Source organism: Staphylococcus sp. McC-251-APC-3A2 (genome assembly GCF_009695665.1).
Lineage (GTDB): Bacteria > Bacillota > Bacilli > Staphylococcales > Staphylococcaceae > Staphylococcus > Staphylococcus cohnii.
The window spans coordinates 1-57,671 of record NZ_VUNO01000003.1; the positions used below are offsets into that span (position 1 = coordinate 1).

General features: G+C 32.1%; 54 protein-coding genes and 1 pseudogene (1 of these 55 running past the window's edge). 13 read left to right on the top strand and 42 right to left on the bottom strand.

The window, feature by feature from the left end:
- The 10 genes and pseudogenes from FYJ81_RS07615 to FYJ81_RS07665 form a co-directional block, all read right to left on the bottom strand.
- Window positions 1–279: pseudogene (locus FYJ81_RS07615) on the bottom strand (hypothetical protein); the annotation flags it as partial.
- Between the two features lie 181 nt (window positions 280–460).
- Window positions 461–919: a hypothetical protein gene (locus tag FYJ81_RS07625; RefSeq protein WP_154409586.1), complete on the bottom strand. Its 459-nt coding sequence runs from the start codon at window positions 917–919 to the stop codon at window positions 461–463.
- A gap of 543 nt (window positions 920–1,462) precedes the next feature.
- Complete coding sequence (locus FYJ81_RS07630) at window positions 1,463–3,805, bottom strand: phage/plasmid primase, P4 family (RefSeq protein WP_154409529.1); 2,343 nt, start codon at window positions 3,803–3,805, stop codon at window positions 1,463–1,465.
- 86 nt (window positions 3,806–3,891) lie between these two features.
- Window positions 3,892–4,200 (bottom strand): hypothetical protein, encoded by a 309-nt coding sequence (locus FYJ81_RS07635; protein ID WP_154409530.1) that lies wholly within the window; start codon window positions 4,198–4,200, stop codon window positions 3,892–3,894.
- A 1-nt stretch (window position 4,201) separates the two neighbouring features.
- Window positions 4,202–4,612 (bottom strand): hypothetical protein, encoded by a 411-nt coding sequence (locus tag FYJ81_RS07640; RefSeq protein WP_064783247.1) that lies wholly within the window; start codon window positions 4,610–4,612, stop codon window positions 4,202–4,204.
- Window position 4,613: 1 nt separating this feature from the next.
- Window positions 4,614–4,961: a hypothetical protein gene (locus FYJ81_RS07645; RefSeq protein ID WP_229767955.1), complete on the bottom strand. Its 348-nt coding sequence runs from the start codon at window positions 4,959–4,961 to the stop codon at window positions 4,614–4,616.
- Entirely contained in the window at window positions 4,958–5,104 is a 147-nt protein-coding gene (locus FYJ81_RS07650; protein WP_154409531.1) for a hypothetical protein, read from the bottom strand. The genes FYJ81_RS07645 and FYJ81_RS07650 overlap by 4 nt, the downstream gene beginning before the upstream one ends.
- An 11-nt stretch (window positions 5,105–5,115) precedes the next feature.
- Entirely contained in the window at window positions 5,116–5,376 is a 261-nt protein-coding gene (locus FYJ81_RS07655) for a DUF771 domain-containing protein (protein ID WP_064263808.1), read from the bottom strand.
- Window positions 5,377–5,392: 16 nt separating this feature from the next.
- Window positions 5,393–6,016: a BRO-N domain-containing protein gene (locus FYJ81_RS07660; protein ID WP_154409532.1), complete on the bottom strand. Its 624-nt coding sequence runs from the start codon at window positions 6,014–6,016 to the stop codon at window positions 5,393–5,395.
- A 12-nt stretch (window positions 6,017–6,028) separates the two neighbouring features.
- Entirely contained in the window at window positions 6,029–6,244 is a 216-nt protein-coding gene (locus tag FYJ81_RS07665; RefSeq protein ID WP_154409533.1) for a helix-turn-helix domain-containing protein, read from the bottom strand.
- Between the two features lie 145 nt (window positions 6,245–6,389).
- On the opposite strand from FYJ81_RS07665, the gene FYJ81_RS07670 reads away from it, so the two are divergent.
- Together FYJ81_RS07670 and FYJ81_RS13265 are read left to right on the top strand one after the other, a co-directional pair.
- Entirely contained in the window at window positions 6,390–7,223 is an 834-nt protein-coding gene (locus FYJ81_RS07670) for a helix-turn-helix transcriptional regulator (RefSeq protein ID WP_154409534.1), read from the top strand.
- Between the two features lie 9 nt (window positions 7,224–7,232).
- Complete coding sequence (locus tag FYJ81_RS13265) at window positions 7,233–8,282, top strand: tyrosine-type recombinase/integrase (RefSeq protein WP_181187441.1); 1,050 nt, start codon at window positions 7,233–7,235, stop codon at window positions 8,280–8,282.
- 396 nt (window positions 8,283–8,678) lie between these two features.
- Here the strand turns inward: FYJ81_RS13265 and FYJ81_RS07680 are convergent, their stop codons facing one another.
- The 20 genes from FYJ81_RS07680 to fakB1 all read right to left on the bottom strand — a co-directional run bounded on the left by FYJ81_RS07680 (window position 8,679) and on the right by fakB1 (window position 33,975).
- Complete coding sequence (locus FYJ81_RS07680) at window positions 8,679–9,524, bottom strand: YitT family protein (RefSeq protein WP_107383683.1); 846 nt, start codon at window positions 9,522–9,524, stop codon at window positions 8,679–8,681.
- Between the two features lie 341 nt (window positions 9,525–9,865).
- Complete coding sequence (whiA, locus tag FYJ81_RS07685) at window positions 9,866–10,810, bottom strand: DNA-binding protein WhiA (RefSeq protein ID WP_107383682.1); 945 nt, start codon at window positions 10,808–10,810, stop codon at window positions 9,866–9,868.
- A 52-nt stretch (window positions 10,811–10,862) separates the two neighbouring features.
- Window positions 10,863–11,849, bottom strand: coding sequence for a gluconeogenesis factor YvcK family protein (locus tag FYJ81_RS07690; RefSeq protein WP_107383681.1), 987 nt, complete (start codon window positions 11,847–11,849; stop codon window positions 10,863–10,865).
- Entirely contained in the window at window positions 11,836–12,762 is a 927-nt protein-coding gene (gene rapZ / locus FYJ81_RS07695; RefSeq protein WP_107383680.1) for an RNase adapter RapZ, read from the bottom strand. Before rapZ ends, FYJ81_RS07690 begins: the two co-directional genes overlap by 14 nt.
- A 498-nt stretch (window positions 12,763–13,260) precedes the next feature.
- Window positions 13,261–14,205: a thioredoxin-disulfide reductase gene (trxB, locus tag FYJ81_RS07700; protein ID WP_107383679.1), complete on the bottom strand. Its 945-nt coding sequence runs from the start codon at window positions 14,203–14,205 to the stop codon at window positions 13,261–13,263.
- A 65-nt stretch (window positions 14,206–14,270) separates the two neighbouring features.
- On the bottom strand, window positions 14,271–15,719 hold the full coding sequence (locus tag FYJ81_RS07705) for a tetratricopeptide repeat protein (protein WP_107383678.1): 1,449 nt from the start codon (window positions 15,717–15,719) through the stop codon (window positions 14,271–14,273).
- 23 nt (window positions 15,720–15,742) lie between these two features.
- Entirely contained in the window at window positions 15,743–16,219 is a 477-nt protein-coding gene (locus tag FYJ81_RS07710; protein WP_107383677.1) for an acyltransferase, read from the bottom strand.
- A 9-nt stretch (window positions 16,220–16,228) separates the two neighbouring features.
- Window positions 16,229–17,065, bottom strand: coding sequence for a prolipoprotein diacylglyceryl transferase (lgt, locus tag FYJ81_RS07715; RefSeq protein WP_107504633.1), 837 nt, complete (start codon window positions 17,063–17,065; stop codon window positions 16,229–16,231).
- Window positions 17,062–18,000, bottom strand: coding sequence for an HPr(Ser) kinase/phosphatase (hprK, locus tag FYJ81_RS07720; RefSeq protein WP_107383675.1), 939 nt, complete (start codon window positions 17,998–18,000; stop codon window positions 17,062–17,064). Before hprK ends, lgt begins: the two co-directional genes overlap by 4 nt.
- A 341-nt stretch (window positions 18,001–18,341) precedes the next feature.
- Window positions 18,342–21,179, bottom strand: coding sequence for an excinuclease ABC subunit UvrA (gene uvrA, locus FYJ81_RS07725; RefSeq protein WP_107383674.1), 2,838 nt, complete (start codon window positions 21,177–21,179; stop codon window positions 18,342–18,344).
- A gap of 5 nt (window positions 21,180–21,184) precedes the next feature.
- Window positions 21,185–23,170 carry an excinuclease ABC subunit UvrB gene (uvrB, locus tag FYJ81_RS07730; protein ID WP_181187461.1) on the bottom strand — a complete coding sequence of 662 codons (1,986 nt, stop codon included), beginning with the start codon at window positions 23,168–23,170 and terminating at the stop codon, window positions 21,185–21,187.
- A gap of 307 nt (window positions 23,171–23,477) precedes the next feature.
- Window positions 23,478–23,708 (bottom strand): CsbA family protein, encoded by a 231-nt coding sequence (locus tag FYJ81_RS07735; RefSeq protein ID WP_019469490.1) that lies wholly within the window; start codon window positions 23,706–23,708, stop codon window positions 23,478–23,480.
- 5 nt (window positions 23,709–23,713) lie between these two features.
- Window positions 23,714–24,355 (bottom strand): YfbR-like 5'-deoxynucleotidase, encoded by a 642-nt coding sequence (locus FYJ81_RS07740; protein WP_019469491.1) that lies wholly within the window; start codon window positions 24,353–24,355, stop codon window positions 23,714–23,716.
- 357 nt (window positions 24,356–24,712) lie between these two features.
- Window positions 24,713–25,693, bottom strand: coding sequence for a COG3942 and LysM peptidoglycan-binding domain-containing protein (locus tag FYJ81_RS07745; RefSeq protein WP_107386212.1), 981 nt, complete (start codon window positions 25,691–25,693; stop codon window positions 24,713–24,715).
- A gap of 409 nt (window positions 25,694–26,102) precedes the next feature.
- Window positions 26,103–27,228, bottom strand: a protein-coding gene (gene prfB / locus FYJ81_RS07750) for a peptide chain release factor 2 (RefSeq protein WP_154409535.1) whose coding sequence is annotated in 2 segments (ribosomal slippage) — window positions 26,103–27,155 and window positions 27,157–27,228 — 1,125 coding nt in all. Because the reading frame shifts where the segments join, the coding sequence is not laid out codon by codon here.
- 232 nt (window positions 27,229–27,460) lie between these two features.
- Window positions 27,461–29,992, bottom strand: a complete 2,532-nt coding sequence (gene secA / locus FYJ81_RS07755) for a preprotein translocase subunit SecA (RefSeq protein WP_107383670.1) — start codon at window positions 29,990–29,992, stop codon at window positions 27,461–27,463.
- A gap of 290 nt (window positions 29,993–30,282) precedes the next feature.
- Complete coding sequence (hpf, locus tag FYJ81_RS07760) at window positions 30,283–30,849, bottom strand: ribosome hibernation-promoting factor, HPF/YfiA family (RefSeq protein WP_019469495.1); 567 nt, start codon at window positions 30,847–30,849, stop codon at window positions 30,283–30,285.
- A gap of 66 nt (window positions 30,850–30,915) precedes the next feature.
- A complete protein-coding gene (locus FYJ81_RS07765; RefSeq protein WP_226953528.1) occupies window positions 30,916–31,476 on the bottom strand; it encodes a ComF family protein in 561 nt (186 codons plus the stop codon).
- Window positions 31,477–31,586: 110 nt separating this feature from the next.
- Window positions 31,587–32,855: a DEAD/DEAH box helicase family protein gene (locus FYJ81_RS07770; protein WP_154409536.1), complete on the bottom strand. Its 1,269-nt coding sequence runs from the start codon at window positions 32,853–32,855 to the stop codon at window positions 31,587–31,589.
- 256 nt (window positions 32,856–33,111) lie between these two features.
- Window positions 33,112–33,975 carry a fatty acid kinase binding subunit FakB1 gene (gene fakB1 / locus FYJ81_RS07775; protein WP_154409537.1) on the bottom strand — a complete coding sequence of 288 codons (864 nt, stop codon included), beginning with the start codon at window positions 33,973–33,975 and terminating at the stop codon, window positions 33,112–33,114.
- Window positions 33,976–34,113: 138 nt separating this feature from the next.
- Between fakB1 and FYJ81_RS07780 the strand changes: the two genes are divergently transcribed.
- Complete coding sequence (locus FYJ81_RS07780) at window positions 34,114–34,755, top strand: YigZ family protein (RefSeq protein ID WP_119517671.1); 642 nt, start codon at window positions 34,114–34,116, stop codon at window positions 34,753–34,755.
- A gap of 226 nt (window positions 34,756–34,981) precedes the next feature.
- On the opposite strand, the gene FYJ81_RS07785 is transcribed toward FYJ81_RS07780, so the two are convergent.
- On the bottom strand, window positions 34,982–36,040 hold the full coding sequence (locus FYJ81_RS07785; RefSeq protein WP_019469500.1) for a glycosyltransferase family 4 protein: 1,059 nt from the start codon (window positions 36,038–36,040) through the stop codon (window positions 34,982–34,984).
- Between the two features lie 406 nt (window positions 36,041–36,446).
- On the opposite strand from FYJ81_RS07785, the gene gdpS reads away from it, so the two are divergent.
- The 4 genes from gdpS to pepT all read left to right on the top strand — a co-directional run bounded on the left by gdpS (window position 36,447) and on the right by pepT (window position 41,016).
- On the top strand, window positions 36,447–37,517 hold the full coding sequence (gene gdpS, locus FYJ81_RS07790; RefSeq protein WP_154409538.1) for a GGDEF domain-containing protein GdpS: 1,071 nt from the start codon (window positions 36,447–36,449) through the stop codon (window positions 37,515–37,517).
- Window positions 37,518–38,489: 972 nt separating this feature from the next.
- Window positions 38,490–39,251, top strand: coding sequence for a threonine/serine exporter family protein (locus FYJ81_RS07795; protein WP_154409539.1), 762 nt, complete (start codon window positions 38,490–38,492; stop codon window positions 39,249–39,251).
- A 14-nt stretch (window positions 39,252–39,265) separates the two neighbouring features.
- Window positions 39,266–39,766: a threonine/serine exporter family protein gene (locus tag FYJ81_RS07800; RefSeq protein ID WP_107383665.1), complete on the top strand. Its 501-nt coding sequence runs from the start codon at window positions 39,266–39,268 to the stop codon at window positions 39,764–39,766.
- A gap of 11 nt (window positions 39,767–39,777) precedes the next feature.
- Entirely contained in the window at window positions 39,778–41,016 is a 1,239-nt protein-coding gene (pepT, locus tag FYJ81_RS07805) for a peptidase T (protein WP_107383664.1), read from the top strand.
- A gap of 388 nt (window positions 41,017–41,404) precedes the next feature.
- On the opposite strand, the gene FYJ81_RS07810 is transcribed toward pepT, so the two are convergent.
- The 3 genes from FYJ81_RS07810 to FYJ81_RS07820 form a co-directional block, all read right to left on the bottom strand.
- Window positions 41,405–42,529 carry a glycerate kinase gene (locus FYJ81_RS07810; RefSeq protein ID WP_107505092.1) on the bottom strand — a complete coding sequence of 375 codons (1,125 nt, stop codon included), beginning with the start codon at window positions 42,527–42,529 and terminating at the stop codon, window positions 41,405–41,407.
- Between the two features lie 421 nt (window positions 42,530–42,950).
- Complete coding sequence (ytxJ, locus tag FYJ81_RS07815; RefSeq protein WP_019469507.1) at window positions 42,951–43,271, bottom strand: bacillithiol system redox-active protein YtxJ; 321 nt, start codon at window positions 43,269–43,271, stop codon at window positions 42,951–42,953.
- A gap of 153 nt (window positions 43,272–43,424) precedes the next feature.
- A complete protein-coding gene (locus tag FYJ81_RS07820) occupies window positions 43,425–44,312 on the bottom strand; it encodes an EMYY motif lipoprotein (RefSeq protein ID WP_119517880.1) in 888 nt (295 codons plus the stop codon).
- Window positions 44,313–44,439: 127 nt separating this feature from the next.
- Here FYJ81_RS07820 and FYJ81_RS07825 point away from each other — a divergent pair, with 127 nt between their 5' ends.
- From FYJ81_RS07825 to FYJ81_RS07835, 3 genes are all read left to right on the top strand, one after another.
- Entirely contained in the window at window positions 44,440–44,982 is a 543-nt protein-coding gene (locus tag FYJ81_RS07825) for a GrpB family protein (RefSeq protein ID WP_154409540.1), read from the top strand.
- Window positions 44,983–45,106: 124 nt separating this feature from the next.
- The gene (gene murB / locus FYJ81_RS07830; protein WP_107385209.1) at window positions 45,107–46,030 is read left to right on the top strand and encodes a UDP-N-acetylmuramate dehydrogenase; all 924 of its coding nucleotides are present in this window, start codon (window positions 45,107–45,109) and stop codon (window positions 46,028–46,030) included.
- A gap of 12 nt (window positions 46,031–46,042) precedes the next feature.
- On the top strand, window positions 46,043–46,357 hold the full coding sequence (locus FYJ81_RS07835; protein ID WP_107385210.1) for a CHY zinc finger protein: 315 nt from the start codon (window positions 46,043–46,045) through the stop codon (window positions 46,355–46,357).
- 138 nt (window positions 46,358–46,495) lie between these two features.
- On the opposite strand, the gene FYJ81_RS07840 is transcribed toward FYJ81_RS07835, so the two are convergent.
- The 8 genes from FYJ81_RS07840 to nrdI all read right to left on the bottom strand — a co-directional run bounded on the left by FYJ81_RS07840 (window position 46,496) and on the right by nrdI (window position 55,075).
- A complete protein-coding gene (locus tag FYJ81_RS07840) occupies window positions 46,496–46,825 on the bottom strand; it encodes a PH domain-containing protein (protein WP_107385211.1) in 330 nt (109 codons plus the stop codon).
- A 249-nt stretch (window positions 46,826–47,074) separates the two neighbouring features.
- Window positions 47,075–48,124, bottom strand: coding sequence for a ferrated catecholamine ABC transporter substrate-binding lipoprotein SstD (locus FYJ81_RS07845; RefSeq protein ID WP_107385212.1), 1,050 nt, complete (start codon window positions 48,122–48,124; stop codon window positions 47,075–47,077).
- A gap of 106 nt (window positions 48,125–48,230) precedes the next feature.
- Complete coding sequence (locus tag FYJ81_RS07850; protein ID WP_040030228.1) at window positions 48,231–49,031, bottom strand: iron ABC transporter ATP-binding protein; 801 nt, start codon at window positions 49,029–49,031, stop codon at window positions 48,231–48,233.
- The gene (locus tag FYJ81_RS07855) at window positions 49,028–49,987 is read right to left on the bottom strand and encodes an iron chelate uptake ABC transporter family permease subunit (RefSeq protein ID WP_107385213.1); all 960 of its coding nucleotides are present in this window, start codon (window positions 49,985–49,987) and stop codon (window positions 49,028–49,030) included. Before FYJ81_RS07855 ends, FYJ81_RS07850 begins: the two co-directional genes overlap by 4 nt.
- Window positions 49,977–50,945: an ABC transporter permease gene (locus tag FYJ81_RS07860; RefSeq protein WP_154409541.1), complete on the bottom strand. Its 969-nt coding sequence runs from the start codon at window positions 50,943–50,945 to the stop codon at window positions 49,977–49,979. The genes FYJ81_RS07855 and FYJ81_RS07860 overlap by 11 nt, the downstream gene beginning before the upstream one ends.
- A gap of 458 nt (window positions 50,946–51,403) precedes the next feature.
- Complete coding sequence (gene nrdF, locus FYJ81_RS07865) at window positions 51,404–52,372, bottom strand: class 1b ribonucleoside-diphosphate reductase subunit beta (RefSeq protein ID WP_019469517.1); 969 nt, start codon at window positions 52,370–52,372, stop codon at window positions 51,404–51,406.
- A gap of 236 nt (window positions 52,373–52,608) precedes the next feature.
- On the bottom strand, window positions 52,609–54,714 hold the full coding sequence (nrdE, locus tag FYJ81_RS07870) for a class 1b ribonucleoside-diphosphate reductase subunit alpha (RefSeq protein WP_107521312.1): 2,106 nt from the start codon (window positions 54,712–54,714) through the stop codon (window positions 52,609–52,611).
- A complete protein-coding gene (gene nrdI, locus FYJ81_RS07875; protein ID WP_154409542.1) occupies window positions 54,677–55,075 on the bottom strand; it encodes a class Ib ribonucleoside-diphosphate reductase assembly flavoprotein NrdI in 399 nt (132 codons plus the stop codon). Before nrdI ends, nrdE begins: the two co-directional genes overlap by 38 nt.
- A gap of 711 nt (window positions 55,076–55,786) precedes the next feature.
- On the opposite strand from nrdI, the gene FYJ81_RS07880 reads away from it, so the two are divergent.
- The 3 genes from FYJ81_RS07880 to FYJ81_RS07890 all read left to right on the top strand — a co-directional run.
- Window positions 55,787–56,674 carry a DMT family transporter gene (locus FYJ81_RS07880; RefSeq protein ID WP_107505192.1) on the top strand — a complete coding sequence of 296 codons (888 nt, stop codon included), beginning with the start codon at window positions 55,787–55,789 and terminating at the stop codon, window positions 56,672–56,674.
- A gap of 13 nt (window positions 56,675–56,687) precedes the next feature.
- Window positions 56,688–57,188, top strand: a complete 501-nt coding sequence (gene queF / locus FYJ81_RS07885; RefSeq protein WP_019469521.1) for a preQ(1) synthase — start codon at window positions 56,688–56,690, stop codon at window positions 57,186–57,188.
- 179 nt (window positions 57,189–57,367) lie between these two features.
- On the top strand, window positions 57,368–57,671 hold the 5' portion of the coding sequence (locus FYJ81_RS07890) for a peptide MFS transporter (RefSeq protein WP_107505191.1). 1,211 nt of this gene lie beyond the right edge of the window; the window shows 304 of its 1,515 coding nt (coding positions 1–304); the start codon lies at window positions 57,368–57,370; its stop codon lies beyond the right edge, outside the window.

Here is a 57,671-nt window from a genome sequence, read left to right on the forward strand (position 1 = left end):
GAACTGGTCAAATTCTTCTTCAGTTACTTTATAATCTGATGAGTTAAGTTGTTCGTCGACTTCGATTAATTCTTGTTCTAAATCTGATTGTAGACTTTTTAATTTTGTTGCTTCTGCAAATTCATCACTATTTTGATAATGTGTAATTTTACTATTAAGCTGTTTAATACGATTTGTTAGCTGATGGTATTTCTGTTTAATCTCTTTTGCCTTAACACCCTTATCATAGATTTGATTATCAAAGATATTGATTGTATTGTCTTGTACTGTTTTTACCATAATTAAATGCCTTCTTTCGTTTTTGATTTATTATGCGCTTTATTGCACTAAAGTCTTTCTTATTTCTAGCATATTGCCTTACCAGTGAATCAATATACCTAACAGATACATTGTTCACATGGGTAGGTAAACGAGCTAGAATCTGATGTGCTATCCGTTTGTGATTCATGGAAACACTCCCTTAAATTATTTTCTGTGTATTACCTTTTATATGGTGTGTCGGCATAACATAGTGACTACTTCTATCAATTTCTAACATACGTTTACCATCTCTGTATTTCTGCCAATATTTAGCATCTACAGTGAGTTTATTAATTTCATCTAGTAAATAATTAATCGCTAAATGATCACCACGTAAATATATTGTCATATGCCCTACACTGTTATAGTTGAGTTTCAAATTATACCCTCTTAACCACAAGAAAATTGATTCAGTATTTAACCTTGATTGCAGTGTTGCCTGTCCTAAACTCGACAAGCACCAATCACATGTTATAAAGTCTATTTCTAAATAGTGATACTTGCCCTGTGTTTTATAGATGTGACAAATAGGTTTATTAGCAATTTCTAAATTCTTAATATTGTTAATATTGAGTTTCTTATTATTTAATTTGAATGGATCAGTTGGTATTGAATGCATTAACACAGTTTATGAGTCCTCCTATTTTGAAATATGTTTAATAAGTTAATTCTATAATCACACGATTTACATTATTTTTAGTTACTACTGTTTTATATCTATTGCCACTGTTATATAGGTATCTCATTTTCTTAATCTCCTTTTTGTCCGTTACTTAACTTAGTTCGTGCACAAAAACACCACTTCGTGCACAACATGCACAGTTCATGCTCACCTCTAAACCTTACTCTCACAAGGGATAAAGTACTTTACTGTGCACGAGTGCACCAAATTTCTGAAAAAACTTCTTATATATTAATGCCCTACTTCTTATAGTTATTTGTATATTAACTTCTTTAAAATTGAAAATTCATGCACAGTTAGGGCTATAAACCCTGTATTACCAACGGTTTGAAGGTGAGCACGAGTTAAAATATTTCATGCACAGTAACTTTTGTAATTGTGATTAAATGTCTTATAAACACTGTTATATCGATGCATTTCAGCTGTGCACGAATTTTTGTTTATTTTGCTATTTCATGCACAGTTTCATGCACACCTCATTTACACTACTTTTAATTTTGTGTTCACATATGAAATTTTTTGTTCTCCGTGTGGTAAAAGTGTAGGTTCGAAATGACCCACCTTTACTTGTAAATCATTAACTGAATAATATCTAGGTCTTTCAACCTTCCAAGATTTATCAAGATAACGTTCAAAACTTTTGCAGAATTTTCTTTCAGAAAGAGGTTTATAACCACCTCGTTCACAGAAAACTTTGTATCTAAAATAAACAACTGTTTTAGGTACTTTATCAATTTTCCATTTATCAAACTCTGTGACTTTAAAATCATATACTGGATCATTGTCTTGAATATATTCTTCTAATAATTCAGCTGATGCTCTAGGAACAATAAACTTATTGAAATTTAAATTTATAGCTTTGTGAAGTACATATTCGAGTACCTTTTTATCAGTAAGGTATTTTTCTTTGATATCTGGATTTTCTTTTGCACCGTTAAAATCTGCGTTAAATGGTACTATTAAAAGCCGTCTGTTTGTCCCACCTGTTTTATTTTTAAATCTAGGCATGCCATTAGTTGATTGAATCACAGTAGTTCTGAAAACAGTTCGATATGGTTGTTTGTTTTTTATATTCACAAGCACAGGATCACCTGTAACTACACTGTTAAAGTTCGAACTATCCTCAATATTCACGCCTACGGGAACATCATCACCAATCACAAGTGTTTTACCTTCTAGCACGCCTAATTTAAACTCTTGGTCAAATTCATTAACTTTAAGACTTGCCACATTATCAAAACCGATTAAGTTAGTAAGCAACGTTTGGAAAGTGCCTTTAGCATTGTTACCATCACCAACTAGGAATATCGCTTTTTTACGTGTATAATTTCCATTTAATGAATCATTAATAACTTGCCATAATAATGTGAATACTTCTCTATCACCACATGCGACTTCATCTAACCAGTTATCAAAAGTCCAACCATTAATTACTGGTGTTTTAGGATTGTCAATATAATTAGTTGAAATCTTAGTAGTAAACACATAGTTAGGTGTAAAAGATTCCAATTTCATAGTTTCTCTATTAAACACACCATTATTGACTGGTATTAAATGTGGTTCATTTGTTTTGTCTACCACGTCTACCATATTAGTTAAATGATAGATGACTTCTAATGCTTTTTTCTCATTGTGTCTAGGTTCTAACCAAGAAATAATACGTTTAATAATTGCAGTATTTTGTGTGTAGATACCTTTTTCACTTTGATACATTGCTAATTTTGTATTTTCTTCTAAATCGAATATCACAAATTTCATTACATCGTTAAGCAATACAGCACATCTATTTGTGCCAATTGTTTGTGGTGGTCTACCTGATGCTTCACCATTTTCTTTCGCTTTCTCAAATTCAGCTTTCATAAATGCTAATTCTTCTTTACGAATCAGTGATATCGTATATCTAAGCGATTGCCCTGTTCCTCTCGAATTAGGCTCATAAATTGTTTCTTGATTAGCTATAGCTGTATCTAGTTCATTATTACCCCAAGTTGAATTTCCACGCTTTTCATCCCATTTATCAGTAAGATTATTGTATGTTAAAAAGATACTTTCCATTTGCGATTTATCTCTACCAGTATAAAATGCCAATACTCTTAACAAGCTTTGCACAGCTTCACTAGGGCTATCAAAAATACCTTCATACTCACCAGCAAGCAATTTTTTATATTTACTTTTTTTAGTCATCATTCTTACAATTTCATCATCTGTAAAAATACTGCTACCAGTTTTAGCAATTCTTATATTTTGCTTTTTAGGTTCTGCTTTAAAGAATCGTTCTACTAAATTATCAATCACGCCTTGATCGTCGCTAATTTCTGAACCTCCGATAGTGTAACCAGTAAATGTCATAAATCTACTAGTATGATACAGCTCTATATCTAAATCAGTACGCTTACTTTTCCTGTTTTCTGGTAATGTACCTTTGAAAAAGCAATGTAAACCTGTACCACTTGGACTTAATTCACAGTATGTGAGTTCTGTCATTTCAAGTCCTAATTCTGTTTGTAATTGATGTGTTTCAGCATCTACAGCGTTATCTATATCAAGACAAATATGTTTACTTTCTTTGCTTAATATAAAACCTATACCATCGTAACCATTACTACTATCATAAAGTGAATAAACATCTTGAAAGTTACTCCAAGTATCTTTATTCGTTGAGCTAGCTTTTACACCATTTACTTGATAAGGTACTTTTTTGTATTCTTGACGGCTTTCGTTCCATTCAGCACGCCACAGCACCCATTGATTCAATTGTTTAAGTTCATTCGGTATTTCCAATTCATTCACATCTATTATTGAATCTTTGGTTTTTATAGCCATCAAATCCCCCTCTTGTTGTTTTTGTAGATACATAACGTAATTTTTGCTATAATTGAAATACATAAAGTTTCTTTAACATTCATTTCTTACGCGTTATCTTCGCTTTGGTCGGCAGTAGATAATGCGTTTTTTTCTTGCTTAATATCAGCTTGAATATCATCATACATGTTCTCAATGTCTGTTCTAATCGCTTGTAAAGTGCTTGAGACAATATAATTTTGCTTAATGTTGTTATTAATAGCATGGTGGTATATAGGCTGATTCTTCTTGACTGCATACTCTTTTTCACTTTCTAATTCTGATGTTTCCATACCGAGATAGTCGAGAACGCTCTGAATCTTATTTCTCAAATCTGCAAATTCCACTGACTCGTTAACTTTTTCCGTGTATAACATGTTATTTACTCTCCTTATAAAAATTAATGTAATTTGGTCTATTTCTCTCGATCACTTTGATTAACTTTTCAATTTCTAGCTTAGCAAGATAGAGATTGTTTAAGTCGTCTTCTCGTGAGAAGTAACTAATTTCATTTGCTATATCATAATTTTTAACTCGCATTTTCTTTAAGATGTTTGTTGCATATACTGACATTTGAGCCATCGTTTCAAAGTCTTGAATCATATCTAAAATATCTAATTCACCAATGTATTTATCGTTTACGCCTTGATGTTTCATGTATTCTTGAATTAGTTCCATCTCATGTACTTCTCTATCATCTTTACTTAAATTTCTATTATTGATACGCTCGCTTATTAGCATTAGTGTAATCTCTCTGCCATATTTGCTTTTAAATTCTTTAATTTTCATATTAATTTTCCTCCATCATTTCTTCATCATCTAGGTATACGTCATACTCATCGTCGAATTCACCATGAAATTCATTTTTACTAACAAAAATTCTAGATTCATCTTCAACAGTTAGGCCATATAGCAATTCAGCGAGACATTCTTCATAACCTAATTGTTTTAACGCTTCAACACGACGGATTCCGTCAATAATATATAAGCCATCTTGTCTTACACTGACTGTGATGTAACCTATAGCAAGTCTGTTGAAATTTTCCACAATACCATCAGCATTTGGATTATTTGTGGAACGATAACTATAATCTACTTTCAAATCATTAATTTTAACTGTTTCAAATTTTTTATTCATTTTGATTCCTCCAAATTTTCTAATTTAAGTCCGTATGCTGTTGCGACAATAAATAGTGCAAAGGCTACGTATATATCACTTAGTACACCTATAAAAACTGTGCCTATTGATAATATAAGCATGTATAACATGTATCTTTTCATTTAATGTCCCCCTAAGAGTTATATATTTCATTAAAATTTTTCTTGATATACTCTTTCATTGGTTCTGCTAAAAACTTGTAATGATCTGCTTGTGATTTAGGCTCATGTACATACCTTTCAATATCCTTTTTAAATTTTGGATTTAGCAATAGTTTTTTCATAATTGAATTCCTTGATAATTGCATGTGTGACTGTAAATCTTTAAATGACCACACAAGTTTAGGTTCATTGATAATTACAATACCTTCACTTTCTTGTAGTTGTTCTTGCATTATTTTCACCTCCTTATTAAGCAGTAGCTTGTGTATTTAAGTATTTATTGTAAATGGTTTTACTGACTGAAATATCTAAACCAAATTTGTTAATAGAAGTCATTAAATCGACTGTGTCATCTAAAATTTGTTGCCGAATAATTAACATATCTTCACTCATTTGATCTTTTTTTAAAGCTTTATCATAACCAAACAATGTTGAAACACATTTATTAACTACAGTTTGACATTTCATATAACTAATCTTATTGGGATTAGATAAACCTTTTTGCAAAACATCCATAGCTTTTCGTTGATGTTGCTTATCCATTAAGTGGAATACTTCATGTTGCTTTAATCCGATTGTTTGTCTTAACTCTTTAATAACTTGCTTAACCCATTTCTTAAACTCATCAGCTTCATCACGTCTACTATTCCAAATAGCTTCGTAAATACCTACTTCTGAAATAATTACAGCTTTTTGCTTACCTTTAAGGGTGTCCACATTATGGACAGCCTTTTCTGACACATCTAATAATCTAGCCATATGTGGTGTGTGTGAATATCCTAATGCTTTTGCAACATCACCTGCTATTGCCCAATACTCATTATCTTTTTCTATGAATCTAATTTGCTTACCATCAAAAAACTCCTTAATCATCGAGCTTCCTCCTCACACTTTTTCTTTCATTTCAAATATTTCAGATACATCAACATTCAATGCATTTGCAATTTTGATAGCCATTAAATCAGAAGGGTTTGCTTTACCATTAATGATTTTATTTAAGTAAACGTAATCCATAGGTACTTGTTCAGCTAATTGTTTAACGTTCCATCCTTTTTTGACTATTGAAAATTTAAATGCCATTTTTTTAATAGCAACACTCATTTTTTACACCACCCATCAATTTTTACTTACGTTAATCGCGTAACTTACGTAACTAACTTAACCTAAATATACACTATTTTTACTAACGGTGCAAGCGTAAGTTGTGTTAAAATTTATATTAAGAATTGAAAAGGAGTGATAAACCTTGTTACTAAAGGATTTATTAAAAGAATTAAGAGAATCAAGAGGACTGAATAAACAAGAGTTGGCAAATAAAGTTAATATTTCACGTTCCTATATATCAACTATAGAAAGTGGTAAGGTTGAAAAACCAACTAAAAAAACTTTAATGAAAATTGCCTATGTCTTTGATCCGGATGATGAACAAAGTATATATAGTACTTTGTTGGAAGCTTCTGGTTATGACACTGAAAGCAGTAAAGAAGAATATAGAGATTATATAAATGAAATGAGTACAAATTTTCAGGAAACAAACAAATTTAACGGCGAGGTTATATCTGGTATGAAATATCGTGTGAACAAACATGATAATTCTGTTGTATTTTTAGATAAGCCATACATGAATGTGGTATGGTTATTGGAACAGGAAGATTTTAAAGTATATTTAGGTTATGAAGATGATGAATTTTTTATTGATGATAATGGCACACCTTTTAATAAACCATTAGAACTTGATGATGAAGATAAAAATAACTTGTTAATTCAAGTACATAATTTTCAAAGTAATTTATTGTTTATGAAAAAAGCTTTAAAAAACAAAAATGATATTGAAGCATTAAAAATTAAATCAATGGAATACACTTTAATTTTCGATTTATTAAATAATCGTTTTAATGATAAAAATGAACTAATAAGTAAATTAGCAGTTATTAATAAAGAACGAGAAATTTTTAACGTAGAAGAGTATCACGAAGAAATAGAGAAAGCAGTAGAACAACAAGATGCTTTAAAATTACAACGTCTAGTAAGAATGACTACAATAAATGAATTGAAACAATACTTGTCAGAACAAAATTGAGGTGATTAAGTGGCATACATTGAAAAGCGAGGAAAAACATGGAGATATTCTATCTCATATGTAGACGATGAAGGTAACCGTAAAAAAGTTCAAAAAGGTGGTTATCGTACTAAACAAGAAGCTAAACGAATTGCAGAGGATTTAGAATATAAAATGAGAAATGGTTATGCTGTAAGTAATGATATAACATTTGCAGATTATTTTTATCAATGGTATGAAGTTAATAAACTACCACACGTATCAGAATCAACTAAAAGACATTATGAATCTGCATACAAGCATATTAAAGACCATTTTAGACACAAGTTATTAAAAGATATTAAACGTACTGAATACCAAAAGTTTCTCAATGAGTACGGTTTAACGCATAGTTATGAAACGATTAGAAAGTTAAATAGTTATATACGTAATGCATTCGATGATGCTATACATGAAGGTTATGTTATTAAAAACCCTACATACAAAGCAGAATTACACGCATCTATTCCAGCCAAAACAGAAGAAATGAAATTTATTAATGAATCAGAATTCAAAAAACTTAAACATTATTTTGAACAAAAAAATACCACCTCATCACTTGTGCTATTAGTAGCACTTGCAACAGGTGGTAGATTTTCAGAAATTGCTAAATTGAAACGTGAAGATCTGGATATTAAAAATAATAAAATTCATTTAAGAGGTACTAAAACCGAAACATCAGACAGAATAATAAGTATTGATGCAGTAACTATGAAACGTATTCAATCATTTATTGATTCACGACCTACTAATATCAGTGGTTACATCTTTACTGTTGATGGCAAAACCATAACTAATGCTGCTGTAAACAAAGTACTTAGAAAAGCATGTGATAATCTAAATATAAAAGAGATAACTATTCACTCGCTAAGACACAGTTTCTGTTCTATACTCATACATCATGGCTTTTCAATACTATATATATCAAAACATTTAGGGCATTCCAATCCAGCCACGACACAATCGATTTACTCCCACCTACTTCAAGAAACTTATGAGCGTGAAGATGAAAAAGCAATGAAATTACTAGAAACTATTTAAGCCACTTAATTATAAATATTAGGTGGTTTTTTACTATAATTTATTTTCCAGTCCCCAAATAGTCCCCACAACGAAAAACAAAAGCTTATATAACAGCGTTTAATCACTTTATAATATGCCCTTCGAGGGGATAATTTGAATGTTCTTCGTTATAAGACATTGCATTAAATAGTGATTTATCGGGCTTTCATTGACTTTTGTTTTCAGTCGTTGAAAGTCCTTTTTATATTTCTATACCTAGCAAAATATAAAAACAACTATCCAGAGGATTTAAAAACAAATCTCTGTCATTTATAACGTTTAAATGGCTTAACTATTGCGATTTAAGCGTTTAAAGTTTCTTGAAAATTATTTTATAGTTCTTTTAAAACATTTAACCGCTTAAATATATCTCCATTATTTCACATTGATAAACGTGCTGCCTAAAACATCTCTCACATCGTGAATAACTAAAAAGGCATTTTCATCTACTTCATTGACTAATTTTTTAACTCTTGTCACCTGAGACTGAGGTACAACAACATATAACATTGTCGTTTCAGTTTTAGCATACCCGCCTTTTCCGTTTAATAATGTCGAGCCCCGACCGGTAAAGGAATTAATTTTGTCACTGATAATTTCATTCTTAGTAGAAATGACCGTAACACCTTTTTTAGGATTAAAGCCTTCAATAATAAATGAAGTCGCTCTTTCTGTAATGAATAACATGATAATCGTAAATAACACATTTTTTAATGGTAACACCATTAAGAAAGATAAGACGACAATACCATCTAAAATAAAAATACCTTGTGATGTTTTCATTTCTGAATACTTACTTATGATTTTAGCAATTACAGATGTACCTCCAAGTGTACTCCCTGTAGAGATTACTAGTCCAGCACCGATGCCTATAATTGCACCACCAAATACAGAGTTAATAACAAAATCATCTATGCCTAAATTAATATTTTCAGTTACTCTTAAAAAGAATGAGAGTGCCGTGTTTGAGATGACAGTATAAACAGCGATTGTTTTGCTTAAATACTTCCAACCGATAAAAACAACGATTGTATTAATAATTAAAGAAGACCAAGCTGGAGAAAATCCTAAAGTATACTTCAAGGCTAGTGCGATACCCACTGTACCACCATCACCTAAATTCGATCCTAGTAAAAAGCAATTTACACCTATAGCGTTGATAAACGTTCCAATTAAACACAAGATGATACTTTTATAATGATTTTTTATTAATGCTGACATTTATTCACTCCCATTCTGTTCGATTTAATCTAAATTATCATCACGTCATATGTTATATGCATTCAATCCATGCCTAAATAATTGACTTAGCTATTCTTGAACTTAAATTTCAATAACAACACATTTAAGTGACAAAACTTAATTTAGAATTAATAAGGCATCGTAAGATCCTCAGAAAATACAATCCTATTAAAAAAGACACCTCTAATGAGGCGTCATCTATAAATCTAATTAGAATATTATAATATCAAAACGTAGTTTTTTTCAATAACATTTTAATATATTTTTAAATTTAGTCTTATCATTTGTAATAAATGCCATATTCTTTTAAGAAAAACTAATTAAAGTTCGATTGTTTCACCGCTTCGGATTTTGTCAGCCATTTGGTTTAATTTTCTTAAACGATGATTGACACCAGATTTTGAAATTGTACCTGAAGACATCATTTCGCCTAATTCTTTTAAGGAAATATCTTGATGTTCTATTCGTAATTTCGCTATTTCACGTAAGCGATCAGGTAAGTTATCTAACCCAATTTCTTGGTCTATTAATTGAATGCTTTCAACCTGCTTCATCGCTGCACTAACGGTTTTGTTTAAATTAGCTGTTTCACAATTAACTAATCTATTTACAGAATTTCTCATGTCTCTGACAATACGCACATCTTCAAATTTAAGCAACGCTTGATAACCACCGATTAAACTCAAGAAATCAGAAATTTTTTCAGCTTCTTTTAAATAAGCGATGCTTCCTTTTTTACGTTCTAGATGTTTCGCATTGAGTTCATATTCATTCATTAAATTCGTAATGCCTTCTGAATGATCTTCATACAATGAAAATATTTCTAAATGATAGGAAGATGTTTCAGGATTATTCACTGATCCACCTGCTAGAAAAGCACCACGTAAATAACTTCTTTTCATTTCATCTTCATGAATCATCGTTTCATCTATTTCATGCGTAAAAACACCATTTTTCAAAATACCTAATTCATCTAAAATTTCTTTGGCACGCGCTTTAATTCTACAAATATAAATATTGTTCTTTTTTAATTTCATTTTTTTCCTTACAAGTAGCTCTACTTCAACATTAAACACTTTTTTTATTAAGGAATATATACGTCTTGCTGTCGTAGCATTTTCAGTTTGCACATTTATCACAAATTGTTGATTGGAAAGACTGAGTGCACCATTCATTCGTATGAGTGCACTGAGCTCTGCTTTTGCATTTGTTTCATCTACTTCTATTCTAGTAAGTTCATTTTTCATTTCTGATGCAAAGCTCATACATCTTCAGTCCCTTCTTATCTAAGTTTAATACTTAGTTTGTTTTACGATTTTATTTATCTCGGTTAAATTCAATCGTTTCTGTTTCTCTCATAGCAATCTCGTAAATCATTTTAGACAAGACCTCTGTATTATGTCTAACATAATTCTCTTGTGATACTTCTACCAGATTTTCGTGTGTAAAAACTTTTATCTTTTCTGCTTCCATATCTTTCATGTTGCATTTAACTGGATCTGCGCCATCTTCTTTATAACGACGTAAAACATCGCCGTTAAACGTCTGAGTACTACATATAGCATAGTTTATACAATGACGTCCCATGTGATTATGTATTGCATCAACATGATCTAAAGCAGTGTAATGATTAGTCTCACCAGGTTGTGTCATAACATTTGATACATATAACTTTGGCGCATCGCATTTTAATAATGAATCCGCAATACCTTTAACGCATAGATTAGAAATTACACTTGTATATAGCGAACCTGGTCCTAAAACGATTAAGTCAGCATCTTCTATCGCTTCAACAGCTTCTTCCATGGGTTCTACATTTTCTGGTTCTAAAAATACACGTTCTATCTTTTTATTTTTTTTAGGAATTTTTGATTCGCCATAAACAATTTCACCGTCTTCCATCACTGCATTTAAGCGTACACTGGAATTTGTAGATGGTATCACTCGACCTCTTATATTTAAAATTTTACTTAATTCTTTTACCGCATGTCCAAAATCATCATTCATATTCGTTAATGCAGCTATTAACAAGTTGCCTAAAGAATGACCTTCAACTTGATTTTCTTTAAAACGATATTGGAACAATCTTTCAATTGTTGATTCTGAATCGCTGAGTGCTGAAATTACATTTCGTATGTCACCAGGTGCAGGAATATCCATTTCATTTCTGATTTTCCCAGTACTACCTCCATCATCAGCAACTGTGACAATGGTCGTAATATCTATCGGAAAGTCTTTTAAACCACGTGCTAAAACAGATAAACCTGTACCACCACCAATAAGTACAAGTTTAATTCTTTTCATTTTTTTGCTTCACGCCACTTTCAATTTGAGCATCTCTATGATGCACATATACATTATAGTCAAAATTTTCGTTAAGCTCTGCACCAATGCGTTTAGCTAGAGCTACAGAACGATGTTGGCCTCCGGTACAACCAATTGCAATCACAAGTTGTGATTTACCTTCTTTTTTATATCCTGGAATCATAAATTTTAATAAATCCATCAATTTCTCATAAAAAATATTTGTTGTTTTCCATTTCATAACGTAATTATATACTGCTTCATCTTCTCCAGTTAAAGGTCTTAGTTCATCCACATAATGCGGGTTCGGTAAAAATCTCACATCAAACACTAAATCCGCATCCATCTGAATCCCATGTTTAAAACCAAAACTGGTTACATTAATATTGAATGTTTGATAATTACTTTGATTAAAGTAATCTCCGATTCGCTTACGAAGCTCTTTGGGTTTCATAAATGATGTATCAATCGTGTAGTTTGCTAAACTTTGAATCTCAGCGAGTAAACTGCGTTCTTCTTCAATCGCTTCAATTAACGAGCGTTGTCCTTGTTCATTTAATGGATGTGCACGTCGCGTCTCTTTATAACGTGAGATCAACTTTTCGTTGGATGCTTCTAAGAACATCATATCAACGATAATATCTGAGTTACTTTTGATTTGGTCGATTTCTTTAATCAATGATTTGAAAAGTTCTTTCCCTCTTAAATCAATGGCAATGGCTACCTTTTGCAACGAAGGATTTCCTTGACCCATTAATTCTACAAATTTCGGCAACAGTATTGGAGGTAAATTATCTACACAAAAATAACCGATATCTTCTAAACTTTGTATTACAACCGACTTACCTGCGCCAGACAAACCTGTCACAACTAATAATTCACTTTTAGTCACTTCTTTTTCTTCTCGTTGCATTACTTTACACCATCCAAAGATTATTTTTAGACATTCCATTTATTGTTCTGGAATTTTATTATCAATACAAGCAATCATTTTAACTTAGTCAGTTTATGACCACTATGCTATCACATTATATTTTACATGAAAAACGACTTTGGTAGTAGTTTTATCACTTAATTGACCCTAAGTACTATCGTAGACTGACTTAAATGAAATAAATTTGTGTCCACAAATGTAATTGAGTCTTTTTCATTTTTTCAATTAGCATAATTTATAATAAATTAGCTTCTGTGTGATCTATTTATTATATAGCTCCTGAAATACACATATATAGTAGGTTGATACCTCACACAAGTGATTCATTGAGCTAACACTGCACACTTACATTTAAAGTACAATTATGTAAAAAAGCTAGAATGTTAAACCTACATGATTAATGTAAGGTTGATACATTCTAGCCTGTCTGAATCTCGTTATTATTCAATTAAATTCTATAAATAATATATTTTAATCTTATGCTTCTATGGTATCTTTTAATTCTTCAATATAAGAAATTGCACTTTGTGCTGCGATACTGCCGTCACCTGTTGCAGTTACGATTTGGCGTAGGCCTTTTGCACGTACGTCGCCAGCAGCATAAACACCTGGGATTTTCGTACTCATATCTTCATTAGTGACAATATAGCCTACTTCATTTGTAATGCCTAAATTTTCAAATGGTGCTGTTAATGGTTTCATACCAATGTATACGAAAACACCGTCAGCATCGAAAGTTTGTTCAGCACCATCTTTTGTGGATTCTAAAGTAACTGAACCAACTTTACCGTCTTTTTCGTTGATTGTTTTAAGAGTATGACTCCAAATAAAGTCGATTTTATCATTTTTAAATGCACGATCTTGTAAGATTTTTTGCGCACGTAGTTCATCTCTACGGTGAACGATTGTTACACTGTCAGCGAATTTTGTAAGGAATGTACCTTCCTCAACTGCAGAATCTCCACCACCGATAACAAATAATTTTTTGTTTTTGAAGAATGCACCATCACATACTGCGCAATAACTCACACCGCGGCCACCTAATTCTTGTTCACCGGGCACACCAATTTTTTTATATTCAGCACCAGTAGATATAATCACAGCTCGCGCAGTAATCTCACTGTTGCCAAGATTTATAACTTTATATTGACCTTTGTCTTCAATTGATTTGATATCACCATATTGATATTTTGCGCCAAACTTTTTAGCGTGTTCAAACATTTTAGTTGATAAATCTGGCCCAGTAATCATTTCAAAACCTGGGAAGTTTTCAACCTCTTCTGTATTTGCCATTTGTCCACCTGGCATACCACGTTCAATCATTACAGTACTTAAGTTTGCACGTGATGCATACACGGCAGCAGTCATACCAGCTGGCCCTGCACCTACAATCGCAACATCAAAATCCACTTGTTCAGCCATTTAAATTGCCTCCTGTTTATTAATTCATTATACGCATTATATATGATTTCTTGCATTTCATAAAATTATATGCTTACTAAATAGTCTATTGTTTTATTTAAACGATAAGCCGTTATATCAAACCATTCTAATACTTGTTGTTTGGTAATCTTAGTGTCCATACTCCGATAATACATATAAACAAAAGCAGCCACATAATCATCTACATTAGTTAAATCTGCTTGTTCTGCTATAATCGCCTCTGCTTTATCAATCCATACAATAAATAATTCTGAGTTATTTTTCAAATATTCAATATTATACAACATTAACATGCCTCTATGAATAAAATCTAACTTATTTAACTGTAAACCTTGAATAAGATAAGTTAAATATAATTTTTCATAATCATTCATATCTTCTAAAACAGCCCATATGTCTTGTGTCAATAAGACTTCTCGACCTTTTAATTGATTTAATAAGAAAATCCCGTATAACCTACGATGACTATCATCACTCAATAATAGTGGCAATACTTGTTGGTTGAAATACGCCTTACTTTGCTCAATTACCCAAGGCGCATAACCTACATCAACCTTAGATATTTCTTGTAACTTAGACCAAAAATATTTGCTATCTTCGATATGATTGAGATGATAATTGTTGTGGCTCAATGCATTATACATTTGTATAGAGAGAAATTTCCCTTTTCTATAAAGTGGTTGCAGCAATTTTTGAGAAGCTTCATATTGCTTTAAATAACAAAGTACAATACCTAGCTTGAACGATTCATCATCATTCATAGGTACGACTTTACTTAAAATATTCAAATAACGTTGATACTTTTCTTTTTCATTGGTGTTATATAACAATAAAGTGTAATGACAAAGTGCATGTACATCAGTATTGTCCTCATTAAGCAAACGTTCAAACATTACTTTAGCAGTATCATATTCATTGAGGTATAGATAACACATGGCTAATAAATTTCTAACTACTCGATGATCTTGAATCGCTTCATTTTGATTTAAAACAAAGTTTCTTGCCTCGGGCAGTCTGCCTTGTGAAAATAAATATTGAAAAATGAGCTGAACCGCAAATAATTGGCACTCAACTTCAATCTTTTCTTCAGAGTTATAAGTAACCTCAAACATTTCTTCTAATTCTTCTTGGTAGTCGTCATCATCTGCTAAAATGACATAATTCATTCCGAATAAAAAGGCTTTGTTTGCTTCATTGAGCGTAATATTTAATTGGCTGAGTTGATAGTAACTATCCACTACCGATTCTTGTTTAGCAATCATTTCATAAAAAATATGTTCTGCTCTATTGTTATAACCAAGATGTGCTAGACATTCTGATAATTTTACTTTAATTTCAAAAACATCAAATTCTTGGGGTGACATTTCAAGCACTTTTTCATAGTATTCTACTGCCTTTTTATAATCTTGCTGTTGATATTTTTGATCAGCTAATTTTTTATAAAAAGGACTATCAAGTTTCATTGAAATAATTTTATTGCTGTTTTGCGCCATCCATGTTCACCTCCTGTATTTAGTCATTGCTTCAGTTGCATTGGATTCCCATATGCTAACGTGTGGTTCGGGATGTCCTTAGATACAACAGTACCTGCGCCAACCTTCACATAATCTCCTATTTTTACTCCAGGCAAAATTGTTACATTAGCTCCGATTAACGTGTGATTTCCAATATAAACATGCCCTGTTCGAAATTCACCTACTAAAAACTCATGCGTTAAAATAGTTGTGTTATAACCTATGACACAGTTTTCACCAACCGTTATATACTCAGGATGTAATAAATCAGGTACAACTTTAAATGCAAATGCTGTATGTGCACCTATATTCATTTTTAATAAATTGCGATACATCCAATGTTTTAATTTCACATTAGGTAAGTAGCGGCAAACTTCTATAATCACTGTTTGTTTAAACATTTTGACACGGCTTATGTAGCGATACATATGCCACAACGGATTTTTACCATTAACTTTTAGCTTTTTTAAGTCACGCATTATATTCTATCACTTCACCTTTTGCTTTGACCATGTTAAAGGGCCAACATCTTTATATCTTGGTGCATTATATCTCACTCTTCTAATTATCATAAGGACAATGCCCGCAACAATAAGTAAGACAGACATGAGTTGCGCAACACGTATATCACTCGTGAGCATCAAACTATCTGTACGCAAACCTTCTACAAAGAATCTACCTATAGAATACCAGATAAGATATAGTGCAAAAGTATCACCTATACGTAAATGCTTTCTCAATGTAATTAATATAACAAATCCTAGAATATCCCATATAGATTCGTATAAAAACGTTGGGTGATAATATTGACCATCAATGTACATATTGTTAATAATAAAGTCCGGTATATGCATATTTTCTAAAAATGATTTAGATACAGGACCACCATGGGCTTCATGATTCATAAAGTTACCCCATCTGCCAATACCTTGTCCTAAAATCAAACTCGGTGCAATCACATCACCAATTTGAAATGGATTGATATTTTTTTGTCTGCATACAATGATACCTGTGATAAAACCGCCAATCAGACCACCATGAATCGCGATTCCTCCATACCAAATCATAGGTATTTCTATAGGATGTTGTGCATAATAAGGCCATTGGAAAATAACAAAATAAATTCTAGCTACGATAAAACCAAAAATTGCACTCCAAAAGATGATATCAATCAATATATCTTTATCAAAACCTATGCGTTTAACACTTTCCTGAGCGATAAAATAACCTAATAGTATACCCGCGGCGATGATAATGCCATACCAATGAACCGATATTGGACCAAGCTCAAATGCAATTGGATCAATGTAATTCAATATCATCATTTATTCTCCTTATTGTTGCTACCATTACGCATAATTTCAGCATTTAAGCGATCATTGAATTCTTCTGCAGTGTTAATCCCCATAATATTAAGTCTATAGTTCATCGCTGCAACTTCAATGATAACTGCTACGTTACGACCTGGTCTAACTGGTATTGTCTTTTTAGTAATCTCAGTGTCTAAAATGCGTAATGTTTCTTCATTCAAACCAACGCGATCATACAATTTATCTTTATGCCAATTTTCTAAATGAATATTTAAACGTAAACGCTTTTCGGTCAAAATGGAACCTGCACCAAAGAGTGTCATTACATTTATAATACCTAAACCTCTAATTTCTAATAAATGTTCTATTAATTTAGGGGGTCTACCAATCAGTTCATCTTTACTAATTTCTCTAATCTCTACATTGTCATCCGCGACAAGTCTGTGACCACGTTTAATTAGTTCAAGTGCCGTTTCACTTTTACCGATACCTGAGTCTCCTGTTATAAGTACACCAACACCATACACATCTACTAGAACACCATGCAACGAAGTTGTTCGTGCAAGTTCATGTTCTAAGAAAGTCGTTAAACGACTCATTAATTGTGTTGTTGCAATTGTTGACGTGATAAGTGGTGTATCAAATTCTTTCGCTGATGCTACAAGCTCTTCTGGTGGCTCTAAATCTCTTGTCACAATAATTGCTGGTGTTTCTGGTCGACATAATTTTTTCATGCGTCCTTTGCGCTCTTCATCCGGTAGTAGATTATAAAATGATAATTCTGTTGTTCCTAACAATTGAATGCGGTCAGAGGCATAGTGCGAAAAATATCCAGCCATTTCTAATCCTGGTCTTGATATATCTGTATTTTTTATTTGTTTATTTAAGCCTGACTCCCCAGCTATAAGCTCAAGGTTAAAGCGTTCAATTAAACTCTTTGTTGTTAACATAGGTTCACCTCTATTAATATTTCTCCTGAAATTTCATATGTCATTATCATATCAAAAAGGACTGATAATCTATATAAAAAAGTACAGAAGTCTAAAATAAATCCTATCGTTTTTATCATACCCTATATTATTTTTGAATAAAATTACTAAAAATGGTTCAGTAATCTCATTTATTTTAAATGATTACGTCGTTACAATCCAGCAAGGTTGGATAAGCTTGAATGGAATAAAATGTTAGATATCGAAAAAACTACTCCATACATTCCAGACACATGAAAATGTCTTCTTGTATGGAGTAGCTAATATTTTATATATTTTTACAGAGGTTGATCAATAAACTATTATGCTTGAACTGTATCTCTTTCTAATACTGGTTTTAAATATTGTCCAGTGTAGCTTCCTTTCACTTTTGCAATATCCTCTGGTGTACCTGTCGCAACGATGGTACCACCACCGTCACCGCCTTCTGGACCTAAATCAATAATATAATCAGCCATTTTAATAACGTCTAAATTGTGTTCAATGATGACAACTGTGTCACCGTTATCAACCAATTTATTTAACACTTTTAATAATCGGCTAATATCATCAACATGCAAACCAGTTGTTGGCTCATCTAATATATATATTGAACGGCCAGTAGAGCGTTTATGCAATTCTGAAGCAAGTTTAACACGTTGTGCTTCACCACCAGATAATGTCGTAGCCGGTTGTCCTAAAGTAACATAACCTAAACCAACATCTACTAAAGTTTTCAATTTTCGATGTATTTTAGGGACATTTTCAAAAAAGTTTGTTGCTTCTTCGGCAGTCATAGCCAAGACGTCCGCAATGTTTTTACCTTTGTATGTTACTTCTAGTGTTTCACGGTTATATCTCGAGCCGCCACAAACTTCACAAGGTACATAGACATCCGGTAAAAAGTGCATTTCTATTTTAATGATACCGTCACCTTTACATGCTTCACAGCGACCACCTTTAACATTAAAACTAAAGCGACCTTTAGAATAACCTCTGACTTTTGCTTCGTTTGTTTGAGCAAAGATATCTCGTATGTTATCAAAAACACCCGTATACGTTGCCGGATTAGAACGTGGTGTCCTACCAATTGGCGATTGATCAATATCGATAATACGATCAAGTTGATCTATACCGTTAATTTCATCATAATCACCTGGTTTAACTTTAGATTTATTTATCTTTTTAGCTAATGATTTATAAAGTACTTCATTGACTAATGTACTCTTACCGGAACCAGACACACCCGTAACAACGTTCATCGTTGAAAGTGGAAAGTCTACATTAACATCTTTCAAATTATTACTGCGTGCGCCTTTGACACTAATCTTTCTATCCGTAACTTCACGACGTGATTCTGGCACCTGAATTTTCTTCTTACCACTCAAATATTGACCAGTTAAAGACTTTGTATTTGCCATAACTTGTTTTGGCGTACCACTAGCAACAATTTCACCGCCGTGGTCACCAGCACCTGGTCCTACATCTACTAAATAATCTGCAGCACGCATCGTATCATCATCATGTTCAACAACGATTAAAGTGTTACCTAGATCTCGCATTTCTTTTAAAGTACTAATTAACCGATCATTATCACGCTGATGTAATCCTATAGAAGGCTCATCTAAAACATATAATACACCAGATAGTCTTGAACCAATCTGAGTTGCTAAACGTATACGTTGCGCCTCACCACCTGACAAAGAACCAGAAGCACGATTTAGTGTTAAATACTCTAATCCTACATTATATAAAAATTCTAATCTAGAATTAATCTCTTTTAAAATTTGATTAGCAATTTTTCTGTCTTGCTCTGATAATGTGATATGTTCATAGTTATACAGTGCATCTTTAATAGAGTGTTCTACCACTTCACCGATATTTTTCCCGTCCACATACACAGACAAAGCTTCGCGACTTAAACGTTTGCCATGACATGTTTCACAAGTAAGTTCTGTCATGTATTTACTCATCATTTCTCTTACGAGTTCTGACGGTGAATCATGATAACGTCTATTGATATTATTTATAACACCTTCAAACGCCATCGTACGTTTTCTTGTTTGGCCGTTGCGCTGTTTGAATGTAAATTCAATTTCTTTATCTTTGGAACCATAAAGAATAATATCTTTTTGGCGTTCTGTTAATTTTTTGAATGGTTTATCCATATTTATTTTATATACTTCACAGACACGATTTAATAATGTTGGATAAAAGTCTGAACTTGAAGATTCCCAAGCAACAATTGCACCTTCATTCAATGATTTCTCCTTATCAGGAACAACTAAGTCTAAATCTACCATTAGTTTTTGTCCTAAACCATCACAAGTTGGACAAGCTCCAAATGGGCTGTTAAAACTAAACATGCGTGGTTCTAATTCTCCGATTGAAAATCCACAAATAGGACAAGCATGATTTTCAGAAAATTTTAGTTCATCGTCACCAATGATATCTACGATTAAATTACCTTCAGCTAATTGTAACGCCGTTTCTATAGAATCGGCTAGACGTGTTTCAATACCTTCTTTGATTACAAGGCGGTCTACAACAACTTCTATCGTGTGGTTCTTATTTTTATCTAAATTTGGCACTTCATTTACATCCGTAATTTCGCCATCAACACGCACACGTACGTATCCTTTTTTACTAATGTCATCAATTAACTTTTCATGCGCGCCTTTTCTATGATTAACAACAGGCGCCAGTAATTGAATCTTACTGCGTTCTTCAAGTTGTAAAACTTGATCGACCATTTGTTGTACAGTTTGAGATTCAATTTCTATACCATGATTTGGGCAATATGGCTTTCCAATACGTGCATATAATAGACGAATATAATCATATATTTCAGTAACAGTGGCAACCGTAGATCTTGGATTTTTACTCGTTGTTTTTTGGTCTATTGAAATCGCAGGAGACAAACCTTCAATAGTATCAACATCTGGCTTATCCATTTGTCCTAAAAACTGTCTTGCATAAGCACTTAATGATTCTACATATCTACGTTGCCCTTCTGCATAAATCGTATCAAAAGCTAATGAAGATTTGCCTGAGCCAGATAACCCCGTCATTACTATAAGTTCATTTTTAGGTATTTCAATATCAACATCTTTTAAATTGTGGGCACGTGCCCCTTTAACTACAATGGATGGTTGCTTCATTTTCGTCACCCTTCTGCTTTTAATTCAAACAACATATCTCTGAGTTCAGTTGCTTTTTCAAAGTCTAAATCTTTAGCTGCTTGTTTCATTTCTTTTTCTATATTACTAATGGTTTTTTCACGCTCTTTTTTCGTCATTTTTTTAGGTACTTCCGTACGTTGCGCTTCGTTTGTTTCATCTGTTTCAACAGTAGCACTGATAACATCATGAATTTTTTTATTAATTGTGGTAGGCGTAATATTATATTTTTCATTATATGCTTGTTGAATCGATCTACGACGCTCTGTTTCATCTAGTGCGTAACGCATTGAATCTGTAATTTTATCTCCATACATAATAACTTCACCGCCACTATTACGCGCTGCACGACCTACTGTTTGGACAAGTGATCTTTGCGAGCGTAAGAAGCCTTCTTTATCTGCATCTAATATGACAACAAGAGATACTTCTGGTATATCAATACCCTCTCTTAACAAGTTAATACCAACAATCACATCATAGGTACCCACACGTAAATCTCGAATAATTTCAATACGTTCTAAAGTTTTAATTTCTGAATGTAAATAATTCACATTAATGCCTGCTTCTTTCAAATACGTGGTCAAGTCTTCACTCATCTTTTTAGTCAATGTTGTTACTAATACACGTTCATTTCGATTAATACGTTCTTGTATTTCACTAAGCAAGTCATCAATTTGATTTTCTGTCGGTCTAACTTCTATCTTAGGATCTAATAATCCTGTTGGGCGAATAATTTGTTCCACCATTTCATCTGTATGTTCTAATTCATAAGGTCCTGGTGTTGCAGACACATATACAAGTTGTTTCGTTTTTTCTTCAAATTCTTCAAATTTTAACGGTCTATTGTCTAAAGCACTTGGTAACCTAAAACCATGATCAACAAGTACTTGCTTACGCGCACGGTCGCCGTTATACATACCTCTGACTTGTGGTAATGTCACATGTGACTCATCAATCATCACAAGCCAATCATCTCCAAAATAGTCGAGCAATGTATAAGGTGTTGAACCCATAGGTCTTAGTGTCAAATGTACAGAATAGTTTTCGATACCTGAACAAAATCCCATCTCTCTCATCATTTCCAAATCATAATTTGTTCTTTGTTCTAGGCGTTGAGCTTCAAGCAATTTATTCTCGGAACGCAACTCTGACAAACGTTCTTCAAGTTCATTTTCAATACGTTGGATGGCAGATTTCATTTTTTCTTCTCGGGTAACGAAGTGGGAAGCTGGGAAAATTGCAAAGTGATCGCGCTCTCTCAACACTTCTCCAGTTAAATAATTAACTTCACGTATTCTATCAATTTCATCCCCGAAAAATTCAACACGAATGCACATTTCTTCACGAGAAGCTGGGAAGATTTCTACAACATCGCCTCTAACACGAAATGTACCACGTCTAAAATCAATATCATTTCTTGTGTATTGCACATCTACTAATTTTTTAAGTAACTCGCTTCTGTCCATTTCCATACCTACGCGGACACTGACAACTAAGTCACGATATTCTTCTGGATTACCTAAACCATAGATACAGCTCACACTAGCAATGATAATGACGTCATCTCGTTCAAATAATGCGCTTGTCGCAGAGTGACGTAATTGGTCAATTTCGTCATTAATTGACGCATCTTTTTCAATAAATGTGTCAGTTGATGGTACATAGGCCTCTGGTTGATAATAATCGTAGTAACTGACGAAGTACTCGACTCTATTCTCAGGAAAGAATTCTTTAAATTCACTATATAATTGACCCGCTAACGTTTTATTATGGGCGATAATTAAAGTTGGCTTACCAACTTGTTGAATCACATTACTCATTGTAAATGTCTTCCCAGTACCCGTAGCTCCTAGTAATGTCTGATGTCTCTTCCCTGCATTCACACCATCTACAATTTGTCGAATCGCTTCTGGTTGGTCCCCTTTAGGATCAAAATCCGATTGTAATTTAAATGGGTAGTGTTCCATAATGACACATGCCTCCTATTATATTTCTATCTGCTCGAACGTAATTTAAATATCTCATTTAACACGCGACTTATTTTAGTTGATATAACTATATTTTACATACGTATGTTATTAACAGTTTATATTTTAACAGATTTATAACCTTCAACACAAACATTTGTTCGTAAATTAGTGTTTCACTATATAAAAACAAACACAGTACATGACCATGTTTGTTTGCGTTAATAAATTTTTATTCTGATAAAATGAAGTTAAATAATTATATACTTTTTGTCATGTTGTATCAATTAAGTTGCTTAACACTTATTACCTAATCATCTTCTTTTTTATGGAGTTCTAATTGATCGATAATTAAGTAACCTGCTAATAATGAAGCAACATCTATAAAAATAATCCATTCATCATGAAAAAAACCTTTTTCAATTGAAGTTCCTATTAAAATCAAAGTTAAAATAGTACCTACCCATTTACTTCTTGTCAGTACGCTAAACAATACGACAAGTATGCAGGGGAAAAAAGATGCTAGTATATACCAGATCATTCATGTCACCCGTTCCTATTATTTAAAATAGACATCGTTGTTTCTCGTAATTCCGATTTTGGTATAAATCTCTCTGTAAGCATTTCAGGAATAATATTTTCTATAAAATCTTGCACTGAATTCAAATGGTCAAATTGCATAATTGTTTCTAATGACATTTCGTATATTTCAAAAAATAGTGGCTCAGGATTACGTTTTTGAATTTCACCAAATGTTTCATATAACAAATCAATTTTATCAGCAACAGATAAAATTTGACCTTCTAGTGAATCATCTTTTCCTTCTTGCAGTCGTTCTCGATATATGGATTGATATTGTTCTGGTATTTCTTCGTTTATAAAATGATCTACCATTTCTTCTTCTACTTGTGAGAATAATTTTTTTAATTCTCCACTCGCATATTTGACTGGCGTTTTAATATCTCCTGTAAAAATTTCGGCGAAATCATGGTTTAAGGCTTTTTCGTATAAGCTTTTCCAATCTACTTTATTGCCGTGATATTCTTCTACTGTACCTAAATATTGAGCAATTTTAGTCACTTTAAAGGAATGTGCAGCAACATTATGCTCAAAATATTTAAATTTCCCAGGCAATCGTATTAATTTTTCTAAGTCTGATAAACGTTTAAAATATTGATGTACTCCCATGATAGCGCCTCCTCATTTATTTAATGAATGATTATACTTGATTTTATAATATCATTCCACATGTAAAATGTCTTTTTAATGCCGTTAAATATCATCGAATCGTTCTATTTTCAAAATATAACCTATTTATTTGTCTTTCAAGTTTTATTCATTTTACATCATTTCAAAAAATGATGCGCCCATAACAAATTTTATTGAAAAAGTACTGAGCGTAAAAAATGACACCTCTGATATATATTGCCTACACCAATGCCCATTATGATAATAAGCCCGAGACATTATTTATGTCTCGGGCTATTAGTTTAAATATATTTGTACAATTGCTAGTGAAATTTCTAAGTATACGTTTTTATCTTTTTAATGAATATAGTTATATTGTCCCGAATTATGAATGGTTCTATAAGATTTTTGTCCTACACCTTGCCAGTTCATTTCCGAAACCAAAATGGATCCGTCACTATTTTGACGTTCTACTATGCCTACATGACCATAATTTCCAGCATTACTTTGTAAGATAGCGCCTACTTCAGGTGTAGAATTAACAACATAACCATTTTGACGTGCAGCTGAAGCCCAGTTATTCGCATTGCCCCAAAGTGTTCCTACAGATTTACCTAATTGTTGACGTCTATCAAAAGCGTAGTATGTGCACTGACCCCAATCATAATAATTCTGCCCACCGGATGCGTAGTGTTTCTGCTCTTGAGCTGTGTAGTATTTCGGTTGATAACCATTGTTATGAATACTGTCAACGTTTGATGTAGTATCGCGTTCATCAATACTATCATTTGACCAAGATTGCTGCTTTACTGGTAAAGAATGGTTCGCTAATTTTGTGAACGTATTATTGTTTTCAGTTGTTACACCTATTGTGAATTGATCACTATTCGAATTATTTTCTAAGTCATTTTGTGTGTAACTTTCTGAATTACTTTGTGTGTATGTGCTTTGAAATTGGTTATTTAAATGTGATGAACCTTTTTCAGAAACAGCAATGAGCTGCCCAGGATGAATTGTCTCTGTAATATACGGATTCAATTGATAAAGTTCATTTAAACTTATTTGATGTTTATTCGCAATACCTTGTAGTGTATCGCCTTCTTTCACTTCCACAATATCTTCGTCAGGGAGTACTAGCGTTTGTCCAGATTTAACCGACTGTACAAGCTCCATATGATTTAATGATTGTATTGTATTAGTCGTTGTTGCGAATGCTTGCGCTATATTTGATAAATCAGTATCTTCTTTCACTGTATGTACTTGATCAGCTGATGCTAGACCATTCACGCCAAAAAACAGTGCTGCAGAAGTTAGAGAAAAAGTTAAGCCTTTCTTCATTATGTGTTTCAATCCTTTGCTGTCTAAATTTATTCGATATTTAATCAATCATAATATAGCATATCCGCTTAATACTTTTAGCATTGTTATCATTTTGTAATGCAAAAGATAATTATTAACTGAACGCCTCATTGGCCTTTAATCAAGCCTTTCTTACTTTTATCACAATAATTTTAATCATAGTAACACATCGGTTAAATTCAACTGTAATATTTCAATTTGTATTTTACATATAAGAATCTATTTATTAAAAATTACTAATAAAATTTAAGCAATCATTTTAATTGAATAGCTCGTCTTACATACTATATTACTCTATAAAAATATGAGTGAGCTAGAAAACAATTATTTATAAATTGGTTCCCTGCTCACTCATAAAGTTAGTATAATATTAACATCTATTTAAGTATTAATCTTTTGCTGAATGATTTAGATTCATTTGATTTCGTAAATACGCTTCAATAAACGGTCCTAAATCACCATCCATAACTGCATCTACTTTACCTGTTTCTTCGTTTGTTCTGTGATCTTTAACCATCGCATATGGATGGAATACATAAGATCTAATTTGGCTTCCCCATCCAATTTCTTTTTGTTCACCACGGATTTCGGCCATTTCTTGTTCTTGTTCTTCTATTTTTAATTGATAGAGTTTAGACTTCAATGTTTTCATTGCAGCTTCTCTGTTTTTGATTTGTGAACGTTCATTCTGGTTATTTACCACAATACCCGTTGGATGGTGGGTAATTCTAATAGCTGATTCTGTTTTATTGATATGTTGACCACCTGCACCTGAAGCTCTAAATGTATCAATGGTAATATCATCAGAATTTATCTCCACTTCTATTTCAGTGTTATTAAACTGTGGTATGACATCACAAGAAGCAAAAGATGTATGTCGACGACCAGATGAGTCAAATGGTGATATACGTACAAGTCGATGCACACCTTTCTCAGCTTTTAAATAGCCATATGCATTATGACCTTTCACAATCATTGTTACACTCTTAACACCCGCTTCATCCCCAGGCAAATAGTCTGCAATTTCAACTTTAAAGCCTTTTTGTTCACAGTAACGTTGGTACATTCTCAACAGCATATTTGTCCAATCTTGAGATTCTGTACCACCTGCACCAGGATGCAATTCAATAATTGCATCATTCGCATCATAAGGCCCATCTAACAATAATTGTAACTCAAATTGGTTTAGCTCGTTTTGAAAATGGACGACACTTGCTTCTAAATCATCTTTCATCGATGTATCGTCTTCTTCTAACAATAATTCTCGTGTTGTTTCCATATCTTCAATGTTTGCTTCTAAATCTCTGTAGGCATTAACAACCGATTTTAAAGCATTATTCTTATCTATAATTTCTTGAGCTTTATCTTGATCATCCCAAAATGAAGGATCTGTCATCATTTCTTCGTATTCTTGTATGTTTGTCTCTTTTTCTTCTAAGTCAAAGAGACCCCCTAAGTTGTTCTAACTTTTCATTATAAGCATCTAAATTACGCTTAATTTCAGATAATTCCATTGTGCATCTCTCCTAATTTTTACGAATGAAATATATTTGATATATCAATTACTACACTATCATACATATGATACAAAATATAAACTGCCAATTTCAACTTAAGCACTAGCCTCTATCCTTAAATTATTAAAAAAACATCTTTCACAGTTAAACGCCACAATTTAACTGCAAAAGATGCTTGATATACAAAAAGTAATAAATCCTGTCTCACACGTTTATCATTTAGATAAGTTTAAGCGCCATGACAGTTTTTATATTTCTTACCGCTACCACAAGGACATGGGTCATTTCTGCCTATATGTTCATCTTTGACATAAGGCTCTGCTTTCGCTTTTTCTTTTCCATCTTCTGCTGATACATGCTCAGCTTTACCAAAATCAGTTGTTTTATCACGTTCTACATCATCTTCTACTGAAATTACTGATTTGAGAATATATTTACTCACATCTTCTTCAATGTTTTGCATCATAGTATCAAATAATTGGTGACCTTCATTCTGATAGTCACGTAATGGATTTTGTTGACCATATGAACGTAGATGAATACCCTGACGTAGTTGATCCATAGTATCAATATGGTCTGTCCAATGCGTGTCAATGGAACGGAGTAAAATCATACGCTCAAATTCATCAAACTGAGTACCTATTTTCTCTTTTTGATCTTTTAAGGCTATTTCTATTTTTGACCATACAACCTCAAAAATATCGTCACTATCTTTTCCATTAATATCTTCTACTTTTAATTCGCCTTCATTCAAGAAAACATCTTCCACATAATTGATGAATGGCTCATAGTCAGGTTCGTCATCTTCTTCATTTACATAATAATGAATACTTCTTTCTAACGTAGAGCGTAGCATTGCATTGATTAATTCGCCACTTTCGTCGCTGTCAATAATATCATTACGTTCACTATAGATAATTTCACGCTGTTTACGCAGTACATCGTCATACTCAAGGACACGTTTACGAGCATCAAAGTTATTACCTTCAACACGTTTTTGAGCTGATTCAACAGCACGTGAAACCATTTTAGATTCGATCGGCGTTGAATCATCCATGCCCAATCGGTTCATCATATTTTGTAAACGTTCCGAACCAAAGCGCACCATTAACTCATCTTGTAGCGATAAATAGAAACGGCTATCACCTTTATCTCCTTGACGACCTGAACGACCACGTAATTGGTCATCTATACGACGAGATTCATGACGTTCTGTACCAATTACTGCTAAGCCGCCTATTTCTTCAACACCATCGCCTAATTTGATGTCCGTACCACGACCGGCCATGTTGGTAGCAATTGTCACTGCACCACGCTGGCCAGCACTTGCAATAATGTCCGCTTCACGTTCGTGATTTTTCGCATTTAAAACATCATGACGTACACCGTGTTTTTTCAATAAATTAGAAATATATTCACTTGTTTCAACAGCAACAGTCCCTAACAAGACTGGTTGACCTTGTTTATGCTTTTGAATGACATCTTCTACAACTGCATCAAATTTACCTTTTTGACTGATATAAATTAAATCAGGTTTATCAATACGTTGTACTGGTCTGTTGGTAGGAATTTGCGTAACTGTCATATTGTAAATATTTCTAAACTCTTCTTCTTCTGTCTTTGCAGTACCTGTCATACCGGATAATTTATTATACATTCTAAAATAGTTTTGGAATGTAATTGAAGCCATCGTTTTTGATTCGTTTTGAATTTTCACACCTTCTTTAGCTTCAATTGCTTGGTGTAATCCTTCTGAAAAACGACGTCCAGGCATTGTACGTCCTGTAAATTGGTCAACAATCAATACTTCACCGTTATTCACCATATAATCTACATCTCTTTGTAAAGTAACATGTGCACGTAACGCAGTATTGATATGACTGATAATATCAACATTTTTCACATCGTAAAGGTTATCAATTTTAAACATGCGTTCTGCTTTATCAATACCCTGCTCGGTTAATTGGACTGCTTTTGTTTTTTCATCATAATTATAATCATCTTCGCTTTTAAGCATTTTAGCAAAAACATTTGCTTGAGTATAAAGTGAAGTTGATTTCTCTGCTTCACCTGAAATAATCAATGGCGTACGTGCTTCATCAATTAAAATTGAGTCTACCTCATCAATAATCGCAAAATTAAGTGATCGCATCACGCGTTCTTCCGCATAATTCACCATGTTATCACGTAAGTAATCAAATCCTAATTCGTTGTTGGTACTATAAGTGATATCACTTGCGTAAGCTTCTCTTTTCTCTGCGGTCGTTTTACTATTTAAGTTCAAACCAACACTTAATCCAAGAAATTCGTATAATTCAGCCATTTCTTCACTCTGTATACTAGATAAATATTCATTGACTGTAATAACATGTACACCGCGTCCTGATAGAGCATTTAAATAAACTGGCATTGTCGCCGTCAATGTTTTACCTTCACCGGTTCTCATTTCAGAAATATCGCCGCCGTGAATCGCTATACCACCCATAACTTGTACTTTATAAGGAATCATGTTAAACACACGTTTTGATCCTTCTCTAACTAAAGCAAATGCTTCTGGTAAAATATCATCTAAAATTTTATTTTGCTTTTTAATATCTTCTTCTTCTTGAACTTGCGCTTGAAAATTTTTCGTTTTTTCTTTAATTTCTTCATCAGTTAATATCGACATATCCTCTTCTAATGCGAGGACTTTGTCGGCTAATTTACCAAGGCGTTTTATTTCTCTTTTATTGCCATCTGCAATTTTTGATAAAAAACCCATTCTGTTCGCTCCTTTAGCTTTATAACTCATTATAACTCTTCGTTTACAACAATTTATAATATCATTTATAAGCTTAAATTTACACTTATTACGTTTATCGTACTACCTACGCTATATTTTACTTACATGTTTTGGAATACATATTGAAATACTGCCTCAATAAAAATATACACAACATACATGTTCACTTTCAAATTATTACATAATAACATAGCAAAAAATGAGCGTCCATGATTTCACTCAATCATGGACGCTACTACTTTTACAAATATGATACTAATGCAATTGAATTATTCAGTTGTTTCAATCAGTCCATATTTGCCATCTTTTCTTTTATAGACAATACTTGTACCATCTGTTTCGCGATCTGTAAAAATGAAGAAATCATGGCCCAATAAATCCATTTGCAATACCGCTTCTTCAGAATCCATAGGTTTTAGGCTGAAATTTTTTGAACGAATAATCTCAATTTCACTATCATTGTCATCATTTTGTAGTTTTTCTGCCTCTTGTTCTTCAGGTAATGATGCGAATGCTTCTGGTTCGTCATTCTTTCTATTTTTACGGTTTACACGCGTTTTATATTTTCTAACTTGTCTTTCTAATTTGCTATTAATTAAATCAATACCAGCGTATAAATCATCATGACGTTCTTCCGCTCTAAGCGTAACATTTTTCAATGGAATAGTTACTTCTATTTTAGTTGCTGAGTTTTGGTACGTTTTAACTTTAACGTGTGCAGTTGCATTTGGCACATTGTTAAAGTAACGTTCTAATTTACCAATTTTCTCCTCAATATAGTTGCGAATCGCATCAGTAATAGTGAGGTTCTCTCCGTGAATTTCAAATCTGATCATAGTAATCGACTCCTTTAAAACCTCTATATTGGTAATAGTGCTTATATCTATAATACCACGAATAGCTTACCGTGCAAACGTAAACACATCAAATTTTCTGATTTTTCTATCAAATAACAATTGTCCTGCATTATGAACCGTTAAGCCTGTAGTATATATGTCATCTATCAACAAAATATTTTTTTCTTTTAAATCTACATATCGTGTCATTTCAAAAGGATTCGGTCGTTGCATGCGTTTTTGTTTACTTAATTCTGATTGTTTTATACATGAGGGTGTGGCAAGCAGACAATGATATTTAACCTTTTTTAAGTCTAATACTGATTGTATAGGATTAAACGTTCTTTCCCTATCTCTATATAGAGGAGACGGTATGGGGATAATGTAATCATATTTGTAATGAGGCAATTTAACTCTTTCTGCAATTATTTCTGCTATTGCAACATCTCTTTTAAATTTATATTGTTGAATCATTTCTTTTACAATACCGTCGTATCGGTAAAAACAATATAATTTATTCATTAATTTAAATTTCGAAGATAATTCGGTACAATCTGAGCATAATTTTTCTGTTTCATTAAGTAACTTCATACATGTTGGGCAGCGATTCGTCGCATTTAATTTCATTATATCCCATTGATGATTACAAATATGGCACAATTTTGAAGCTTTTTTATAAAAGGTAAATGCATTTAACGGTTCTGAATAATAAGTGTGACAATATAAACATATCGCTGTCAGTCTATCCACCCTCTTTTTTTTGCAAGTTTATTCATTTTCTTTATCTGATATTGAGCTTGAAGCATAGACAGTGTGATACCTTCATGCATACAAAATACGCTTCCTGTTGGTGCTTCCGCTTTTCTTCCAACTCTTCCTGATATTTGAATGATGGCGCTCGTCTCAAACTGGTGGCTATTTATGATCACAACATCGAGTTTTGCCATAGTAAAGCCTCTTTCTAAAATAGTAGTGGTGAAAACAATGGCGTGTTCGCCATCTCTCAAACGCTTTACTTTATCAAATCGAAACACATCATTACTGTAAACATATATTAAAGATGGTAACGCATCTTTATATAATTGATACAATTGTTTCATTAAAATAATGTCGTTAAAAAAGACGAGCGTATATCGTTGTTGACTGACTTGATGTTGTAAAAATCGTAATAATTGATATTGCTTTTTATTGGGATTAATTCTCAGAAATTTAAATTGAGGCACTGGTAAAGGATGTCTATGAAAACGTGCGGGTAATTGAATGATTTCTAAATTGCTAATTTGTCTAATTAATGATTTTGTGGGTGTAGCAGTCATTAATATATGACAGTGTTTTAATTTCGAGGCACGCTGTAATGCTTTTATCAACGTTGGTTCTGTGGGTAATGGAAAGGCATCTACTTCATCTACAATAATTACATCAAAATGTTGTTTGAAACGATAAAGTTGATGAACTGTGGCAATAATAAAATGACCATTAAACTGTTGCTGTGATGATTGATGTAATACATCTATTTCTTCTTCGCGGAATGCTGCTTTAATCCTCATGCTCACTTCTAAAACGACATCAACCCGTGGAGATACGATTGCGACATTATAACCTTGGTTCCTCGCATATTTAATTCCTTCAAATATCATCTCAGTCTTACCTGCACCTGTGACAGCATGAAGTAATAGAGAATGGAAGCTTGCAATCGCTGATACAATTTTGTCGGATGCAAATTGCTGTTGCTCTGATAATTTGAATGATAATTGATAATGGCAAGGCGTCACTACATTGTGACTTTCTATGATATAAACCTCGGTAATATTATCCATTCCCCCCATATTGATACAATTTCTACAGTAGACGATTGGCTTATTTAATACCATAGATTGATATTTATAAAAATGCGTTGGTCGGTGTGAATGACATTGCGAACACGTCCAATAGCCGTTATCTAATATAACACCTTTCGTCGTTTGTCTTATACGTTCATCAGTTAATAAGGACTTATCATTAATCATTCTTCCATAGTATTTAATCGTTTATTTCCTCCAAACTAAAAAGCGAGTCAAAAATTAAACTTTACTTTAATTTCAAGACCCGCTATAAAATAATTAATTCATTGATTTATCGTACAGAAATTTAAACGCTAAACAACTCATTTGTCATCTTATTGTTGGTATTAATGACTGAATGAACAGTTATATTTATAACAAGTATCTCTCGTAAAACGCTACTTTACTTAACACATGATAAAAGTATTTTCAAATCTGCCATTTAGTCTGTACGCACGGACCTACCTGTGAAACCTAATCCCATACCCCCTGAGCCTAAATGAGCTGCGACTACAGGACCTAAATAAGAACGATATAATTTATATTGTGGATAGTTGTTTTGTAATTCATTGTACATCCAGTCTGCATCTTCTCGAACATCTCCACCTATCACTAATAAAGTAACCTCTTCATAATCTTTAACGATTTCAATCACTTTATTGTTAATTTCTTTAAGTGCACGTTTTTTAGTACGTATTTTTTCATCAGGTAAAATTAAACCATCTTCAAATTTTAAAACTGGTTTCATTTTCAACATCGTACCAACCCACGCTTGAGCACCAGTAATACGACCACTTTTTTGCAAGTTTTTCAAATCGTCTACCATCAATCTCGCACCTGTGACTTCTCGCATTGCTTCAAGCTCTTTAATGATTGCCTGAGGTTCATCGTTTTGTTCAATTAATTCAATTGCACGTAATACGTAAATCCCCATTGCCATCGCTGAAATTTTTGAATCAAATGTATGCACATTAATCCCTTCAACCATTTCTCCCGCTTGTGTAGCTGTTTGATAAGTACCACTGATACCTGAAGATAGGAAAACGCCTATGACATCTGTATATCCTTCATCGCGTAATTGCTCGTATTTTGTTATAAATTCACCAATTGCCGGCTGGCTTGTCGTAGGAATTGTTTTAGATGTTTTCATTCTTTCATAAAATTCATCTGCTGAAATAGATGCATTTTCTACAAAATTTTCACCGTTATCAAAAGTTACACTTAGTGGCGCAATATTTATATTATATTTATCAATTAATGTTTGAGATAGATAACTCGTTGAATCTGTTAATACAGCAATTTTCATCATAATCCTCCTCAATTATACTCACAACTATGATACATTATTTTATATTAAAAGAAAATTTATTTTTACATTAAACTTGAATTCAGAACCGTGTATAATAATATGTATTGATTGAAACTATGACTGGAGTGTTTAAATATGGATGAATCAATCATAACAATAAAGCAAGAACATATGATAGAAAATGTAATTAGCAAATCACGCTTTATTGCCCATATCAAACCTGTTGACTCTGAAGCAGAAGCTAAAGACTTTATAAACTTGGTGAAATCAGAACATCGAGAAGCAACACATAATTGTTCTGCATATACGGTTGGAGCACAAATGAATATTCAAAAAGCAAATGATGATGGAGAACCAAGTGGAACTGCAGGTGTACCAATGCTAGAAATATTAAAAAAACTAGAAGTTCACAATGTTTGTGTCGTAGTTACGCGTTATTTCGGTGGTATAAAATTGGGTGGCGGCGGTTTAATAAGAGCCTACAGTGGCGCCGTGAGAGATGTCATTTATGAAGTGGGTCGTGTTGCTTTACGCTCAGCAATACCAACTACAATCACTATTGATTATGATCTTACTGGTAAATTTGAATATGAATTAGCGCAAACATCTTTCTTCTTAAGAAACACAAATTACACAGACAAAGTGAGTTATCAAATAGATGTGGTAGAAGCGGAATATGATGATTTTATTGCTTTTCTAAATAAAATTACTTCTGGTAACTATGATTTAGTTGAGCAAGATATCATTAAGTTACCATTTGACATACCAACAACCTGAAGTATAGCTATTTCAAGTTATTTATATGCACCATCCATCATAAATAGTATCTATCCTGTTACAAAGTTAAAAGAATGAAAAAACCTTACTGATATGCATTGATATTTGTAATTAAAGTGAAATTTAAAAAAGTAAGTATATCAGTCGTTGCTTTAATTTATCGCTGTTCATAAAACAAAATTAGAACCTGAGATATTAATATCTCAGGTTCTAATTAGTAGTCTAACTATTCATCTTTTTTATGTCGTTCTTTATTTTCAATTAATTTTAAGAGTGGTCTATAATCGTCATCTATTAATCCTGTAAATTCAACAATGAGTTCAATTGTAATGAGTATGAGTACAAGCATCATGAGTACGCCCCATGGTTGCGATAAATATAAAATAATACTTGAAAGACTAAATAACAATGCGATTGAATATATCAGAATAACTGTTTGACGATGTGAATAACCTAACTCTAGTAATTTATGATGTAGATGTGACTTATCCGCTTGCATAATACGTTGGCCCTTTTTCACACGTCGTATCATAGCAAATAAAGTGTCTATAAACGGTACTGCTAAAATAACAATCGGGAAGAATAAAGACACAAATGTAATATTTTTAAAACCTAAGAGTGAAAGAAAACCAACAATAAAGCCAACAAGTAATGCGCCGCTATCCCCTAAAAATATTTTAGCAGGATGAAAATTAAAACATAAGAAACCTAATAACGCACCGATAAGCACACTACAGATCATAATTATAAATATATTTGCTTGTAATATTGCGATAAACCCAATAGTCATCAATGCGATTGTTGCTACACCAGAAGCCAAACCATCCAAACCATCAATTAAGTTGATTGCATTGGTAATCGCAACAATCCAAATCACTGTAATAGGGATACCTAATATACCAAAATGTATTGTTGGTCCAATCGGTAAAGAGATGAAATCAATGGTTACACCATAATAAACGACAACCAGTGCTGCAACCACCTGGCCTAATAATTTTACGATTGGCGTTAAATCATAGATATCATCTATCAATCCTACTAAGTAGATTAATACTGCCCCAATGACGAGTGGCTTCACCTCTGTTTCAATTGGATGTCCTAACCAAATCCCTAATAAAAAGGAAAGTAGTATCACGGTACCACCTAAGACAGAAGTTGGTTTTTTATGTACTTTCCTAAAATTAGGTTGATCAACAACACCCAATTTATGGGAAACCTTTATGACAATGGGAGTAAGTATTAAACTGACAATCATTGAAAAAATGATTAATAATAACGTATACATCAGTTCACCTTCATTATTTTAAGTCTTTATATTTTTGAATTTGAATTTAAAATCTCTATAAATATTCCAAATATGAAATCATATTTGGAATGGATATACACATGTGTGTTTTTAAAACATAATTAACTTTATATATTTCGAGTAATTCTATAAATGATTCAATTAAGTCTATAATACACGATGTACTTTTAGTAATACAAATAGTAATGTAATCATTAGTAAGATTCAACGCAGAAATTCACTTTCTTTTTTATAGAATAAACAATTTATTTATTTTACAATCACTCAAATAAGTATTCTAACATGAATTTTAAACAAATGTTATTAATTTCTAAATATCAATGATGACAAAATGTAACTTTTCACTTACAATGACTAAGTGTGTATTTAAAGGAGCGTAAGAAAAATGTTTGAAGCTATTATTTACAATATTGCGGTTACTGTCGCAGGAATTTATTTATTCCACCGATTACAGTACTCTGAAAATAAAAATATGGTGTTTTCAAAAGAATACGTCACGGTTTTAATGACCATTGTAGCATTATTATTATCTGTAAAGCCTGTCCCTATCTTCAATGAATATGTACTCTATTTATCTTTTGTGCCGATTTTATTTTTAGGTAGATATACAAATATGGTTTATACAGTTTTAGCAGCGTTTATCGTGTCTTTAGTTAATGTATTAATTGGCGATTATACGATTATAACTGCAATGATCTTAATTGTAATAGCCATCATTGTCGGAGCAATAGGACCATTTTTAAAACAAAATGACATCATCTCATTACAAATACTCAACTTAATTACGCTAGTCATTTTTGTCCTCTTGTCATTTATCAGTCCATATTATGAATTTAAAGAAGTATTATATATGATACCGTTATCGTTCATTTTAACAATCACTTCTTCGATTACATTCGTAGATATTTGGCATTTCTTCTCTTTAGTAAACCGCTTTGAGAATGAAGATAAATTTGATTATTTGACGGGTTTAGGCAATGTTAAAGAATTCGATAGACATTTGAATGAAACAACACGTATTGCAGAAGAAAATGATGAAAGTTTAGGTTTACTACTCATCGATATTGATGGGTTTAAAGATGTTAATGATATGTATTCACATGATTCTGGTGATGCTGTATTACGACAAATCGCACAATTACTGAAAAACTACGTGCCAGAACAATTTAGTATTTACCGTAACGGTGGCGAAGAGTTTTCTGTAGTATTATATGACTATACGTTAGATCAATGCGTTAAATTAAGTGAAAGTATCCGTAAAGGCGTGGAACAATCTACTTTCCATTTACCAAATAAAGAAATTATTAAATTATCAGTTTCTATTGGTGTTGGATACTTAACTAAAGATGATTATAAATCTCAACGTACCGTCTTTAAAGTCGCAGATGATATGTTGCATATGGCTAAAAATGAAGGACGTAATCAAGTCATGTTTAACCCCATTGTTAAATTTTAACTAAATAAAATAAAGCCATTTTCAAGAGTCTGGGACATAAATATCTCGGACTAAAAAATAAGCGTCAATTTCTATTGAGAAGATATAGAAATTGACGTTTTCTTTAGTTTTATGAAATGCCATTAATACAAAACCAAGTTCTTGTTTAAGTTTATTTATTCCTCGAACTGATATTCGAGTGAATGTTTATTAAATTATATGAAAGTGCCTTGTTTTTTGAATATTAATTTATATATTGTACCGATTTTGTAATGTGCTGACACCCAGGGTAATAGTATGAGTGAGAGACTACAGGCTCGAGCCATATCCCCAGGCAAGCATGCACGATCAAAATCGTAATATTTTTATATAAAATGGACTCATCCATCATGTGTATTCATATTAAGTTATATCTTTTGGTTAATTAAAAATATGACTTTCTATTAGTTGTATAAGTTAAATAATACGAAGCTTTTTTCTATTGTATTAAAACACGTCACTTATAGAGATTTTGCATCGTGCTGACGCCCGGGGAAATGATATGAGTGAGAGACTACAGGCTCGAGCCATATCCCCAGGCAAGCATGCACGATCAAAATCGTAATATTTTAAATATAAAGAGGACCAATCCATATAAAGTGGATTAATCCTTTTTGATTTGAGAATGGTTATTTATATCTCAAGCTTTTTTAATTTATATTATGAAAACGGCTATTTAAACATCTACATTAATGTATTTCATCACATAGTTCTTTTGAAAGTAAAACTCTAAAAATATTATTGAAAACATAAAAACACTCGTAAGATTTAACAATGCATAAGCATTCCTTCAATATTTTTAAAATAAAACATATCATTTACAAATTTAAGTTTGTTACAATATAGGAGGTAATTATAAAAACAATCTATACTGAAATAAATATTATTGAAAGTTACCTTAGTACACGGTAAACTTTCTATTGATTTATGAAAAAATTTAGGAGGTGCCCAGCTATGTCTGATTCGATCACTATCATTGATGAAGATAAAGTGATTGACGTTGTGCTCATTGCAGGCAGAATATTGCTTGAAAGCGGTGCTGAAACTTATCGTGTTGAAGATACGATGAATAGAATTTCAGCAAGTTTCGGCTTAGATGATACATATAGTTTTGTTACATCTACAGCGATTATTTTTTCACTCAATAATCGAACAAACACGAGACTTATCCGTATACGTGAGCGGACGACTGATCTAGAAAAAATTTCATTAACCAATAGTTTATCTAGAAAGATTTCTAATAATCAGTTAAGTATAGATGAAGCAAAATCTGAACTTATTCATTTACACCATGCATCATTACAGTTTTCATCTATCACTAAATTTTTTGCTGCTGCCATTGCATGTGGTTTTTTCTTATTTATGTTTGGCGGTGTTATGAATGACTTCTTTTTTGCAATTCTTGCAGGAGCTGGTGCATTTTTAACTTTTGATTTTGTTCAACGTTATATACAAATAAAGTTCTTTTCGGAATTTATTAGTGCTGCGGTTGTTATTACAATAGCAGCTACATTTTCAAAATTAGGCATGGCAGCAAACCAAGATATTATTACCATTGCAGGCGTCATGCCACTAGTCCCTGGTATTTTAATTACCAATGCTATTCGAGATCTCATGGCAGGCGAACTTATCGCTGGTATGTCTCGTGGTGTCGAAGCGGCCTTAACATCATTTGCTATAGGTGCTGGTGTCGCAATCGTTTTATTAATATTTTAAAAAGGAGTGCTCAAATGGTCATTGGCTACTATGTTTTACAATTTATTGTTAGTTATTTAGCGACAATGCTATTTTCTGTTATTTTTAATGCACCTCGACGTCTCCTTTTAGCTTGCGGTTTCGTTGGTGCTATGGGATGGATTATATATAAAGTGACACTTGATGTAGAACTAGGAAAGGTAATGGCTTCGTTCCTAGGAAGTTTTATATTGGCAATTATGAGTCATACCATGAGTAGACGTTATAAAAGACCAGTCATCATCTTTATTGTGCCTGGCATCATCCCACTCGTTCCTGGTGGACTTGCCTATGAGGCAACACGCTATTTAGTGAGCAACCAATATACACATGCCGTCAATACATTTCTCGAAGTAACACTTATTTCAGGTGCAATTGCCTTTGGTATTTTATGTGCAGAGATTATTTATTATCTTTATACACGCATAAAACAACACATTGGTAAAATGAATGGTAAAATATATAAGAAATCATATAATATGAATAACAGAGCATAAGGGGTGTTTTTATGAAAAATGATATTATTGAGCGACTTACAAGATATGTCAAAATTGATACACAATCTGATCCACAATCAAATTCAACACCTTCCACTAATAAACAGTGGGATTTATTGAATTTATTGAATGATGAATTAACAGATTTAGGACTAGAAACTGATGTTGATGAAAATGGATACTTGTTTGCAACATTAGAAAGTAATGTTAACGAAGCTATTCCAACTGTTGGTTTTCTTGCGCATGTTGATACTTCACCCGATTTTAATGCTACAAATGTCAATCCACAAATTATTGAGCAGTATGATGGGAAACCGATTCAGCTCGGCGATACAAATCGAGTTTTAAGTCAAGATGTCTTTCCTGCTATGAAACAAGTAGAGGGACATACTTTAATGGTTACAGATGGCACATCATTATTAGGTGCAGATGATAAAGCTGGTGTCGTTGAAATTATGGAAGCTTTAAAATATTTAACATCGCATCCAGAAATCAAACACGGTCGCATCAGAGTAGCTTTTACACCTGATGAAGAAATTGGTAAAGGACCACATGCATTTGACGTTGAACGTTTTAATGCTGACTTTGCATATACAATGGATGGCAGCCAATTTGGTGAGTTACAATATGAAAGTTTTAATGCTGCAGAAGCGATTGTAACTTGTCACGGTGTTAATGTTCATCCAGGCTCTGCTAAAGATGCGATGGTTAATGCTGTGCTATTAGGTCAACAATTCAACGCTCTTTTACCTCAAAATGAAGTGCCTGAACGTACAGAGGGTTATGAAGGTTTTTATCATTTAATGAAATTTGATGGTGATGTTGAGAAAGCGAAACTTTACTATATTATTCGTGATCATGATAAGCATGAATTTGATTTACGTAAAAAACGTTTAGTAGAAATTAAAAATGATATCAATAGTCATTTTGAAGATGAACCGATCGAAGTTGAAATAAACGACCAATATTACAATATGGGAGAAAAAATTAAGCCAAAACCACATGTTATAGACATTCCTAAACGTGTCTTTGACAAGTTAGATATTCCAGCTAATACTGAACCGATTCGTGGTGGCACAGATGGTTCACAACTATCATTTATGGGATTGCCAACACCTAACATTTTTACTGGCTGTGATAACTTCCATGGACCTTTCGAATATGCTTCTATCGATGTCATGGAAAAAGCTGTAGATGTCATAGTAGGTATCGCTCAAGAAGTCGTACAAACTTATCAAAAGAATGATTAAATAGAAATGACTCGGATATAGAGGTCATTTTGTACTTTTTCAATGCTCATCATCCTTGTCGGAGTAGGACAACGAAATCTTTTCAAAGATTAGATTTTTGTCCTACTCCCTTTTTTTATTTTTGTACCTTACAATTTGGATTGTGCATGCTAGTCCAACACATATTTCGTATAAACCTCAAACTTGTATTTGTTAATCAGACGATACCACTGGGTGCCAACATTATGGTAGTATTGTTTCTTATCATACGTATGTGTATTAAAAATAATTTTTATTAAATTTATGTCTTATAATTGTAACTTCGAACAACTGCTGATTTTTGTAGAATTTAAAAAACCGTCAATTTCTATATAATTACAATAGAAATTGACGGTTTTGCATTTATATTTTATTTATTAACATCAAACTGTGTTTTTAATAGCTTAATCGCTTGAACCGTATAATGTCTAATTTGAATTCCCATTTTAAAATCTGTAAAAGATTGAGGCATTTCTATAAATGTATTAAACATTGCTGTTACACCCATCGATTCAAACAAATCAAACTTATCATCTGTTGCGCAAATTGCGATTGACGGTTTGTCATATTTTGTAGCTAGCTCGGCTAAGCGAACGGTAGTCGTTTCTAAAATTTGATCTTGCTCGTTCACACCTTCACCAAAAATTATTAAATCTGCTTGTTGAATTAATGACTCTAAATGCGTAATTTGGTCTACCAGTTCATGACTCGTCATAATCTCAGCACTATATAAACCATTTAACATTGCAGCTATACCCCCACCAGCGCCGCCTCTTTGAATAGGCCCTAGTGCGATTTTTAATTCAGCTTTAAACATCTCACTTAAATACCATATTAAATTATCTATCTCACTTGCTTCTTGATGCGAAATTTGATGCGTTTCATATGTTTGCATGATTTCACTATTTTTACCATATAATTTACTATCAAAATCTGACATAAGTTGGATTCTAATATCTTTCAACTTAGGATTAACTTGAGATACATCTATACGACGAATATATTTTAAAACACGACTGCCTTGTGTAACATCGATTTCTTGAGCCTCGTCATCATAAAATTTAGCACCGAGTGCTTGAAGCATGCCAGCACCACCATCAAAACTACCAATAGCACCTAGCGAAATAATTAAATGTTCAGCACCATTTTCTATTGCATCAAGTATAATTTCACCTAAACCATAACTTGTTCTTTCTATAATTGGACGTTGACCTTTTAAAAATAGATTACCTTCAATAATTGTCATACCATTATCAGTAATACCATAAATAGCTTCTACTTCATTCATATCTGCATCATGTGCAACCACTCTGTATTTGGTACCTGACTGCCATAAAAAGACAGAATCCATCAGTTCATGCCGACCATTAAACAACGGTACTTGAACAATATCAGCCTTCTCTATTTGACTAGCAACCGCTTCTTCTACATACCGATTGGCTTGATAGCTAGATATAATACCATTAAATTCATCCATTGCTACTAATACTTTCATTTTGTCACCTCTAATATTAATATTATATTGTAATTTTCATAGCTTTATTTTTAAGTTAACGTGATTTCCACACCTTATAAATTTTAAATAGCTGTGATTAATTGATATATTTAATTCAACTGTACAGAAATCAAACTAAGTATCATTTCACTCTGTGTTAAATTTAGCACAAATCATATGCTACTAAACCGCTGGTAAAAATATCATCACACTTAAGGTTGGTAATCACGTTCAAACATCGTATTGATGATAAATACAATAGTTACATAAATAATATACATCTATGCACATATATGCATTACTAATTCAACTTTATATTATACATGTCAAAACACATTTTTTCACATTATAAGAAACGCTTGTTAAACCTTTTAATATAACTTAAAGCTTAACAAGCGTTTCTTTATTAAATATTTATTTTTTATTCTTCAGCGCCTGCCAAAGATTTTACATTAATATGATCGTGACTTGCATTCCAAATCGCTTGTCCCTTCACAAAATAAAATGCTTGTGGCGATTCATGTTTAACATTTGTTTTTTCTTCTATATAATCTGATAAAGCTCTCTCTTGTTGTACGATTAAATAATAACCATCCATATCTCTTTCATATAAAAATTTGTTGAATTGATCAATAGCATTTGCTGAAATTGGACATGTTTCACTATGCTTCAGCACAAATACATATTTATTTTCTTCTAAAACTTGCTCAAACTGGTCAATCGAACTCAGCTTTATAGCCATTCTATTCACCTCTAAAAATATTTAACACACCACATTGTCTCTAAAAGTGTGAAATTCCAATGATATTCACATATAATTGTTTCCAATTATACACAATTCCCTTTTTATTGTTAACAGTTTATTACAAATCTCATAACTTACCCGATTAATTTATTATTGATATTTTTCTTTTAATTCGGCATAGCGTTTATTAAAATCCTTATCATAATGTTTTAAATCTTCACTTTCTTTAGGTAATTTATTGATGTCTATTTTAGCGATTGCTTCACCAATTTCAATTGTTTCTTCTCTTGTTTCATAATAATTTTGTAAGCTATAGTACATCTCAATCGTGTTTTTACGCGCATCATTCACATAGCCATCTGTTATTTCTGCCTTGTTCAAGTCTTTAATTTGTTTTTTTATTAATGGCATAATTTGAGTTTCAATGACTTGCTTCTCTGATTTAGCATTTGTAGAATTGGATTCTTTTTCCGCTGTATTTTTTAAATCTTTGTTATTTTGTTCCAATTTCTCTTTAAAGCCTTTAACACTTTCACCAGCATTATTAGCTTTTTTCATGTTTTCTTCTACTTCTGATCTATTCTTTTCAAAAAGTTTTGTGTAATCTAAAATATCTTCATTCGCTTTAACTGCTTGGTTGTATAAATCAACAAATGTTTTAACTTCCTCGATGGCAGCTTTTTTCTTTTTGACAGATGCTAAATATTTTGATTTTAATTCCTTGGTTTCCTCAGAATTTGCTGGCAGATGTTTTGTAGATTTCTCATATGCTTCAAGTTTAGGTGTTAACTTGCTATTCAAGTTATTTTGCAATTGATTGAATTCTTTTTTGTTTTTATCAGTCATATCTGTTTTACTTAAATCATTAATGTTTTCTAAATCAATAGAATCCATTACTTTATTAAATTCCTTTTCTTTTTGCTTTACGTCAGTTAATGTACTATCGAAATCTTTAAATTCGTTGGCACCTTCATGTCCGCAAGCGACAAGTACTACGGCAAAACAAACTAATAAAACAAAGCACATTAATTTTTTCATTTCTGCACTCCTTATCATTACGTATTATACAGAAACTTATTTAACTTGAAAATAATATATGATATATTATTCCAGAATTTACAGTTTAACAATTTATTTTGATCATTTAAAGGAGTGATTTAATTCAATGCATTCGGATGTTCAACCTTTTATCAATGAAGATATACAACAAACTTTTATTAAACAATATCAGATGCTACGTCATAAATTATTGACACTCTTAGATACACCTGTAAAAACAACACATCATATCGGAGGAACGAGTCACTTCAACTACCCTACTGAACCTATTTTAGATGTTTTAGTTGGCGTCAATGATTTACATGATATAACTGCTTTAGATGAAAAAAGATTAAATTATGAAGGGTTTTATAGACTTCACCATCCATATCATAAAAAAGTAGTAATGGCTCAATTTAATAATCTCATTGATTTAAGACAAATTGCTCGATTACATATTGTTCAAATAGATTCACAACTTTATAATGATTATCTGAAGACAAATCATTACTTAACAATTAACTCATCTCCAGCAACCAACTTTGGAAAGCAAAAGTATAATTTAGCGACAGATGCAGTACTAATTCGTGAATATGAAAATCAAAAACAATTACTTTTCAAACAACTACTCCGAAAAATTAATAAAGATTTATCGAACACACACAACTAATCTTTAATCACTAAAATATTAAATTAACTTAATCGTTTTCAATAAAACGATATACTATTTAGCAAACATGTTAAATCATTGGTATAATATATAAATGAATTCAACAGGAAAGGATGTTCTATAATTGCATAAAGATGACATCTTAAAAGAATTAGAAGCAATAGTTCCAAAAGATATTATAAAAGTTGACGAACCGCTAAAGCGCTATACATACACTGAGACGGGAGGTCAAGCCGATTATTATTTATCTCCAACCCAAAATGAGCATGTCCAAGCTATCGTCCATTTTGCCTACACAAATGATATACCCGTCACATATCTAGGTAATGGTTCAAACATCATCATCCGTGAAGGTGGCATCAGAGGAATCGTTATCAGTTTACTTCAGTTAAATTATATTGATGTTTCTGATGATGCAATCATCTCAGGAAGCGGTGCTGCAATTATTGATGTGTCACGTACTGCACGTGATAATGCGCTTACTGGATTAGAATTTGCCTGTGGTATCCCAGGTTCAATTGGTGGCGCTGTATTTATGAATGCAGGTGCTTATGGTGGTGAAGTCAAAGATTGTATTGATTATGCACTATGTGTTAATGAAAAGGGAGATCTAATCACACTGACAAACAAAGAACTGGAGTTAGATTATCGTAATAGTATCGTCCAAAAAGAACACTTAGTTGTATTAGAAGCTGCATTTACATTAGCGCCTGGCAATTTACAAGATATCCAAGAGAAAATGGATGATTTGACTGATAGAAGAGAAACGAAACAACCTTTAGAATACCCATCTTGTGGTAGCGTCTTCCAAAGACCACCAGGGCATTTTGCTGGTAAATTAATACAAGATTCAAACCTACAAGGCTATCGTATAGGTGGCGTAGAAGTATCTAAGAAACATGCAGGCTTTATGGTAAACGTTGATAAAGGTACTGCAACTGACTACGAAGATTTAATCCATCACGTGCAAAAAACGGTTAAAGCAAAATTTGATGTTGAACTTCATCCAGAAGTTAGAATAATTGGTGAACATCCTATTGAACGTTAGGAGTGTTATAAGATGCCGAAAGTATACGGTGCAACTGTAGATAATGAAACACGTTGTACACACTACCACACACCATTAGATGTAATAGCAATTAAATTCAAATGCTGTAATAAATACTATCCATGTTATAAATGTCATAATGAGGACACCTCTCATTCAATACAAAGATGGGATGCTGATGAATTTAATACAAAAGCTATTTTATGTGGTGTATGCAGACACGAAATGACAATCAATGAATATATGCTGATTGAAGCGTGTCCAAACTGTGATGCACATTTTAATAATCGTTGTAAATATCATTACAGCACTTACTTTTCTATATAATTAACGCTAAACAAAAAGAGCGACGCAGAAATTTATTTTCTAATCAAGTTTCTACGTCGCTCTTTTATCTATTTAAACCATTGTAAAAATAAACATAAACATGACATACACAAGTTCATTCAAACACTATCTTCCTATTTATTGTGCGTTTATTTTGTCTTTTACAAATTGTACAAACGCTTCTGCATCACCTTTTTGTATATTTTTCATCGGCATAGGCCCAATATTAAACGTGAAATGAATGCGACCGTCTTCGTATGTAATTTTCTCTACTTCATCATAACCAATACTTCTATAATAGAATTCTCCATTCATATCTACATTTAAAATAATACGTTCATTTGTAGCAATAAATGCACCTTCAAATTCTGTAGAACCTTGTACAGAATACTCTATCGTACCTAGTACACTAGGACCTTTCTTTTCTGTTGGAAATAAATCATTTGGGTTTACATTATCTAAAATCATTTTTATGTCACCTTCTTTTACTATTTTTATTCATTATACAAGTTTTTAAATCAATTTATTACTTAAGTGCTCAATTCCATTCTAGTATTGAGCCAACCAAAAAACAATTGAGATTAGCACAGTTACATTTTATATCATCTTGTAAGCAGAACGCATCATCCATATCAAAAAAGCAGTGAATTCACGATTAAAGTGATTTTCACTGCTTTGAGTATGCATTATTAAGACAATCCCCACTAATGTCTATTATTATTTTTTATCTATTGCTTTTTCGACTTCTTCAATTTGTTTAATCGCAGTTGTCGTCGAACCACTTGAGAAGTACCAAAGTTTTGGATCTAATTCATATACTTTATCATGCTTAATCGCATCAACATCTTTGATGACATCATTACTCAATGCTTTTTTAGCAGTAGATTTACCTGCTACAGCTTGACCTCGGTCCATCGCAAAAATAATGCTAGGATTTTTTTCTGCAACATATTCATTTGTAACATTTTGGCCATGATTACTTTCTTTAATTTCTTTATCTGCTGGTGTAAAGCCCATTGTATTAAAAATCATAGAACCGAAACGTTCTCCAGGACCAAATGTTGATAATTCACCTTCATTTACTAACAAATATAACGCTTTTTGGTCTTTTAAATCTTTTGTTTTTTCTTTCATACTTGCTATTTTATCTTCTAATTTTTTATTAAGAGACTTAACTTTGTCTTCTTTTTGATAAATTTTACCTATTTTTTCAGCATTTGCTTTAAGCGACTTAACTTCATCTTTATTATCTACACCTATGTAAACAACTTTAGCATCTGGTGCAGCTTTTTTAAATTCATCTAAGTTTTTTTGGTTTGCTGTACGTCCAGATATGAATATCACTTCTGGTTTTGCTTCTGCAACCTTGTCAAAATTAACTTCTTTTAAACTACCAGTATTTAAATACTTATCATTTTTAAATTCACTTAAAAAATCTGGTAATGATTTAGCATCTTCACCTTTAGGAACTGCTTTAACTTTATCTTCAAGTCCTAATTCTTTTAATGTATCTAATGCACCATAATCAAACACAACTGCGTTTTTAGGATTTACTGGAACCTCAACTGTCTCTTTTACAGATTTAGCATCACTTCCATCACGTTTTTCTCCATTAGCTTTATAATCATTTTCTATCTTAACTGTTTTATTTGATTCATTGCTATCTGATTTTGTATCCGATGACTTTTTATCGTCTGAGCCACCATTACTACATGCTACTAATAAAAACATTAAACCTATTACCATAAACAAAGCAAATTTCTTCATATGTTTAATCCTCCTGGAATACTAAAGTTAATCACCATTTCAATATGCCGTTTAAAATGAGCAACGTTGCAGCTGCATCACTCCCTTCAATATAAATCATTCCATTTTAAACGGATTGTAATATAGATAATTCATAATCTGCTGTTTCTTCATCAAAATATACACAAATGCGTTGTCCGCGAATTTCTTCAATTTTAACGTCCATATCGTACAATGTTTTAAGCGTATTTTCTTGTATAACTTCATCTTTAGTACTGGCTTTGACCATTTCTCCATCTTTCAATGCAATGATGTCATCCGAATAACACGAAGCAAAATTAATATCATGAATCACAACAACAATTGTTTTATTGAGTGATTTTGCGAGTTGACGTAACGTTTTCATAATTTGAACTGAATGTTTCATATCTAAATTATTTAATGGCTCATCCAGCAATATATACTCTGTGTCCTGCGCTATCGTCATAGCTACATATGCACGTTGTCGTTGGCCACCTGATAGTGTTTTTAGGTAACGATGTCTTATTTCTTTAAGATTCAATAACTCAAGTGCATACTCAACCTGCGCCCGATCTGCTTCATTTAAACGGCCTTTTGAATATGGGAATCTTCCAAAATTTACGAGTTGCTCAACAGTAATATTTAACTCAGTATGATTAGCCTGTTTCAAAATTGATAATTTTTTAGACAATTCATTACTCTTAAATTCAGAAATAGCTTTCCCTTCAATCTCAATTGTCCCTTTATCAAAATCGATCAGTCGTGTAATTGCTGAAAGTAAAGTACTCTTACCTGCACCATTTGGTCCTATCATTGAAGTTAAACGCCCTTTACTTATATCTACATTAATGTCATTTAAAATCGTTTTATCTTGAATGGTTTTATTTAATCCTTGAACACGTATCAATTCGCATGTCTCCTTTTAATTAATAGATAGATAAAGTACGTTCCACCTACTAAGTCAATAATGATACTTACTTGCGTCGTCGCTTCAAATAAATTTTCTACTACACCTTGTGCAATAAATAAACTCAACCAACTTAAACAGATTGTTGCGGGTAATATATATTTATGTTCATAGGTTTTCATCAATTCATGCGCTAGATTAACTGTTAACAATCCTAAAAATGTAATCGGACCTACCAATGAAGTAGAGACAGATACTAATATCGCAACAAGTATGAGCAATAATCTTGTAATCATTTTATAGGACAAACCTAAATTAATTGCTTGGTCTTTTCCTAATAAAAGCACATCTAAATATGGTATCGCAATCACTGTAATAATGATTAAAATAATTAATATAATGCCGCACAACATTACCAATTTACTATTGGAAGCATCAAAATTGGCAAACATTGAACTCTGAACTGCTAAAAAATCTTCAGGATTAATAATCAGTTCTAAAAATCCAGTTATACTTCTAAAGAAAGTACCTAATATAACACCAATGAGTAAAATTAAATATATCGACACATCGCCAATTCTAAAGATACCTTGAAATAATAATAATGAAAATACAATCATAACCAACAGCGAAGTAGCAAAACTTAAATATATATTAGTTACAAATGCAGACTGTACGCCAAACACAAATACTAGCAATACTTTCACAAACATATATACAGCATCAAGTCCCATAATTGATGGAGTCAATAAACGATTCGTTGTAATTGCTTGAAAGATGACTACTGAAGCTGCAATTGCTCCACCTACCAATATCATGAGCACAAGCTTTCGAAAACGACTGATAAACTGGTATCTAAAAATTTCAAAATCAATACCGATGAAAAGATATATTAAAGCAGCAATTAAAGTGACAGCAATTAATATCATTAACTTTGATTTAGCACTAATTTGCATAATTGTGTCTTCCTTTCATCAATAAGATCAAGAAAATAATCGTGCCAAAGACACCAATTGTTAAACCAATATTTATTTCATATGGATAGACAATAATCCTACCAATTATGTCAGAAAACATAACAAATACCGCCCCTAACATTGCTGTGTGAGGTAATGCTTGCTTTAAGTGGTCACCTCTGAATATTGACACAATATTCGGAACAATTAGACCTAAAAATGGCAGCGTTCCTACTGTAACAACTACAAGTGCTGTTATAGTTGCAGTTATAAATAAACCAATATTTATTATTTTTTCATAGTTGACGCCTAAGTTATTACTAAAATCTTTCCCCATCCCTGCAATCGTGAAATGATTGGCAAATATATATGTAAGTATCAATAAAGGAATGCTTAAGTATAATATTTCATATCTACCGCTCGTAATGATGGCAAAGTTTCCATTGAGCCAGTTGCCTACACTTTGTACAGTATTGGTTCTTAGAGCAAGAAAAGTTGCTAAGCTAGACACAATACCACCAAGCATAATACCTAAAAGCGGAATAAAAATAACATCAGTGAATCGTATGTATTGAACTAATTTAACAAATAAAAATGTGCCACCAATACTTAATATCACCGCAAATATTAATTTAATAATAATGTTTTCTTGCGGAAAAAATATCACTGATATTAAAATACCTAACTTTGCCCATTCCATAGTCCCTGCTGTCGTTGGGCTCACAAATTTATTTTGCATCATCTGCTGCATAATTAGTCCAGAAAGTGCTAAAGTACTTCCAGATATTAATATACTTATTGTTCTGGGTATCCTACTAGACACGATGATATTTAATTGTTCATGCGTTAAATGAAAAATATCAGTAATTGATACTTTGCTAACGCCTATAAATAAAGAAAGGATAGTTAAAAAGAATAAAATAATAGCTAAGACAACACCATTGAGTAAAAATTTCATAGTGAGTAATTAATCCTTTCATAAACGTCATGTTTTATTGAATGTGATAATCATTATCAATGCCTATAAGTTAAATTTTATCATCTTTGCATGTAAATTCAATAGCTATAACAGAGATTATCAAAACAATTCTCTATTTATGTCAAAATTTTCAAAATAAAAACAAAACCTTTTAGTCAAATGTATTCTTTTGAATTTATGTATTTATAAAAATTTTTGACATTTCAGTTGGCTAACTAATGCAAATACTAAATAAATTTAAGCACGTGCTTAAATTAATTGTATTGGCACAAAATGTGTAAAATATTAGTGCAACGAACAAAACTTTAATAAATAAAAAACGTCAATCTCTATATAATTCCAATAGAAATTGACGTTTGTTGGTGCTTAAAATTTACTTATATTTCATACATCTGCTATCAACAACTTTTACATTATGATAGTTAAACAGTTGTAATTTAGTCTTCAAAAATAAAATCTTCATCTTGTAATGCTTCAACATTTAGCGCTAAAGTATAACCATCGCCTTTAACAGAGAAGAAATCATGGTTTTTTGTAGATGTGTCTAATGCATTTTCGATGATTGGATTAAATTCTCTTTCTTCAAAGTACGGATCAAATCCAAGGTTTGATAGTGCTTTGTTACCATTATATCTTACATAGTTAAGCACATCTTCAGTTAAACCGATATCATCATATAAAGATTGTGTATAAGAAACTTCGTTTTTATATAGTTCATCTAATAATTTATACATTTCTTGGTCTGCTTGCTGTTTTTCACTTTCAGACAATTCATTGCGTAAACTTTGTGCGTCCATACCAGTAAATACACCATGAATAGATTCATCTAATAAAATTTTACGAATAATTTCTCCTGAAGTCGTCATTTTACCTTGTCCAGCTAAATATAAAGGATAATAGAAACCAGAATAGAATAAAAATGTTTCTAGAAAAACACTTGATACACGTGCAATATATTGATCATAAATAGATGCTTCTTTACCCCATAATTTATGATAATTATTTACAATTTTATCCGATTTAAATTTCAAATGTGGTTCTTCTAGGACCCATTTATCTAATAAATAGTTTGTTTCGCTAGATGGTAATAATGTTGTAAAGATGTGAGAATAACTTTTAGCATGAATTTGTTCCATCATCGCCATAAAGGAATATACCGCTTTTTTACGTAAATCTGTTGTATGTAACATAATTAATGGCATACCATCATCTGCTTGGTGTGTATCCAAACCAGTTAAACCTGCCAATGCCTTTTTAAATGCATTTTTTTCTTCATCAGATAATGTTTTCCAACTTGCAATATCTTTTGAAACTTTAAATTCAGTTTCTACCCACATTTGCGAAATATTTTGTCGCCAAAACATATTTGTCATATCTTCTTGAGTATTCCAATTGACTGCTTTCATTTAGATAATTCCCCTATCTAGTAAATATTTGTTTAATTTATAAAACACAGAAAGTGGGACAGAAATCTAAATATATTTTTAGATTTTCTATCCCTTTGCATAAGTGACTATATTTCTATAATGTCGATACACTTTGATTTAAATGACATTCACTTAATGCCTCACCTTTTTGCATTTAAAACATATGCGTTATTTCAAGATTCATATATCTTTTTCATTAATTAAAAAGTTTCGTTTTATATTGCACAGCTTGTACATTCTTCAACACTTAATAATTTATTTCTAGTGTAATATAAAGATTTCAATCCTTTATGATGTGCATAAACATATAATCTAGATAATTCACGTGTTGATATCTCTGAATTTACATAAAGAATTGTAGAAATACCTTGGTCCACATGTGTTTGAATCGTAGCTATTAAATCAATTAATTTCATTTGATCAGTATTAAATGCAGATTTGTAGTACCACATTGTTTCAGGTGATAAGAAAGGCATTGGGTAAAATGTTTCTGCATTACCATAAGTACGACGTTCAATTTGATCAACTATCGGCATAACTGAACTTGTCGCATTTTGTACATAAGAAATACTTTGTGTTGGTGCGATCGCTAAACGATATGCATGGAATAAACCGTGAGTTTCAACTTCTTTTTGTAATGCTTTCCAATCTTCAGGTGTAGGAATTTCTAAGCCTTCAAATAATTTACGTACTTTTTCATATTTTGGTGCAAATGTTTGCGAAGTGTAAAACTCAAAATATTTACCATTGGCATAATCTGACTTATCAAAGTCTTTAAATGTTTCTTGTCTATCTTTTGCAATTTCCATGGATCTTTCAATTGAATAGTAGTTCATCATCATGAAGAATATGTTAGCAAAATCTTTTGCTTCTTCAGATTCATAACCAATTTTATTTTTAGCAAGATAACCATGTAAATTCATAACGCCTAATCCAACTGAATGTAACTCACTATTAGCTTTTCTAACACCTGGGGCATTTTGAATATTTGCTTCATCACTAACCACTGTCAATGCATCCATACCTGTATGCACTGAATCTTTGAATTTTCCTGATTCCATAACATTAACAATATTTAAAGATCCTAAGTTACAAGATATATCGCGCTTGATTTCGTCTTCTGTACCGTAGTCATTAATAATAGACGTTTCTTGTAATTGGAAGATTTCTGTACATAAGTTACTCATTTTAATTTGACCAATATTAGAGTTAGGATGTACTTTATTCGCATTATCTTTAAACATTAGATAAGGATAACCAGATTGTAGTTGTGTTTGAGCAATCATATTTAGCATTTCACGAGCGTCTTTTTTCTTTTTATCAACATTTGGATTGGCTACTAAACTTTCATAGTATTCATCTAAATTAATATCATCTAACGTTACACCATATTCATTATAAACTGTATGTGGTGCGAACATATAAAAGTCTTTACCCTCTTTCGCCAATTCAAAGAATTTTGAAGGTACAATTAATCCAGTAGAAATGGTAGATAAACGTAAATCTTCATCTGCGTTAACTTTCTTTGTATCTAAAAATTCTTCTACATCGTAATGGAAAATATTTAAGTACACCGCACCAGCACCAGGACGTTGTCCTAATTGGTCTGCATAGCTAAATCCGCCTTCAAGAGATTTAGCAACAGGTAATACGCCTTTTGCTACACCTTTAATGCCTTTAATCGCTTCTCCTCTTGCACGCAATTTAGATAGGTTAATAGCAACACCGCCACCAATTTTACTTAACTGTTTTGCAGTAGAATCTATAAAATTGATTGAATTCAAACTGTCGTCTACTTCTAATAAGAAACATGACACGAGCTCACCACGACGCGCACGTCCTGCATTTAAAAATGTTGGCGTTGCTGGTTGGTAACGTTGTTCAATCATAGCTGAAATAAGTTGTCTAGCTGTCGGTTTATGACCATTTGCTAAATAAAGTGCAACAATCACAACATGTTGCTTATAATCTTCTAAGAATTGTGTTTTATCATTTGTCTTTAGCGCATAATCTTTAAAGAATTTACTAGCTGACATATAACTGGCAAAACGAAAGTCTATACTTTTGGCATAATCTGTAATTTCTTGTAAATCCGCTTCTGAATATTTTTCAAAAACATCAAAATAAAAATCGTTATCTACAAGATAGCGTAAACGTTCAATTTCAGTATCAAAATAGATTGTCTTATCTTGAATCTCTTCTAAATAAACTGCTAGCGCTTCTTGGTCCTTTTCCAAATTAAAGAAACCATTATCTTTTCGTTTTGTAACCTCATTATTTAATTCAATATGATTGTATTTTTTCTCGTCCATAATCTTCATTGAAATTTCCCACCTTATCTTTAAATTCATTTATATCGTCTGCAGTGCCCTGTACTTCAAACTTCAATAATAGTGGAACTTGATATCGTTCCGAAATTGATCGTCCAGCTTTTGCGAAATTTTGTCCCCAGTTACGATTTCCGCTCGCTGCAACAGCTTTTAACAAATCATCATTCACATCTAAAAACGCTTGAACTGGTTGGGGTACCTCACCAAATCCTATTGTTCCAGTGACCAAAACGAATGGCTCCTCTATTCTCTCTGAACAATTATTTTGCGTGATTTCCATAACATTTGTCAGTTCGGTTTTTTTTATAAATCTGCGCACATTGCCGGAAAACGAAAAATATACCACTTTCATTGGATCACCTTCTTTCTAATAGATATACGTAAGTTGGAAAATCAAAAAATGTAAGGCTTTCGAGGTGTTATTATTTGAATGTGTTTTAAATGATTGAAGTAACCACTATATATAGTAACTTGTAAATCTATAAGTAGGTATGTAAAAACTCAACATTTAAGTATTAATGCCTTATTTGTCATTATTCAAAGCCTAAAACTGTGTGATTTTACTTAAAATTTGATTTATTATAAATAAATTGACCACGTATCAAAACACAATATATTGTGTTTTGTCCTGGCCAGAAATACTATATTATGTGTTTCATTATACATAACTCATCGCCTTATTAAAAGTCTTTAATTTATGACAAAACGATGAAAACAGTATGAAAATGGCACCAATTCAACTTTAAAATCAATTTTAAAAATTTAAAAAATATTTTTGTCACTTTTAGAGTCTCAATGCTTGCTTTTTTTAATTTTCTCTTAAGCCTTGATATACCTGCATTACTTAATCTACCCTCATATATATTGCGCTTCATATATTATATTTTCGAACTAATTACTATTCTAAATTACTTTTAAATTTTCTCAATTATATGCTCCTGAATAGAACGTTTGTTCGTATATTATCTTAATATATTTCCACTTTAATTTCAAGCATATATACATTTTCTAATTAACTATGCTAATATAGATACGTTAAAATTTTAAAATTGAGGCGATGTATGTGAATCCAAAAATAAAAGGTATTATTGCTATTCTAATTTCTGCAGTTGGCTTTAGCTTTATGTCTGTTTTTTTTAGATTAGCTGGAGATCTCCCTGTCTTTCAAAAATCATTGGCAAGAAACCTAGTGGCAATGTTTATACCTTTGTATTTTATATTTAAATATAAGCAACCACTTTTTGGTAAATTAAGTAGTCAGCCTTTATTAATATCTCGTTCTGCACTTGGTTTGATTGGCGTATTATTAAATATATATGCCATCGACCATATGATACTCAGTGATGCAGACACATTAATGAAATTGAATCCATTTTGGACGATACTACTTAGTTTAATTTTCTTAAATGAAAGAGTACGCAACTATCAATTTGTCGCTATGATTGTAGCCATTTTTGGTATGTTGTTCGTTGTAAAACCTGAGTTTTCCTCATCAATGATACCAGCGATTGGTGGATTGTTATCAGGTATCTTCGCGGCAAGTGCCTACACTTGTGTTAGAGCATTAAGTAGTAGAGAAGCACCTTATACGATTGTTTTTTATTTTTCTTTCTTTTCTATAATAGTTCTCATTCCATTTACGATTTTTACATTCGAACCAATGTCTGTCATGCAAGTTGTTTATTTAATCGGTGCTGGCTTAGCTGCAGCTGCTGGTCAAATAGGTATTACTTTAGCATATAGTTTTGCACCAGCTAAAGATATTTCAATATTTACGTACGCATCTATTATTTTCACTGCGTTATTTGGTTTTATTTTATTTGGCGAATCACCAGATTTCTATGCCATTTTAGGTTACATCATTATCATTGGTGCAAGTTATTATATGTTTGAAAAAGCCAGACGCCAACCGCTAACAATTCAGAAAAAGGAACAAAAATCTAAATATTAAAGGAGCAATTACAATGTCTGAAGGACGTAAACAAGAAGATTTAAATGACATTACTTTACTAGGAAACCAAAACAATAAGTATGATTTTGATTATCGACCAGATGTATTAGAATCATTTGATAATAAACATCCAGGCCGTGATTATTTTGTTAAATTTAATTGCCCTGAGTTCACATCTTTATGCCCTATTACAGGTCAACCTGATTTTGCTACAATTTATATTTCTTATATCCCAAATATTAAAATGGTCGAATCTAAATCATTAAAACTATATTTATTTAGCTTTAGAAATCATGGTGACTTTCATGAGGACTGTATGAATATTATTATGAATGATCTCATCGACTTAATGGATCCACATTATATAGAAGTTTGGGGCAAATTCACGCCTCGTGGTGGTATATCTATAGACCCTTATACAAATTATGGCCGCCCTGACAGTAAATATGAAAAAATGGCAGAACATCGTTTAATGAATCATGACCTCTATCCAGAAAAAATAGATAATCGTTAATTCATTCCTACTATGAATAATCCACACGAACTAAAAATAATTCGTGTGGATTATTTTTTTATTTATTTCATTTAGATATTAAAACGCTTACTTATATAATTTTGTACTATTGATATATACACTTGTTATTTATGTGAAAACATTATAAAATAAATCCAACCATTTAGGGGAGGGAAATTATGAAACAGATAAGTTACACGCACGAGGAAATTATGAAAAGTACTCCGAGAAAGGGGTTCTTCGGACATCCAAAAGGACTAGGAACACTGTTTTTCACTGAATTTTGGGAGAGATTCAGTTATTATGGTATGAAAGCGATACTAATATTTTATCTTTATTATAGTGTGGCTGAGGGTGGTTTTGGTTTAAGCCAAGCCGTGGCAATGCAAATTGTCGCAATTTACGGAACTTTAATTTATATGTCAGGTGTTATTGGGGCATGGATTGCAGATCGGATAACCGGGACACAAAGCGCTGTCTTCT

Coding starts and splice junctions, on each gene's coding strand:
- FYJ81_RS07785 (WP_019469500.1), bottom strand. CDS start 36,040: ATGTATACGTTATTATTAATCATTTTTTCAATGATTGTCAGTTTAATA.
- FYJ81_RS07825 (WP_154409540.1), top strand. CDS start 44,440: ATGCATTCGGATGTTCAACCTTTTATCAATGAAGATATACAACAAACT.
- FYJ81_RS07780 (WP_119517671.1), top strand. CDS start 34,114: ATGGATGAATCAATCATAACAATAAAGCAAGAACATATGATAGAAAAT.
- FYJ81_RS07635 (WP_154409530.1), bottom strand. CDS start 4,200: ATGTTATACACGGAAAAAGTTAACGAGTCAGTGGAATTTGCAGATTTG.
- FYJ81_RS07740 (WP_019469491.1), bottom strand. CDS start 24,355: ATGGGAGTACATCAATATTTTAAACGTTTATCAGACTTAGAAAAATTA.
- FYJ81_RS07680 (WP_107383683.1), bottom strand. CDS start 9,524: ATGTCAGCATTAATAAAAAATCATTATAAAAGTATCATCTTGTGTTTA.
- FYJ81_RS07745 (WP_107386212.1), bottom strand. CDS start 25,693: ATGAAGAAAGGCTTAACTTTTTCTCTAACTTCTGCAGCACTGTTTTTT.
- FYJ81_RS07835 (WP_107385210.1), top strand. CDS start 46,043: ATGCCGAAAGTATACGGTGCAACTGTAGATAATGAAACACGTTGTACA.
- FYJ81_RS07630 (WP_154409529.1), bottom strand. CDS start 3,805: ATGGCTATAAAAACCAAAGATTCAATAATAGATGTGAATGAATTGGAA.
- FYJ81_RS07640 (WP_064783247.1), bottom strand. CDS start 4,612: ATGAAAATTAAAGAATTTAAAAGCAAATATGGCAGAGAGATTACACTA.
- pepT (WP_107383664.1), top strand. CDS start 39,778: ATGAAAAATGATATTATTGAGCGACTTACAAGATATGTCAAAATTGAT.
- trxB (WP_107383679.1), bottom strand. CDS start 14,205: ATGGCTGAACAAGTGGATTTTGATGTTGCGATTGTAGGTGCAGGGCCA.
- FYJ81_RS07845 (WP_107385212.1), bottom strand. CDS start 48,124: ATGAAGAAATTTGCTTTGTTTATGGTAATAGGTTTAATGTTTTTATTA.
- FYJ81_RS07855 (WP_107385213.1), bottom strand. CDS start 49,987: ATGCAAATTAGTGCTAAATCAAAGTTAATGATATTAATTGCTGTCACT.
- gdpS (WP_154409538.1), top strand. CDS start 36,447: ATGTTTGAAGCTATTATTTACAATATTGCGGTTACTGTCGCAGGAATT.
- hprK (WP_107383675.1), bottom strand. CDS start 18,000: ATGTTAACAACAAAGAGTTTAATTGAACGCTTTAACCTTGAGCTTATA.
- FYJ81_RS07820 (WP_119517880.1), bottom strand. CDS start 44,312: ATGAAAAAATTAATGTGCTTTGTTTTATTAGTTTGTTTTGCCGTAGTA.
- FYJ81_RS07645 (WP_229767955.1), bottom strand. CDS start 4,961: ATGAATAAAAAATTTGAAACAGTTAAAATTAATGATTTGAAAGTAGAT.
- FYJ81_RS07860 (WP_154409541.1), bottom strand. CDS start 50,945: ATGAAATTTTTACTCAATGGTGTTGTCTTAGCTATTATTTTATTCTTT.
- nrdF (WP_019469517.1), bottom strand. CDS start 52,372: ATGAAAGCAGTCAATTGGAATACTCAAGAAGATATGACAAATATGTTT.
- FYJ81_RS07655 (WP_064263808.1), bottom strand. CDS start 5,376: ATGCAAGAACAACTACAAGAAAGTGAAGGTATTGTAATTATCAATGAA.
- FYJ81_RS07795 (WP_154409539.1), top strand. CDS start 38,490: ATGTCTGATTCGATCACTATCATTGATGAAGATAAAGTGATTGACGTT.
- FYJ81_RS07705 (WP_107383678.1), bottom strand. CDS start 15,719: ATGGCGCAAAACAGCAATAAAATTATTTCAATGAAACTTGATAGTCCT.
- FYJ81_RS07765 (WP_226953528.1), bottom strand. CDS start 31,476: ATGAAATTAAATGCGACGAATCGCTGCCCAACATGTATGAAGTTACTT.
- rapZ (WP_107383680.1), bottom strand. CDS start 12,762: ATGCAACGAGAAGAAAAAGAAGTGACTAAAAGTGAATTATTAGTTGTG.
- FYJ81_RS07690 (WP_107383681.1), bottom strand. CDS start 11,849: ATGAAAAGAATTAAACTTGTACTTATTGGTGGTGGTACAGGTTTATCT.
- FYJ81_RS07710 (WP_107383677.1), bottom strand. CDS start 16,219: ATGCGTGACTTAAAAAAGCTAAAAGTTAATGGTAAAAATCCGTTGTGG.
- FYJ81_RS07840 (WP_107385211.1), bottom strand. CDS start 46,825: ATGATTTTAGATAATGTAAACCCAAATGATTTATTTCCAACAGAAAAG.
- secA (WP_107383670.1), bottom strand. CDS start 29,992: ATGGGTTTTTTATCAAAAATTGCAGATGGCAATAAAAGAGAAATAAAA.
- nrdI (WP_154409542.1), bottom strand. CDS start 55,075: ATGAAAGTGGTATATTTTTCGTTTTCCGGCAATGTGCGCAGATTTATA.
- FYJ81_RS07770 (WP_154409536.1), bottom strand. CDS start 32,855: ATGATTAATGATAAGTCCTTATTAACTGATGAACGTATAAGACAAACG.
- uvrA (WP_107383674.1), bottom strand. CDS start 21,179: ATGAAGCAACCATCCATTGTAGTTAAAGGGGCACGTGCCCACAATTTA.
- FYJ81_RS07800 (WP_107383665.1), top strand. CDS start 39,266: ATGGTCATTGGCTACTATGTTTTACAATTTATTGTTAGTTATTTAGCG.
- queF (WP_019469521.1), top strand. CDS start 56,688: ATGTCTGAAGGACGTAAACAAGAAGATTTAAATGACATTACTTTACTA.
- whiA (WP_107383682.1), bottom strand. CDS start 10,810: ATGAGCTTTGCATCAGAAATGAAAAATGAACTTACTAGAATAGAAGTA.
- lgt (WP_107504633.1), bottom strand. CDS start 17,065: ATGATGATATTGAATTACATTGATCCAATTGCATTTGAGCTTGGTCCA.
- ytxJ (WP_019469507.1), bottom strand. CDS start 43,271: ATGGCTATAAAGCTGAGTTCGATTGACCAGTTTGAGCAAGTTTTAGAA.
- hpf (WP_019469495.1), bottom strand. CDS start 30,849: ATGATCAGATTTGAAATTCACGGAGAGAACCTCACTATTACTGATGCG.
- FYJ81_RS07735 (WP_019469490.1), bottom strand. CDS start 23,708: ATGATCTGGTATATACTAGCATCTTTTTTCCCCTGCATACTTGTCGTA.
- FYJ81_RS07660 (WP_154409532.1), bottom strand. CDS start 6,016: ATGATTAAGGAGTTTTTTGATGGTAAGCAAATTAGATTCATAGAAAAA.
- nrdE (WP_107521312.1), bottom strand. CDS start 54,714: ATGAAGATTATGGACGAGAAAAAATACAATCATATTGAATTAAATAAT.
- fakB1 (WP_154409537.1), bottom strand. CDS start 33,975: ATGAAAATTGCTGTATTAACAGATTCAACGAGTTATCTATCTCAAACA.
- FYJ81_RS07810 (WP_107505092.1), bottom strand. CDS start 42,529: ATGAAAGTATTAGTAGCAATGGATGAATTTAATGGTATTATATCTAGC.
- FYJ81_RS07650 (WP_154409531.1), bottom strand. CDS start 5,104: ATGAAAAGATACATGTTATACATGCTTATATTATCAATAGGCACAGTT.
- FYJ81_RS07665 (WP_154409533.1), bottom strand. CDS start 6,244: ATGAGTGTTGCTATTAAAAAAATGGCATTTAAATTTTCAATAGTCAAA.
- FYJ81_RS07625 (WP_154409586.1), bottom strand. CDS start 919: ATGCATTCAATACCAACTGATCCATTCAAATTAAATAATAAGAAACTC.